54 protein-coding genes, 1 tRNA gene and 6 pseudogenes (1 of these 61 only partly in view) are annotated in these 57,015 nt (G+C 67.7%); 28 read left to right on the plus strand and 33 right to left on the minus strand.

Annotated elements, in window-relative coordinates:
- Positions 1–27 precede the first annotated feature (27 nt).
- The 3 genes from VET27_RS17590 to VET27_RS17600 all read right to left on the minus strand — a co-directional run bounded on the left by VET27_RS17590 (position 28) and on the right by VET27_RS17600 (position 2,368).
- Positions 28–402 carry a hypothetical protein gene (locus VET27_RS17590; RefSeq protein WP_526520398.1) on the minus strand — a complete coding sequence of 125 codons (375 nt, stop codon included), beginning with the start codon at positions 400–402 and terminating at the stop codon, positions 28–30.
- A 174-nt stretch (positions 403–576) separates the two neighbouring features.
- Complete coding sequence (locus VET27_RS17595; protein ID WP_526520400.1) at positions 577–1,410, minus strand: class I SAM-dependent methyltransferase; 834 nt, start codon at positions 1,408–1,410, stop codon at positions 577–579.
- Between the two features lie 82 nt (positions 1,411–1,492).
- Positions 1,493–2,368 (minus strand): alpha/beta fold hydrolase, encoded by an 876-nt coding sequence (locus tag VET27_RS17600; RefSeq protein WP_526520402.1) that lies wholly within the window; start codon positions 2,366–2,368, stop codon positions 1,493–1,495.
- Between the two features lie 42 nt (positions 2,369–2,410).
- On the opposite strand from VET27_RS17600, the pseudogene VET27_RS17605 reads away from it, so the two are divergent.
- Positions 2,411–3,837 (plus strand): annotated as a pseudogene (locus tag VET27_RS17605) (AMP-binding protein).
- Positions 3,838–4,029: 192 nt separating this feature from the next.
- Here the strand turns inward: VET27_RS17605 and VET27_RS17610 are convergent.
- The 6 genes from VET27_RS17610 to VET27_RS17635 all read right to left on the minus strand — a co-directional run bounded on the left by VET27_RS17610 (position 4,030) and on the right by VET27_RS17635 (position 8,725).
- A complete protein-coding gene (locus VET27_RS17610; protein ID WP_526520404.1) occupies positions 4,030–4,323 on the minus strand; it encodes a hypothetical protein in 294 nt (97 codons plus the stop codon).
- Between the two features lie 162 nt (positions 4,324–4,485).
- Positions 4,486–5,427 carry a Ppx/GppA phosphatase family protein gene (locus tag VET27_RS17615; RefSeq protein ID WP_526520406.1) on the minus strand — a complete coding sequence of 314 codons (942 nt, stop codon included), beginning with the start codon at positions 5,425–5,427 and terminating at the stop codon, positions 4,486–4,488.
- Positions 5,424–5,918, minus strand: coding sequence for a DUF501 domain-containing protein (locus VET27_RS17620; RefSeq protein ID WP_526520408.1), 495 nt, complete (start codon positions 5,916–5,918; stop codon positions 5,424–5,426). Before VET27_RS17620 ends, VET27_RS17615 begins: the two co-directional genes overlap by 4 nt.
- A complete protein-coding gene (locus VET27_RS17625; RefSeq protein ID WP_526520410.1) occupies positions 5,911–6,600 on the minus strand; it encodes an FtsB family cell division protein in 690 nt (229 codons plus the stop codon). Before VET27_RS17625 ends, VET27_RS17620 begins: the two co-directional genes overlap by 8 nt.
- Positions 6,601–6,621: 21 nt before the next feature.
- Positions 6,622–7,911: a phosphopyruvate hydratase gene (gene eno, locus VET27_RS17630; RefSeq protein ID WP_526520412.1), complete on the minus strand. Its 1,290-nt coding sequence runs from the start codon at positions 7,909–7,911 to the stop codon at positions 6,622–6,624.
- 82 nt (positions 7,912–7,993) lie between these two features.
- On the minus strand, positions 7,994–8,725 hold the full coding sequence (locus VET27_RS17635; RefSeq protein WP_526520414.1) for a lytic transglycosylase domain-containing protein: 732 nt from the start codon (positions 8,723–8,725) through the stop codon (positions 7,994–7,996).
- 170 nt (positions 8,726–8,895) lie between these two features.
- Between VET27_RS17635 and efeU the strand changes: the two genes are divergently transcribed.
- Genes efeU through efeB form a run of 3 tightly spaced genes read left to right on the plus strand, consistent with a single transcriptional unit; the run spans position 8,896 to position 12,369 of the window.
- Positions 8,896–9,855 carry an iron uptake transporter permease EfeU gene (gene efeU, locus VET27_RS17640; protein ID WP_526520416.1) on the plus strand — a complete coding sequence of 320 codons (960 nt, stop codon included), beginning with the start codon at positions 8,896–8,898 and terminating at the stop codon, positions 9,853–9,855.
- Positions 9,856–9,914: 59 nt separating this feature from the next.
- A complete protein-coding gene (gene efeO, locus VET27_RS17645; protein ID WP_526520579.1) occupies positions 9,915–11,036 on the plus strand; it encodes an iron uptake system protein EfeO in 1,122 nt (373 codons plus the stop codon).
- 25 nt (positions 11,037–11,061) lie between these two features.
- Positions 11,062–12,369: an iron uptake transporter deferrochelatase/peroxidase subunit gene (gene efeB, locus VET27_RS17650; RefSeq protein ID WP_526520418.1), complete on the plus strand. Its 1,308-nt coding sequence runs from the start codon at positions 11,062–11,064 to the stop codon at positions 12,367–12,369.
- Here the strand turns inward: efeB and VET27_RS17655 are convergent.
- From VET27_RS17655 to VET27_RS17665, 3 genes are all read right to left on the minus strand, one after another.
- On the minus strand, positions 12,342–13,349 hold the full coding sequence (locus tag VET27_RS17655; RefSeq protein ID WP_526520581.1) for a nucleoside triphosphate pyrophosphohydrolase: 1,008 nt from the start codon (positions 13,347–13,349) through the stop codon (positions 12,342–12,344). The genes efeB and VET27_RS17655 overlap by 28 nt on opposite strands.
- Before the next feature lie 34 nt (positions 13,350–13,383).
- On the minus strand, positions 13,384–17,019 hold the full coding sequence (mfd, locus tag VET27_RS17660; RefSeq protein WP_526520420.1) for a transcription-repair coupling factor: 3,636 nt from the start codon (positions 17,017–17,019) through the stop codon (positions 13,384–13,386).
- A 117-nt stretch (positions 17,020–17,136) separates the two neighbouring features.
- The gene (locus VET27_RS17665) at positions 17,137–17,733 is read right to left on the minus strand and encodes a TetR/AcrR family transcriptional regulator (protein WP_526520583.1); all 597 of its coding nucleotides are present in this window, start codon (positions 17,731–17,733) and stop codon (positions 17,137–17,139) included.
- An 82-nt stretch (positions 17,734–17,815) separates the two neighbouring features.
- Between VET27_RS17665 and VET27_RS17670 the strand changes: the two genes are divergently transcribed.
- From VET27_RS17670 to pth, 8 genes and pseudogenes are all read left to right on the plus strand, one after another.
- Positions 17,816–17,887, plus strand: a tRNA-Gln gene (locus VET27_RS17670).
- A gap of 88 nt (positions 17,888–17,975) precedes the next feature.
- Positions 17,976–19,436 carry a bifunctional UDP-N-acetylglucosamine diphosphorylase/glucosamine-1-phosphate N-acetyltransferase GlmU gene (glmU, locus tag VET27_RS17675; RefSeq protein WP_526520422.1) on the plus strand — a complete coding sequence of 487 codons (1,461 nt, stop codon included), beginning with the start codon at positions 17,976–17,978 and terminating at the stop codon, positions 19,434–19,436.
- A gap of 90 nt (positions 19,437–19,526) precedes the next feature.
- Complete coding sequence (locus VET27_RS17680; protein ID WP_526520424.1) at positions 19,527–20,507, plus strand: ribose-phosphate diphosphokinase; 981 nt, start codon at positions 19,527–19,529, stop codon at positions 20,505–20,507.
- A 24-nt stretch (positions 20,508–20,531) separates the two neighbouring features.
- On the plus strand, positions 20,532–21,209 hold the full coding sequence (locus tag VET27_RS17685) for an LpqN/LpqT family lipoprotein (protein ID WP_526520426.1): 678 nt from the start codon (positions 20,532–20,534) through the stop codon (positions 21,207–21,209).
- Positions 21,206–21,865, plus strand: coding sequence for an LpqN/LpqT family lipoprotein (locus VET27_RS17690; protein ID WP_526520428.1), 660 nt, complete (start codon positions 21,206–21,208; stop codon positions 21,863–21,865). The genes VET27_RS17685 and VET27_RS17690 overlap by 4 nt, the downstream gene beginning before the upstream one ends.
- 11 nt (positions 21,866–21,876) lie before the next feature.
- Positions 21,877–22,751, plus strand: a pseudogene (locus tag VET27_RS17695) (oxidoreductase).
- A gap of 158 nt (positions 22,752–22,909) precedes the next feature.
- Positions 22,910–23,575 carry a 50S ribosomal protein L25/general stress protein Ctc gene (locus VET27_RS17700; RefSeq protein ID WP_526520430.1) on the plus strand — a complete coding sequence of 222 codons (666 nt, stop codon included), beginning with the start codon at positions 22,910–22,912 and terminating at the stop codon, positions 23,573–23,575.
- A 24-nt stretch (positions 23,576–23,599) separates the two neighbouring features.
- Complete coding sequence (gene pth / locus VET27_RS17705; protein ID WP_526520432.1) at positions 23,600–24,178, plus strand: aminoacyl-tRNA hydrolase; 579 nt, start codon at positions 23,600–23,602, stop codon at positions 24,176–24,178.
- An 84-nt stretch (positions 24,179–24,262) separates the two neighbouring features.
- Here pth and VET27_RS17710 read toward each other — a convergent pair.
- Positions 24,263–25,299 (minus strand): annotated as a pseudogene (locus tag VET27_RS17710) (4Fe-4S binding protein).
- A 108-nt stretch (positions 25,300–25,407) separates the two neighbouring features.
- Between VET27_RS17710 and VET27_RS17715 the strand changes: the two are divergent.
- Positions 25,408–25,932 carry a DUF6611 family protein gene (locus tag VET27_RS17715; RefSeq protein ID WP_526520434.1) on the plus strand — a complete coding sequence of 175 codons (525 nt, stop codon included), beginning with the start codon at positions 25,408–25,410 and terminating at the stop codon, positions 25,930–25,932.
- Here VET27_RS17715 and VET27_RS17720 read toward each other — a convergent pair.
- The 4 genes from VET27_RS17720 to VET27_RS17735 all read right to left on the minus strand — a co-directional run bounded on the left by VET27_RS17720 (position 25,929) and on the right by VET27_RS17735 (position 30,897).
- Positions 25,929–26,777 carry an ABC transporter permease gene (locus tag VET27_RS17720; RefSeq protein WP_526520436.1) on the minus strand — a complete coding sequence of 283 codons (849 nt, stop codon included), beginning with the start codon at positions 26,775–26,777 and terminating at the stop codon, positions 25,929–25,931. The two genes, VET27_RS17715 and VET27_RS17720, sit on opposite strands and share 4 nt — an antisense overlap.
- A complete protein-coding gene (locus tag VET27_RS17725) occupies positions 26,774–27,751 on the minus strand; it encodes an efflux ABC transporter ATPase subunit, DrrA-related (protein WP_526520438.1) in 978 nt (325 codons plus the stop codon). Before VET27_RS17725 ends, VET27_RS17720 begins: the two co-directional genes overlap by 4 nt.
- Positions 27,752–27,938: 187 nt before the next feature.
- Complete coding sequence (locus VET27_RS17730) at positions 27,939–29,573, minus strand: fatty acyl-AMP ligase (protein ID WP_526520440.1); 1,635 nt, start codon at positions 29,571–29,573, stop codon at positions 27,939–27,941.
- 349 nt (positions 29,574–29,922) lie between these two features.
- Entirely contained in the window at positions 29,923–30,897 is a 975-nt protein-coding gene (locus VET27_RS17735) for a 4-(cytidine 5'-diphospho)-2-C-methyl-D-erythritol kinase (RefSeq protein ID WP_526520442.1), read from the minus strand.
- Positions 30,898–31,099: 202 nt separating this feature from the next.
- Here VET27_RS17735 and VET27_RS17740 point away from each other — a divergent pair, with 202 nt between their 5' ends.
- Together VET27_RS17740 and VET27_RS17745 are read left to right on the plus strand one after the other, a co-directional pair.
- Positions 31,100–31,897 (plus strand): serine/threonine-protein kinase, encoded by a 798-nt coding sequence (locus VET27_RS17740; RefSeq protein ID WP_526520444.1) that lies wholly within the window; start codon positions 31,100–31,102, stop codon positions 31,895–31,897.
- A gap of 144 nt (positions 31,898–32,041) precedes the next feature.
- Positions 32,042–32,577: pseudogene (locus VET27_RS17745) on the plus strand (amino acid permease); the annotation flags it as partial.
- A 38-nt stretch (positions 32,578–32,615) separates the two neighbouring features.
- On the opposite strand, the gene rsmA reads toward VET27_RS17745, so the two are convergent.
- The 3 genes from rsmA to VET27_RS17760 form a co-directional block, all read right to left on the minus strand.
- On the minus strand, positions 32,616–33,515 hold the full coding sequence (rsmA, locus tag VET27_RS17750) for a 16S rRNA (adenine(1518)-N(6)/adenine(1519)-N(6))-dimethyltransferase RsmA (protein ID WP_526520585.1): 900 nt from the start codon (positions 33,513–33,515) through the stop codon (positions 32,616–32,618).
- Positions 33,512–34,639 (minus strand): transglycosylase family protein, encoded by a 1,128-nt coding sequence (locus tag VET27_RS17755; protein ID WP_526520446.1) that lies wholly within the window; start codon positions 34,637–34,639, stop codon positions 33,512–33,514. Before VET27_RS17755 ends, rsmA begins: the two co-directional genes overlap by 4 nt.
- Before the next feature lie 102 nt (positions 34,640–34,741).
- A complete protein-coding gene (locus VET27_RS17760) occupies positions 34,742–35,584 on the minus strand; it encodes a TatD family hydrolase (protein WP_526520448.1) in 843 nt (280 codons plus the stop codon).
- A gap of 15 nt (positions 35,585–35,599) precedes the next feature.
- Here VET27_RS17760 and metG point away from each other — a divergent pair, with 15 nt between their 5' ends.
- The 4 genes from metG to VET27_RS17780 all read left to right on the plus strand — a co-directional run bounded on the left by metG (position 35,600) and on the right by VET27_RS17780 (position 40,620).
- A complete protein-coding gene (gene metG, locus VET27_RS17765; RefSeq protein WP_526520450.1) occupies positions 35,600–37,147 on the plus strand; it encodes a methionine--tRNA ligase in 1,548 nt (515 codons plus the stop codon).
- A 100-nt stretch (positions 37,148–37,247) separates the two neighbouring features.
- The gene (locus VET27_RS17770) at positions 37,248–38,432 is read left to right on the plus strand and encodes an NAD(P)/FAD-dependent oxidoreductase (RefSeq protein ID WP_526520587.1); all 1,185 of its coding nucleotides are present in this window, start codon (positions 37,248–37,250) and stop codon (positions 38,430–38,432) included.
- Entirely contained in the window at positions 38,429–39,319 is an 891-nt protein-coding gene (locus tag VET27_RS17775) for an RNA polymerase sigma-70 factor (RefSeq protein ID WP_526520452.1), read from the plus strand. The genes VET27_RS17770 and VET27_RS17775 overlap by 4 nt, the downstream gene beginning before the upstream one ends.
- 50 nt (positions 39,320–39,369) lie before the next feature.
- Complete coding sequence (locus tag VET27_RS17780; protein ID WP_526520454.1) at positions 39,370–40,620, plus strand: aminodeoxychorismate synthase component I; 1,251 nt, start codon at positions 39,370–39,372, stop codon at positions 40,618–40,620.
- Here VET27_RS17780 and rsmI read toward each other — a convergent pair.
- Positions 40,576–41,412, minus strand: coding sequence for a 16S rRNA (cytidine(1402)-2'-O)-methyltransferase (rsmI, locus tag VET27_RS17785; protein ID WP_526520456.1), 837 nt, complete (start codon positions 41,410–41,412; stop codon positions 40,576–40,578). The two genes, VET27_RS17780 and rsmI, sit on opposite strands and share 45 nt — an antisense overlap.
- Positions 41,413–41,550: 138 nt before the next feature.
- Here rsmI and VET27_RS17790 point away from each other — a divergent pair, with 138 nt between their 5' ends.
- Complete coding sequence (locus VET27_RS17790; RefSeq protein ID WP_526520589.1) at positions 41,551–42,993, plus strand: dolichyl-phosphate-mannose--protein mannosyltransferase; 1,443 nt, start codon at positions 41,551–41,553, stop codon at positions 42,991–42,993.
- 129 nt (positions 42,994–43,122) lie between these two features.
- Positions 43,123–43,979, plus strand: a pseudogene (locus VET27_RS17795) (hypothetical protein).
- Positions 43,980–44,027: 48 nt separating this feature from the next.
- Here VET27_RS17795 and arcA read toward each other — a convergent pair.
- Complete coding sequence (gene arcA, locus VET27_RS17800; RefSeq protein WP_526520458.1) at positions 44,028–45,233, minus strand: arginine deiminase; 1,206 nt, start codon at positions 45,231–45,233, stop codon at positions 44,028–44,030.
- A 46-nt stretch (positions 45,234–45,279) separates the two neighbouring features.
- On the opposite strand from arcA, the gene soxR reads away from it, so the two are divergent.
- Positions 45,280–45,711 carry a redox-sensitive transcriptional activator SoxR gene (gene soxR / locus VET27_RS17805; protein WP_526520460.1) on the plus strand — a complete coding sequence of 144 codons (432 nt, stop codon included), beginning with the start codon at positions 45,280–45,282 and terminating at the stop codon, positions 45,709–45,711.
- 40 nt (positions 45,712–45,751) lie between these two features.
- On the plus strand, positions 45,752–46,348 hold the full coding sequence (locus tag VET27_RS17810; protein ID WP_526520591.1) for an alpha-ketoglutarate-dependent dioxygenase AlkB: 597 nt from the start codon (positions 45,752–45,754) through the stop codon (positions 46,346–46,348).
- Here VET27_RS17810 and VET27_RS17815 read toward each other — a convergent pair.
- Together VET27_RS17815 and VET27_RS17820 are read right to left on the minus strand one after the other, a co-directional pair.
- Entirely contained in the window at positions 46,345–47,004 is a 660-nt protein-coding gene (locus VET27_RS17815) for a DUF5642 family protein (protein WP_526520462.1), read from the minus strand. The two genes, VET27_RS17810 and VET27_RS17815, sit on opposite strands and share 4 nt — an antisense overlap.
- A gap of 28 nt (positions 47,005–47,032) precedes the next feature.
- Positions 47,033–47,689, minus strand: coding sequence for a DUF5642 family protein (locus VET27_RS17820; protein WP_526520464.1), 657 nt, complete (start codon positions 47,687–47,689; stop codon positions 47,033–47,035).
- A 69-nt stretch (positions 47,690–47,758) separates the two neighbouring features.
- On the opposite strand from VET27_RS17820, the gene bsh reads away from it, so the two are divergent.
- The 4 genes from bsh to VET27_RS17840 all read left to right on the plus strand — a co-directional run bounded on the left by bsh (position 47,759) and on the right by VET27_RS17840 (position 50,890).
- Entirely contained in the window at positions 47,759–48,736 is a 978-nt protein-coding gene (bsh, locus tag VET27_RS17825; protein ID WP_526520466.1) for a bile salt hydrolase, read from the plus strand.
- 74 nt (positions 48,737–48,810) lie between these two features.
- Positions 48,811–49,521 (plus strand): envelope biogenesis lipoprotein LpqN, encoded by a 711-nt coding sequence (gene lpqN, locus VET27_RS17830; protein ID WP_526520468.1) that lies wholly within the window; start codon positions 48,811–48,813, stop codon positions 49,519–49,521.
- Between the two features lie 65 nt (positions 49,522–49,586).
- Positions 49,587–49,973, plus strand: coding sequence for a hypothetical protein (locus VET27_RS17835; protein WP_526520470.1), 387 nt, complete (start codon positions 49,587–49,589; stop codon positions 49,971–49,973).
- 44 nt (positions 49,974–50,017) lie between these two features.
- Entirely contained in the window at positions 50,018–50,890 is an 873-nt protein-coding gene (locus VET27_RS17840; protein WP_526520472.1) for a hypothetical protein, read from the plus strand.
- 3 nt (positions 50,891–50,893) lie between these two features.
- On the opposite strand, the gene VET27_RS17845 is transcribed toward VET27_RS17840, so the two are convergent.
- The 5 genes and pseudogenes from VET27_RS17845 to VET27_RS17865 all read right to left on the minus strand — a co-directional run bounded on the left by VET27_RS17845 (position 50,894) and on the right by VET27_RS17865 (position 53,937).
- On the minus strand, positions 50,894–51,715 hold the full coding sequence (locus VET27_RS17845; RefSeq protein WP_526520474.1) for a shikimate 5-dehydrogenase: 822 nt from the start codon (positions 51,713–51,715) through the stop codon (positions 50,894–50,896).
- Positions 51,715–52,716 (minus strand): acetyltransferase Pat, encoded by a 1,002-nt coding sequence (gene pat, locus VET27_RS17850; RefSeq protein ID WP_526520476.1) that lies wholly within the window; start codon positions 52,714–52,716, stop codon positions 51,715–51,717. Before pat ends, VET27_RS17845 begins: the two co-directional genes overlap by 1 nt.
- 32 nt (positions 52,717–52,748) lie before the next feature.
- Entirely contained in the window at positions 52,749–53,204 is a 456-nt protein-coding gene (locus VET27_RS17855; RefSeq protein ID WP_526520601.1) for a hypothetical protein, read from the minus strand.
- Positions 53,205–53,213: 9 nt separating this feature from the next.
- Positions 53,214–53,644, minus strand: a pseudogene (locus VET27_RS17860) (DUF6328 family protein); the annotation flags it as partial.
- A gap of 23 nt (positions 53,645–53,667) precedes the next feature.
- Positions 53,668–53,937, minus strand: coding sequence for a Rho termination factor N-terminal domain-containing protein (locus VET27_RS17865; RefSeq protein ID WP_526520478.1), 270 nt, complete (start codon positions 53,935–53,937; stop codon positions 53,668–53,670).
- Positions 53,938–54,103: 166 nt separating this feature from the next.
- On the opposite strand from VET27_RS17865, the gene VET27_RS17870 reads away from it, so the two are divergent.
- Positions 54,104–54,529 (plus strand): STAS domain-containing protein, encoded by a 426-nt coding sequence (locus VET27_RS17870; RefSeq protein ID WP_526520480.1) that lies wholly within the window; start codon positions 54,104–54,106, stop codon positions 54,527–54,529.
- Here the strand turns inward: VET27_RS17870 and VET27_RS17875 are convergent.
- The 4 genes in view from VET27_RS17875 to VET27_RS17890 are tightly spaced (each overlapping or abutting the next) and all read right to left on the minus strand, a layout consistent with a single transcriptional unit that may run on beyond the window.
- Positions 54,526–55,149, minus strand: a complete 624-nt coding sequence (locus tag VET27_RS17875; RefSeq protein WP_526520482.1) for an SAM-dependent methyltransferase — start codon at positions 55,147–55,149, stop codon at positions 54,526–54,528. The genes VET27_RS17870 and VET27_RS17875 overlap by 4 nt on opposite strands.
- A complete protein-coding gene (locus VET27_RS17880; protein WP_526520484.1) occupies positions 55,149–55,916 on the minus strand; it encodes a PIG-L deacetylase family protein in 768 nt (255 codons plus the stop codon). Before VET27_RS17880 ends, VET27_RS17875 begins: the two co-directional genes overlap by 1 nt.
- Positions 55,913–56,857: an acyl-CoA dehydrogenase gene (locus tag VET27_RS17885; RefSeq protein WP_526520486.1), complete on the minus strand. Its 945-nt coding sequence runs from the start codon at positions 56,855–56,857 to the stop codon at positions 55,913–55,915. The genes VET27_RS17880 and VET27_RS17885 overlap by 4 nt, the downstream gene beginning before the upstream one ends.
- Positions 56,854–57,015: the final stretch of a glycosyltransferase family 2 protein gene (locus VET27_RS17890; protein ID WP_526520488.1), read on the minus strand. The gene runs 567 nt beyond the window's last position; only the last 162 of its 729 coding nucleotides appear in the window; its start codon lies off the right edge, out of view; its stop codon occupies positions 56,854–56,856. Before VET27_RS17890 ends, VET27_RS17885 begins: the two co-directional genes overlap by 4 nt.

The following is a 57,015-nucleotide window of genomic DNA, read 5'->3' on the forward strand; positions in this document are numbered from 1 at the left end:
ATGGGCTACCGCTTTCAGGAGTAGCGCCTACTCCCCCGCCATCAATTGCCGTGCCACCCGGTTGAGCGGTTCGTACAGATCGAGCACCGCGCGGGGGTCCTCCTCGAGCGCATTCGTCACGAGTGTCGAGATCGCCGCGACAAGAACCTGACAGCCGAAGCGTTCCTGTTCCGACTGGGCGTCGAACACCGCGGCGACCCCGTCGACGAACTGTTGCTGCAGCGCGAGTCGCGCAGCGATCGCCCCCGCGCTCTTGATGACGTCGGCCACGCTAGTGTCGGCATAGCCCTTTGCTGACATCTCGGTCTCGAGCGCGAGGAAGATGCGCTCACGCTGATGGGTCTGGACCTCGTCACGGCTTAGCTGGTGTCGTCCAGGTCTGAGTCGCTTGCTGACGTTCATTTCTCGGCCTCGGATGGACGCTAATGCTTCCAAGATCAATTCAGTGTAGGCGCGGCAACGGCTCGCTAACGATTGCGATCGATGAACATAATTGTCTATATTTGCTAAGCCCGGGCGGATCCAGAAGAGGGGACTGGGTCCGCCCGAACAATCGCATTGGTCCTGACCCCTTAACTACGGCGACGTCTTCGCCGCCTGCAACGTGTAGGTCATCGGCATCCTGTCAGTCCCCTCGTCCAGGACGAACTCGCCCTCGAAGTCGGGGCTTGCCGACATCGCCTCTCCGAAGAAGTTCCACGACAGCTCCCGATGCTCCTCGAACCCGGTGATCACCAGCCCGGCGTCGAGCAGCGCAGAGAAGATCTCGCCGAGGCCGTGGTTGAACACGATCGACTCCGGGGACGCGACCGTGCCCGATCCTGCGTAGCTGTCGTGCTCGACGAAAATCGTTCCGGCCGTTTCGAAGTAGGGGTATTCGATGACCAACAGGCCGTCGGGGCGGGGATCGCTCATCGCCCACAGAACCGGGTGGCCCTCTCTGATGAACAAGCGACCGCCCGGCCTCAGCAGCGCGGCGACGATGCCCGCCCATCGGCGGACGTCGGGTAACCAGCACAGCGCACCGATGCCCGTATAGACGACGTCGGCGCAGCCGACCCCGAGCGCATCGACGGCGTCGTGCACGTCCGCCTCGACGAATGTGACGTCGGCGCCGGCGCGAACCGCCAGCGCACGTCCCGCCTCGACCGCAGCGGGCGAGAAGTCCAGACCCCTAACGGACTTCGCGCCCAACCGGTCGAGCGACACGGTGTCGGTGCCGATGTGGCACTGAAGGTGCACGACGTCGAGCCCGTCGAGCCGCCCGAGCCGGGGCAGGTCGTAGCGCACCACCGGTGACAGGTACGTCGGGTCGTCGAAACTCGCGAGGTCGTAGCCATCGGGACCGGTGTGCATCGGCACCCGCGACTCCCAGTTCGCCAGGTTGATGTTGCGCCAGTCTTCGGTCATCGCGTGATTCTCGCAGACCGGCCCAAGAGCGATTTCGGCGCGCAAACCGTCGCCACGCGAACGTTTACGCGCCGAAATCGCGTTAGGGGGCGGCCTGCTCCGCGAGCGCGATCAGCTTCGCCCGGACCAGATCCGGACGCTCGTCGATGACGAAGTGCCCGGCGTCGACCGGCTCGAACGTGTACTCGTCGGCGTTGGCGGTCTCGGGGTCGGCGAGTGACGGATGCACCGCGAAGTCCCCCATGCCGAAGAGCACGCGAATGGGGACCGTCGCGCGCCGGGTCTCGGGATGCCTTGCGCTGGACGGCATCTCACGCACCAGGAACGTCCGGTACGTATCCCTTGCGGTACGCGCGACGACCGGGTCACGGAAGCGCTCGGTGTAGACGCCTACGATCGCGGGATCCAGCTGATGACTCGCGGCACCGCTACCGAAGACGAGTCGCTCGATGATCCGGGTGCGCTGGTGCACCCACACGCCCACCGTGGCCATCATGGGCTGATACGTCAGCAACCGCCAGAAATGCGGCGCCAGCGTGCGCGCGGTCACCCAGGGGTGCGCCATGTTCATCACCAGACAGCCGTCGAACCGCTCCGGCGCGGCGAGAACCATCCGGTAGCCCACGAAGCCACCCCAGTCGTGGCCGACGAGCAGCACGCGGTCCAGACCCATCGCGTCCATCAACGCGAGGACGTCGGCGGCCACGTCGTCCTTGGCCCAGCGGTGCGGTGCAGGCCCGGACCAACCGTAGCCGGGTAGGTCGGGGGCGATGATGCGCAGACCGGGCGGCGGGTCGGCGAGCAGATCCCGGTACACCCAATGGTGCTGCGGCCACCCTTGCAGCGCCAGCACCGGCCTGCCGTCCTCCCGGCCCGACTCGGTGACGTGGAAGCGCACACCGCGGGCCTCGACGAAGGACCTGCGCACACCCTCGATCGGCGGCACCAGACTAGTCATGAGTCCAGGCTATGGGACCCCCTAAGCCAGTACCCTCCCGTTATGGCCGGGTATCGCGAGTTGTTCGACGCCAGTATCGAAGACGCACGCGCGTTCTGGGGCGAGGCAGCCCGGGCCGTGACGTGGACCCGTGCCCCGCAACGCATCCTCGACGACGCCAATCCCCCGTTCTACCGGTGGTTCCCGGACGGGGAGCTGAACACGTGCGCGAACGCGCTCGATCGTCACCTCGAGCAGGGCCGCGGCGAGCAGGCCGCGCTGATCTACGACTCACCGCTGGCCGGCACCACGCGCACCTACACCTACCGCGAGCTTCTCGACGAGACCTCTCGCTTCGCGGGGGTGCTGCGCGGGCTCGGCGTCCGGAGGGGCGACCGCGTCGTCATCTACATGCCGATGGTTCCCGAGGCCGTCATCGCGATGCTGGCGGCGCCGCGAGTTCGTGCCCCGCGAATCCGCCGAACACCACCGAGTGCACGGCCCGCTGCTGCTCGGCGCGACCATGGTGCTCTACGAAGGAAAGCCGGTGGGCACCACCGACGCGGGCGCGTTCTGGAGGGTGGTCGCCGAACACGGTGTGAAGGCGCTGTTCTCGGCGCCGACGGCCATGCGCGCCATCAAGAAGGAGGATCCGGACGCCACCCACCTGAACCGCTACGACCTGTCCGCGCTGCAGTACCTCTTCCAAGCGGGCGAACGGCTGGACCCCGCCACCTACCACTGGGCGTCGGAGAAGCTGGGCATCCCCGTCGTCGACCGCTGGTGGAAGACCGAGACCGGATGGTCGATCGCAGCCGCGCCGATGGGCATCGAGGCGATGACGATCAAACCCGGCTCGGCGACCGTGCCGATGCCCGGTTACGACGTGCACGTCCTTCGACCCGACGGGACGGAGTGCGAGGCAGGCGAAGAGGGGTCGATCTGCGTCAAACTCCCGCTGCCTCCGGGCACCCTGCCGACCCTGTGGGGCGACGACGATCGCTACGTCGCGTCGAATCTGTCGGCGTTCCCCGGCTACTACCTGTCCGGTGACGGCGGCTACCTCGGCGAGGACGGCTACCTGTTCGTCATGGGCCGCACCGACGACACCATCAACGTAGCCGGACATCGGCTGTCGACGGGCGCCATCGAGGCGGTCCTTGCGACCCATCCCGCCGTCGCCGAATGCGCGGTGATTCGGTGTCGCCGACCCCATCAAGGGGCAGGCGCCGCGGGGGGTCGTCGTCCTCAAGTCAGGCGCGTCGGCCGACGGTTTGGTCGGCGAGCTGATCGCCGCGGTTCGGGAGAACATCGGCGCGGTCGCGAGTCTCAAGCGCGTCGACGTCGTCTCCGCACTGCCGAAGACCCGGTCGGGCAAGATCCTGCGCAAGACCATGCGCGGCATCGCCGACGGTCGCGACGAGCCCGTGCCGTCGACCATCGAGGACGTCGGCGTCCTCGACGCGCTGACACCGATCCTCAAGTCCTGACCCACGACCGAGCAATCCGACATATTGTCGAATGGTCATATGTGGATATTCGACCGAATCAACAGAGGTGGATTGCCATGCGAGTTCCAGACCAGAAGGCCGGCGGGTGCACCTGCCATTGCAACGCGTGCGATGGCGGCCATCACTGCGGAAACCCGCCAAACTGCAACGTGCGGCGCTGAAGCGGACCGACTACTGCAGCGCTGACAACTCTGCTGCCGTCTCGGGTTCGGTCCTCAACCAACTCGGGAACGGCAGCGGCGTGTCGTCAGTGCGATTGCTCTCCACGGCGAAGCACGCCAGGCTCGCCGCGAAGCTGATCAACGCGACCGCGCCGATGATTGCGGCCATCGCCGGGTTGCCGTCACCGAGGGACACCAGTGCGATCACCGCCGCCACGACGGCCCCCAGCAGAGTGATCAATCCCCCTGTCGCCAAGATCTCGGCAGCCGGGTCGTCGACACTTCGAGTGTTCTGATCGGCCACGGCGTTCTCCCCATCAACCCTGTCCGCTCGGGCAGACGGTTCTTACGCCTGGGTCTGCGCGGTTGAAACCTGCGCGGTGCGCTCGAGGCGTTCGCGAGATCGACGCGACTGCGAGAAAGTGCGAGTAGGGGTCGCGGTAGCGTCGATCTCGCGGTTGCCGCCTCAGGCGATCGACAGCGCGATGCCGTCGAGGATGTCGCGCTCGCTGACCACCAGCTCGTTGATTCCGGCGCGCTCGCCGAGGGCACGCGCCAGCTCCTCGACCACGATGGCGCCGCCACCGATCACGTCCACCCGGCCCTCGTGCATGGGTCCGAGCGCGGCGCGTTGACGGCGCGTCATCGCGATCAGACCGCCGCAGACCTTCAGCAGATCGTCGAACCCGACCCGCGACAGATGAATCGCATCCGAGTCGTAGGTGGCCAAGTTCAGCGCCAGCGCCGACAACGTGGTCATGGTGCCCGCCACGCCGACCCACGTCTGCGCCCGCTCGACGGGCACGGCGGCGAAGGCTGCGGCGAGACCGTCACGGACGACCGCACGCGCATCGGCGATCTCGGCTGCGGTGGGTGGATCGGACTTCAGGCACCGCTCGGTGAGCCGCACGCAGCCGATGTTCGCTGAGTAACTCGCATCGACGTCAGCCGAGCTGCCCAAGACCACCTCCGTCGATCCGCCACCGAGATCGACGACGACGAATGGCGCTGCAGCGGAATCGAGTTCACCGACGGCGCCGCGGAACGACAGCTCGGCCTCCTCGGTGCCGGTGATGACCTCCGCGACGGCACCCGGGACGGCGGCACCCAGCACGTCGGCCGTCATCGCGAAGAACTCGTCACGGTTGGCCGCGTCGCGGGTCGCCGACGTCGCGACCATCCGAACCGTCGGCACCGAATGGGTCTGCAACAGCGCGGCGTAGTCGGCGAGGGCCGCCCGCGTGCGCGCCAGGGCGGCCTCGGCGAAACTCCCCGTCGCATCCACGCCCTCGCCGAGTCGCACGATGCGCATCTCGCGATGCACGTCGGTCAGCCGGCCGTCCGTCACGTCGGCGATCAACAGCCGAATTGAATTGGTACCGCAGTCGATTGCAGCGACCCTCGTCACGGCGTCCACACCTCTCGATCCAGGATTCCGGCCATCGCCGGCTCGGCGGCCAGCACGGCCAGCGCTTCGTCACCGAAGGGATTTACGCCGGGGCCCTTGGCCAGCGAGTGCGCGATGACGACGTGCAGGCACTTGACGCGGTCGGGCATGCCACCACCGGAGAACGTCGTGCCGAGCGACTCGACGGCGTCGCGTTCGGCCAGATACGACTCGTGTGCGCGGCGATAGGCGTCGGCCAGGTCCTGGTCGTAGGCCAGTCGCTCGGTCATCTCGCGCATCAGCCCCGACGACTCCAGTCTGCTTGCCGCGGCGGTCAGCGCGGGATGCGTCAGGTAGTACAGCGTCGGAAAGGGCGTTCCGTCGGGCAGTTTGGGCGCGGTCTTCACGACGCCCGGTTGACCGTTGGGGCAGCGGTAGGCGATCTCCAGGACACCGCGCGGTTCGCGGCCCAGTTGGCGCGCGACGGTGTCGAGATCGGCGAGGTCAACCACCGGGAGGCGGCGGGACGGGCAGAGGTGGCGGCGGCAGCTCCGGCGGCGGCGGAATCAGCGAAACCCCATGCGGCGCATCGGCAATCGTGTGCCACAGCGAGGTGTACCACGGCTGGCCGCTCGGCGGCGTCGCGAGATCCACACCGGGAGTCGCCGCCTGCGGAACGTCACCAGGCGGCAGTTGCACCTGATACGGAATGTCGCCGGGCATGACGAAGCCGAGCCGCTCGCGGGCCTGCGCCGCGATGTACACGGGATCGCCGAGCTTGATCTTCTGCTGCTCCAGATCGGCGATCTGCGAACGCAATTGGGCCTGCGCGTCGGCGAGCTGCTTCATCTCGGTCCGCTGAGCGAAGTACGTCCGCACCGGGCCGGCGATGGTCAGCGTCAGCACGCACACCACGGCCGCCAGGATCGCGGCGCGCCTGGCCGCCGAACCCAGCCGTTGCTCGGACTGCTGTTCGGCCGCATCGGCGATCGCCTTCCTGATCGGTTCGATGACACCGGCGGATTCGCCGTCATCGTCGTCCTCGACCTCGGCCACGGCCTCCGGTGCGGGTCGCGGCTCGATCGCGCGCGGTTCTCGTCGAATCGGGGATGCCCCGCGCGGCCGACCGCCGCCCTTACCCGGCCGCGACGCAGGAGTGCGCCGCTTGGGGTCGGGCCGCTTGGCGTCGGGCATGACCTGAAACCTCCGCCCCGACTATCTGGTCTCGACGGCGAAACGCGGGAACGCAAGGTCACCGGCATAGCGCGCGGCGTCGCCCAGCTCCTCCTCGATGCGCAACAGCTGGTTGTACTTGGCGACGCGCTCGCTGCGGGCGGGGGCGCCGGTCTTGATCTGCCCGCTGCCCACGGCGACGGCCAGATCGGCGATGGTGGTGTCCTCCGTCTCGCCTGAGCGGTGGCTCATCATCGTGCGGTAACCACTGTTGTGGGCGAGCGACACGGCGTCCAACGTCTCGGTGAGCGTGCCGATCTGGTTCACCTTGACCAGCAGCGCGTTGGCCGCGCCCTTCTCGATGCCCTCTTCGAGGCGCTCGGGATTGGTGACGAAGAGGTCGTCGCCGACGATTTGGACGCGGTCACCGATCGCGGTGGTCAGCGACACCCAGCCGTCCCAGTCGTCCTCGGACAGCGGATCCTCGATCGACACCAGCGGGTAGGCGTCGAGCAGTCCGGCGTAGAACTCGGTCATCTGCGCGGCCGTGCGGGTTTCCTTCTCGAAGGCGTATCCCGTGCCCTCGGTGTGGAACTCGGTCGCGGCGACGTCGAGGGCCAGCGCCACGTCGGCGCCCAACTTCAGGCCGGTCGCCTCGATGGCGGAGCTGATCAGGTCGAGCGCCGCCCTGGTGCCTGCGATGTCCGGCGCGAAACCACCCTCGTCACCGAGGCCGGTCGCCAGACCCTGCTTCTTGAGGACCGACTTCAGCGAGTGGTACACCTCGGCACCCCAGCGAAGCGCCTCCTTGAACGACGGTGCACCGATGGGGGCGACCATGAACTCCTGGACGTCGACGCCGGTGTCCGCATGGGCGCCGCCGTTGACGATGTTCATCATCGGGACCGGCAGGATGTGGGCGTTGGGCCCGCCGAGGTAGCGGAACAACGGGAGCCCGGCAGCGTCGGCGGCCGCCTTCGAGACGGCCAGCGACACCCCGAGGATCGCGTTGGCGCCGAGGCGGGACTTGTCGGGCGTCCCGTCGCAGTCGAGCAGCGCCTGGTCGACGAGCCGCTGGTCATCGGCGTTCAGGTGGATCACGGCGGGAGCGAGCTCACTCAACACGGCGTCGACGGCCTTCGCGACGCCCTTGCCGCCGTAGCGGTCACCGCCGTCGCGAAGTTCGACGGCCTCGTGCTCGCCGGTCGAGGCGCCCGAAGGCACCGCGGCGCGGGCGAAGGTGCCGTCGTCGAGCACCACCTCCACCTCCACGGTCGGGTTGCCCCGGGAGTCGAGAATCTCTCGTGCTGCGATCTGCTCGATGACGGGCACTGACGTCTCCTCGCGTGGTGCTGATGCGGACGCTGACAGCCTAGAGCGTATGGCTTGCCCCCGCCGAGAGAGCCGCCGCGGGTTACAGGGAGTGACCCTCGGCGTAGGCGGTCGCCCAGTCGCGGACCGTCCTGGCGTACTGGTCGGACATGTTGTAGGCCCGCAGCGCGTCCATCCAACCCCGCGGCTTGGCGAGGTCCTTTCCGCGCCAGCAGAGGTATCCCGCCGCCGACAGCGCCGCGTCGTCGATGTTGTCGGGGCTGACGACGCCGTCGTTGTTGGCGTCGACGCCGTAGAGCTTCCAGGTCGCGGGGATGAACTGCATGGGGCCCATCGCCCGGTCCATCAGACGATCGCCGTCCAGCTTGCCGCCGTCGGTGTCCTGGATCGCCATGTTGCCCATCGAACCGTCGAGCCGGACCCCGCGGATGGGCGGCGTCACGTCACCGTTCGGGGCGATGGTGGCACCGCGGTAGGTGCCGTGATGGCTCTCGACCATGCCGATCCCCGCCAGCGTGGTCCACGCCAGGTGACACTTCGGGTTCTCCACCTCGGCGACCCGCGCCGCATACGCGTACGCCTCCAGCGCCGTCGCCGGAATGCCCAGGGCGGGCGCTCGTTCGGCCGCCCACTGGCGCAATTGGTCGGCGGGCCGACCCTTGGCGTGCGTGTCGACCTGCGGAACGGGGTCACCCGGCGGTGGTGGCACGCCCTCGGGTATCGGGATGCCCGTCTGCCAGGAGCAGGACGATGCCAGGAGCAGAGCCGTAGCGACGACAACCGCGACGGCCCGCAGCCAACGCACTGGTGACACCGGACTCCCTCGACACACTCAGATCCCTGCCATCGTCCCATGCGTCTCGACGGTCCCTCCGCCCCCGTTTGACGAGGCGTACCGTTCCCCGACTCACCTTGCTAAGGTGAGCCACACCTAGTATTGGTTAGCCAAAGCTGAGTAAGCCCCTTCGTAGCAAGGACGAATGCATGACCGCGGTCGGCCAACTATCGACGTCACTTCTGGCTGCCGGTCCCAGCATTTCCTCGCAGCTCTTCGGCAGCGCGCTCATCGGTGTGCGTGAGGGCCTCGAAGCCGCCATCGTCGTCACCATCCTGGTGGCGTTCCTCGTCAAGTCCGACGGCCGCGACGCCCTCAAGTGGGTCTGGCTCGGCGTGGGCGCCGCGATCGTCATGACGGTCGCCGTGTTCCTGGTGATCCAGTTCGGCGAGAACACCATCTCGGGCCTGGGCGCCGAGGCCATCGCGGGCGTCGCGTCGGTCATCGCCGTTGCGATCGTCACGACGATGGTGATCTGGATGAAGAAGGCGTCGGCGAGCATGTCGGGCCAACTCCGCGGCGACATGGCGCGCGCCCTGGAAACGGGTGCGCTGGCGGTGCTCTCGCTGTCCTTCCTCGCCGTCGGGCGCGAGGGCGTCGAAACCGCGCTGTTCATGGTGGGCTTCGCCGACGCCAAGACGCTCTGGCCGCTGACGGGCCTGGTCGTCGGCGTGCTCATCGCCGTGGCGATCGCATTCGGCATGTACAAGGGCGCCCTGCGCATCAACCTGGCGAAGTTCTTCAGATACACCGGGGCGTTCCTGGTCGTCGTCGCCGCAGGCATCCTGTCCTACGGCATCGGCGCCCTGCAGACCGTCGGCTGGCTTCCCGGCCTGTCTAATCGGGCCTTCGACATCAGCTCAGGAATTGACTGGTCGTCCTGGTACGGCCAGGTCATCCAGGGCGTCTTCAACGTCACACCGACGCCGACCTGGCTGCAGTTCATCGCATGGGCGCTCTACCTCGTCATCGTCCTCATCGTCTTCCTGCGCCCCTCGAAGGCGCTCGCGAAGCCGGCGGATACCCCACCGCCGGGCACACCCCCCGTCAGCTCCGACCGCACTCCAGAGCCGCAGTCGAACGCCACACCCGAAAGGTCGACCAGGTGAATCCGTCCCTCCACGTCTCCCCTCTCACTGCGAGGGCCGGTGTCGCTGCGGTGGCCGCCATGCTGACGGGCATCTCCCTCGTCGGCTGCCAGGCCAAGGAAGCCCAGACCCCCGCCAGCGGCGGCGAGAACTCCCCCGCCCAGATCACGGTCGACGCGTCCGACACGACGTGCGAGTTGTCGGGCACCGAGAGCGTGACCGGTCCGAGCACCTTCGTGATCACCAACAACGGCACCAAGGTCACCGAGTTCTACGTCTACGGCGAGGGCGACCGCGTGATGGGCGAGGTCGAGAACATCTCCCCCGGGCTCGAGCGCAAACTCATCGTCCAGCTGACGGAGCCGGGCACGTACCAGACCGCCTGCAAGCCAGGCATGATCGGTGACGGCCTCCGCCGTGACTTCACCGTCACCGGTGACGCCGTACAGGTCGACACCGAGGGCCAGTTCAAGGAAGCCGCGGACAACTACAAGCGGTACGTGAACAGCCAGACCGAGGCGCTGATCCCGGCAGTCGACGCGTTCGTCGCCGCGATCAAGGCAAAGGACGTCGCGGGCGCCAAGCGGCAGTTCCCGATCGCCCGCACCTACTACGAGCGCATCGAGCCGGTCGCCGAGTCGTTCCCCGATGACCTCGATCCGCGCATCGACCTCCGCGAGGCCGACCTCGAGCCCGGCCAGAAGTGGACGGGCTTCCACCGGCTGGAGAAGGACCTGTGGGTGACCGGCCTGCAGCCCGACACCGACGCGATCGCCGACCAGCTGGTCGCCCACGTCAAGGAGCTCAACTTTCGCGTGAAGGCCCCCGACTTCGCGATCGACTCCACTCAGATCGCCGGTGGCGCCCAAGGTCTGCTCGACGAGATCGCGTCGAGCAAGATGAGCGGTGAAGAGGACATCTTCAGCCACACCGACCTCTGGGACTTCAACGCCAACCTCCAGGGTTCGCAGACCGCGGTCGCCTCGGTGCGACTGATCCTCGACGAGCGCAACGCCGAGCTGGGCAAGAAGGTCGACCAGCGCTTCGGTGAATCCGAGGCCCTGTTGCAGAAGTACCGCCAGGGTGACGGGTTCGTCTCGTACGACACCGTGACCGAGCCGCAGCGCCAAGAGCTTTCGCGCTCGATCGACGCGCTGTCCAAGGAGGTCAGCCAGGTGCAGGGTGTCATCGCCGGACAGTAGGGGTTCCGGCGCTCAGCAGAATGCCGTGACGCCGGACGTGACTTCCGCCGATCCGGACGTGGCGCGCGGAGGGCTGTCGCGCCGCAAGCTGTTCGGTGCGGCGGGAGTGACGGCGGCCGTGGTCGGCGCGGCCAGCTCGGGTGCGCTGGCCGGCCGGGCGTCGGCCTCCAGTTCCACGTCCAGCGAACTGCAGAGTTCGGTGCCCTTTCGTGGTGAACGCCAGGCGGGGATCGTCACCGCGGCGCAGGACCGCATGCACTTCTGCTCCTTCGACGTCACCACCGACGACCGTGAGGACGTCGTGGCGATGCTCAAGGAGTGGACGGCCATGGCCGAGCGGCTGACGCTCGCCGAAGAAGCCGTCGACAACGGCGCCGTCGGCCTGAACCCGTTCGCGCCGCCTGCGGATACCGGTGAGGCCCTTGGCCTTCCGGCATCACAGTTGACTCTCACCGTCGGCTTCGGCCCGTCGTTCTTCGTCAAGGACGGCAAGGACCGGTTCGGCATCGCCGACAAGCGTCCGGAGGCGTTGATCGATCTGCCCAAGTTCCCCAACGAGACGATGGACCCCGGCAAGAGCCACGGTGACATCTGCGTCCAGGCCTGCGCCAACGATCCGCAGGTCGCCGTGCACGCCATTCGGAACCTCGCCCGCGTCGCGTTCGGTACGGCCGCGGTGCGCTATTCCCAGCTCGGCTTCGGTCGTACGTCGTCGACCACGCGCGACCAGGCGACGCCTCGAAACCTGTTCGGGTTCAAGGACGGAACGTCCAACCTCAAGGCCGAGGACACCGGCGCACTGGACCAGCACGTCTGGGTGGCCGACGGTGACGGCCCGGCGTGGATGACGGGTGGTACCTACCTGGTGACCCGACGCATCCGGATGCGCATCGAGAACTGGGACCGCACCACGCTCCTCGAGCAGGAGCGAGTCATCGGGCGACTGAAGGGCACCGGCGCCCCGATCGGGTACGCCGACGAGTTCGATGCGCTGGACTTCACCACCAAGAGCTCGAAGGGCACCCCGCTCATCGACATGGACGCCCACGTCCGGCTCGCGTCGTCGGACAATCTCGGCGGGATCCAAATCCTTCGTCGCGGTTACAACTTCACCGACGGCACGGACGGTTTCGGCCATCTGGACGCCGGTCTGTTCTTCATCGCGTTCGTGCGCAATCCGGCGACGTCGTTCGTCCCCATGCAGATGGAACTGTCGCGGCGCGATGCGCTCAACGAGTACATCACCCACACCGGCACCGCACTATTCGCATGCCCGCCGGGACTCCGAGAGGGTGACGCGTCGGCCTACTGGGGCTCGAGGCTGCTGTCCTGATCCACGGGCTCGGGCTCGTCGGTCACGTCGTCCTCGTCGACCAACTGCTCGTCGGTCGGCCAGTGGGCACGCCATTCTTCTTCGGTGACCACACCGAGCCCAGCGGCGTCGAGCTCCTCGGGAACCTCAGGGCTGCGCCGACTGGCGAGGACGTTCTGCTCGACCTTGCGGACGGTTTCCATGAACTCCAATGTCCTTGCGCGCAAAACATTCTCGGGGTCGCTGCCCAATGCCAGCCCGATCGACACCAGCCCCTCGGGCAGGAGGTCGTTCGGCAGGCCAGCCGCAGTGACCCGCTCGACGACCTTCTGCGTCAGCGCCAAGGCAGGCTGAGCGGTGGGCACGTCATCCATGGACGAGCCGCGTGACTTCTCCTGAGCCTTGCGTTCTTCCCACTGGGCCAACTGGTCGTCGAGCGAAACCGCTTCGCCGGCAAGCACTGCCGGAACCCGGTTGCCGAGTTTGCGTACCAGCGCGTCGGCCACGTCGTCGATGCTGAACGGCAACTTCAGGGCATCCTCGGCGATCCGCGCATGGAAGAGCACCTGGAGCAACACGTCGCCGAGTTCCTCGCGCAGTTCGTCGGCATTGCCGCTGCGGACCGCGTCGAACAGTTCGTAGGTCTCCTCGAGCAGATACCTCCGGAGTGTTTCGTGAGTCTGCTCGCCCTCCCACGGCCCGGAGGTGCGCAGCGTGTCCATGATCGCGACCGCGTCGAGAAGCCGTTCGCCGGGTTGCGGGGCAGGCGCGGAGATAAGCCTCGCGCCTGCGGCGAGGCGCGCCTTGACCATGGGGTGATTGGGGTCCGAGGACAGCAGCACCGGAGCGTCCTCACCGGTGTAGGCGGGCCGCGACGCGGGCAGCGACCACGGCACCTTGACGGGCATCTCCTCGGTGTACTGCACGTCACCGGCGAGCAGCGTGATGGCCTCCACGGGCACCAACGACGGGCGGCGCGGATCCACCAGGACGACGGTCACCTCGACCGTCGCCGCTCTAGCGCTGGCCACTTGCTCATGGGGCAATACCTCCGAGGTTGGTTATATCAACATCCGCTTGAGGTTTTCCATCCAGCGCCAACAGCAAACCAGCCACCACGCGCAGCAATTCGGCGTCACGGACCCGCGGCGCGGCGACACCGCTGCCGGCGCGGGGGATCGGAATCGTGATCGTCGACGTCGTCGCACGGTACGTCGCCGAGGGATACACCCGCTTGAGCCGCAGTTGCTGAGAGTCCGGCAGCGTCAGCGGGGTGACCTTGATCGACGACGCCGACGGAGCGCTCACCTCGGTGACCCCGTACTGACGGCACAGCAGGCGCAACCGGGCCACCGCGACCAGTCGCTCGGCGGGCTCCGGCAGCGGACCGTACCGGTCGACGAGTTCCTCGACGACACCCCCGATGGCCGCGTCGTCGGAGGCGGCCGCCAATCGGCGGTAGCCCTCCAGCCGCAGTCGGTCGCTGCCGATGTACTCCGGCGGCAGGTGCGCGTCGACGGGCAGGTCGATGCGCACGTCCTTGGGTTCCTCGACGGCCGCAACGGTATTGCCGTCGACCACCGCCCGGTAAGCCTCAACCGCCTCACCCACCAGGCGTATGTAGAGATCGAAGCCGACGCCTGCGACGTGACCGGACTGTTCCGCGCCCAGAACGTTTCCGGCACCGCGGATCTCCAGGTCCTTCATCGCTACCGCCATGCCAGCGCCGAGCTCGTTGTTCTGCGCGATCGTGGCGAGCCGGTCGTACGCCGTCTCCGTCAGCGGCACCTCGGGCGGGTAGAGGAAGTAGGCGTAACCCCGCTCGCGGCTACGGCCGACGCGACCACGCAACTGATGTAGCTGAGAGAGACCGAACGTATCCGAACGCTCGACGATGAGCGTGTTCGCGTTCGAGATGTCCAGACCGGTCTCGACGATCGTGGTGCACACCAGGATGTCGAACTCACGGTTCCAGAACCCCTCGACCGTGCGTTCCAGCGCTTCCTCGGGCATCTGACCGTGAGCCACCACGACCCTGGCCTCCGGCACCAAAGCCCTGACCTTGGCCGCCGCCGAGTCGATGGTCCGGACCCGGTTGTGGATGTAGAACGCCTGGCCGTCGCGGAGCAGCTCGCGCCGCAGCGCCGCGGCGACCTGCTTGTCGTCATGGGGGCCGACGTAGGTGAGGACGGGGAACCGCTCCTCGGGGGGGGTGAGGATCGTCGACATCTCGCGGATGCCGGCCAGGCTCATCTCCAGCGTCCGTGGGATCGGCGTCGCACTCATCGTCAGTACGTCGACGTGGATGCGCATCGACTTGATGTGTTCCTTGTGCTCAACGCCGAAGCGCTGCTCCTCGTCGACCACGACCAGGCCGAGGTCCTTCCACGTCACACCGGTCTGCAGCAGCCGGTGGGTGCCGATCACGATGTCGACCGAGCCGTCCTTCATACCCTCGAGCACCTTGCGCGACTCGGCGTTGTCGGTGAAGCGGGACAGACCCTTGACGGTGACCGGGAAGCCCGACATGCGCTGGGTGAAGGTCTGCAGGTGCTGGTCGGCCAGCAGCGTGGTGGGCACCAGCACCGCGACCTGCTTGCCTGCCTGCACCGCCTTGAAGGCAGCCCGCACCGCGATCTCGGTCTTGCCGTAGCCGACGTCACCGCAGATCACGCGGTCCATCGGCACCGGCTTCTCCATGTCGGACTTGACCTCGGTGATCGCGGTCAGCTGGTCGACGGTCTCGGTGAACCCGAACGCGTCCTCCATCTCCGCCTGCCACGGGGTGTCCGGGCCGAACGCGAAACCGGGCGCGGCCTGACGCTTGGCATACAACGCCACCAGCTCACCCGCGATCTCGCGAACGGCCTTGCGCGCCTTCGTCTTCGTGTTGGTCCAGTCGCTGCCGCCGAGCCTGCTGAGGTTCGGCTCCTGCCCCCCGACGTAGCGGGACAGCTGATCCAGCGAATCCATCGGCACGAACAGCTTGTCCGACCCGCCGCCCCGCTTGGCCGACGCGTACTCCAGCACCAGGTACTCGCGCCGCGCGCCGCCGATGGTGCGCTCCACCATCTCGACGAACCGGCCGATGCCGTGCTGGTCGTGCACGACGAGGTCTCCGGCCGTCAGCGCCAGGGGGTCGACGACGTTGCGGCGCTTGGCGGCCAGCCGCTTGCCCTCGGTGGCAGTGGCCCGGTTGCCGGTCAGGTCGGTCTCGGTGATCACGACGAGGTTCGCGCCCGGCAGCACCGCACCGTCGCGGAGCGGCCCCCTGAGCACGCCGACCACGCCGGGCTTCGGCACGTCGCCGGGGGCCAAGATCGAAGCGGCCGTATCGGATTCACCCAACTGCTCGACGATGCGGTGGGCGGTGCCCGTGCCGGGGGTCACGATGGCGGCGAGCCCGCCCGTCGTGACGTGCGCGCGCAGCATCGCGAACATCTCGTCGAGGTTGTTCTGCTGCCCCCTCGCCGACGGCGCCGCACGGATGTCGAGTTCGGCAGCGGAACCATCGGCCAACTGACTGAGCGTCCACCACGGATGCCCGCCGACCGCGGCGCCGGCTCGGACGTCGGCGAGCTCGCGGAATCCGGACCCGCCGAGTTGCTCGACGTCGATCGGCGCCTCGGCTCCCATCGCCGCGACCGACCACGACGCCTCGAGGAACTCCTGTCCCGTCTTGATCAGGTCCGCCGCGCGCGTCCGGACCTTCTCCGGGTCGCAGACCAGCACCGGCGCGCCCGCGGGCAGATGGTCGGACAGCAGCGACAGCTCGGTCGGCCGGAGGACGGGGAGCAGCGCCTCCATGCCGTCGACGGGGATGCCCTCGCCCAGCTTGGCCAACATGTCGCTGACCGTGCCGGTGACCCGGTTGTCGTCGTGGGGCTGGTGGGCGGACAGCGCGGCGGCCCGCTGACGCACGTCGTCGGTCAGCATCAGCTCGCGGCACGGGACGGCGATCAGGGTGTCGATGACGATGTCGGGCAGCGATCGCTGGTCGGCGACCGAGAACATCCGCATCTCCGAGACCTCGTCACCCCAGAACTCGACGCGGACGGGATGCTCCGCCGTCGGGGCGAAGACGTCGAGGATGCCGCCGCGAACCGCGAACTCGCCGCGCTTCCCGACCATGTCCACCCGGGTGTAGGCGAGTTCGACCAGCCGCTCCAGCACCCCGTCGAACTCGGCCTCCTTGCCGACGGTCAGGGTGACCGGCTCGACGTCCGCCAGATCCGGCGCCATCGGCTGCAGCAGTGAGCGTGCGGTGGTGACCACGACCCGCAGTGGCGCGCCCAACCGCCGGTCGTCGGGTTTGGCCAGTCGGCGCAGCACCATCATCCTGGCGCCGACCGTTTCGACGCCCGGCGAGAGTCGCTCGTGCGGCAACGTCTCCCAGGACGGGAACATCGCGACGGCGTCGCCCAGCACGGCGCGCAGTTCCGCGGTCAGGTCGTCGGCCTCCCGGCCGGTGGCGGTGACGACGAGCAGCGGGCCCGCCTCGGCCAATGCTGCGGCGACGAAGAGCCGGGCGCTGGCGGGGCCGACGAGGGCCATTTCGGCGACGGCGTCGGCGGCGCGGCGCGTCAGGTCTGCCAGACCGGGATCGGACAGCGCGAGACGGACCAGGCCCGCCATCGGAGTCTGGACATGGGGGTGCCCCGATGTGGTCATTGTGGACTCATCTTAGTCGCCACTCACGTTGTTCCGTCGAGTGGCCACTTGTGCCACGCGATCGTCCAAAAAGCGTGTGGTAACTGGCCATTCGGCTTCCCGCGCGCGTGGAGGTGGCTACTGCTGGTCGTGCAGCTCCGGATCGGCTTCGAGGTGCGTCAACCCGTTCCACATCAGATTGACCAGGTGCGCGGCCACGACTTCCTTCTTCGGCTCCCTGGTGTCCAGCCACCACTGCGCGGTCATCGACACTGAGCCGACGAGCGCCTGGGCGTAGAGCGGTGCGAGCTCGGGGTCCAGGCCGCGGCGGGAGAAGTCGCCGGCCAGGATCGACGCCACCTGGCTGACGGCGTCGTTGAGCAGGCTCGAGTACGTGCCGGAGGCGATGCTGGCCGGGGAGTCGCGGATGAGGATGCGGAAGCCGTCGGTGCGCTCCTCGACATAGGTGAGCAGGGCGAGTGCCACCCGCTCGACCCGTACCCGGGAACGGTTGTTGGTCAGCGACGAGGTGATGCCGTCCAGCAGTGCCGACATCTCGCGGTCGACCACCACGGCGTACAGGCCCTCCTTGCCGCCGAAGTGCTCGTACACGACGGGCTTGGACACGTTGGCCCGCTGGGCGATCTCCTCGACGGACGTGGCGTCGTATCCACGCTCGGCGAACAGCGACTTGGCGATCTCGACGAGCTGCTGGCGACGTTCGGTGCCCGTCATGCGCGCGCGGGGTGCACGCACTTCCTTCTCCGGCGCTGCCACGGCTGCCAGAGTAGGGCTTCGACTAAAGTCACACCCGCAGTCCGTCGTGGTGTAATCGGCAGCACCTCTGATTTTGGTTCAGATAGTTCAGGTTCGAGTCCTGGCGACGGAGCAACATCTACCGCGAGCATGCGTGTCTGCTCCGCGACACGCCGCTTGGACCGGCACGACGCGCACGCTCGCCCGGGAGTGAGGGATCCATGACGACACGAGGCGAAACCGCGGTCATCGTCCTGGCGGCAGGGGCAGGCACCCGGATGCAGTCCGACGTGCCCAAGGTCCTGCACACGCTGGCGGGCCGCAGCGTGATCGCGCACGCCCTCCACGCCATCGCGAAGGTCTCCCCGCGGCACCTGGTGGTCGTGGTCGGCAAGGACCGCGACCGCGTCATCCCAGCCGTCGCCAGCCTGGCCGAAGAACTCGACCGCCCGATCGACGTCGCCATCCAGGAGGAACAGCTGGGCACCGGACACGCCGTCACCTGCGGACTGGCCGCACTACCCGACGACTTCGAGGGCACCGTGGTGGTCACCGCGGGCGACGTTCCCCTGCTGGACGCCGACACCCTGGCCGGGCTCATCGACGCCCACGGCAGTGAGGCCGTCGCGGCGACACTGCTGACCACGACGCTTCCCGACCCCACGGGATACGGCCGGATCCTGCGCACGCAGGACGGCGAGGTGATGAGCATCGTCGAGCAGGCCGACGCCACGGCCTCGCAGCGGGCGATCCGCGAGGTCAACGCCGCCGTGTACGCGTTCGACGCCGCGACGCTGCGCTCCGCACTGACCAAACTGCGCTCCGACAACGCGCAGCGCGAGCTCTACCTCACCGACGCCATCGAGATCATCCGTCGCGGCCAACAGCGGGTACGGGCCCGACACGTGGACGACAGTGCGCTGGTGGCGGGCATCAACGACCGTGTCCAACTGGCCGATCTGCACCGCGAGCTCAACCGGCGCATCGTCGCCAACCTGCAGCGCAGCGGGGTGACCGTCGTCGACCCGGCCACGACGTGGATCGACGTCGACGTGACCGTCGGTCGCGACACCGTCGTCGCCCCGGGCACTCAACTGCTCGGCACCACCCGCATCGGCGCGCGCTGCCAGATCGGGCCCGACACCACCCTGACCGGCGTGACCGTCGGCGACGGCGCCACCGTGATCCGCACCCAGGGCTCGTCCTCGGTGATCGGCGACGCGGCCGTCGTCGGCCCGTTCGCGTACTTGCGGCCGGGCACTGAACTCGGGACGGAAGGCAAGATCGGCACGTTCGTCGAGACCAAGAACGCGACCATCGGAGCCGGGACCAAGGTGCCACACCTGACCTACGTCGGCGACGCCGACATCGGCGAGAACAGCAACATCGGCGCCTCCAGCGTGTTCGTCAACTACGATGGAGAAACCAAGCGGCGCACCACGATTGGCTCCCACGTGCGCACCGGATCAGACACCATGTTCGTGGCGCCCGTCGTCGTCGGCGATGGCGCCTACACGGGGGCCGGCACGGTCGTGCGGGAGGACGTGCCGCCCGGCGCGCTGGCCGTCTCGGCGGGGCCGCAGCGCAACATCGAGGGCTGGGTAGCGCGCAAACGACCCAACAGTGCCGCGGCGCAGGCAGCCCGAAACGCGACCGACGACGGCGACCAATCGGACACCTGACGTTGGCATTCTGGCAACCCGGCCACGCGGCCCCAGAATCGCTACGTACGATTGCCCCGTATCGATCCCCGACGGCAAAGGCAGCTCTCAGTGGCCACGGACTGGACCGACAATCGCAAGAACCTGATGCTGTTCTCGGGTCGCGCGCATCCCGAGCTAGCCGAGCAGGTCGCGAAGGAACTGGACGTCAGCGTCACCGCGCAGACTGCCCGTGACTTCGCGAACGGTGAGATCTTCGTGCGCTTCGACGAGTCGGTGCGCGGCTGCGATGCCTTCGTACTGCAATCCCATCCCGCGCCGCTGAACAAGTGGCTGATGGAACAGCTGCTCATGATCGACGCACTCAAGCGGGGTAGCGCCAAGCGCATCACGGCGATCCTGCCCTTCTATCCCTACGCCCGCCAGGACAAGAAGCACCGCGGGCGTGAACCGATCTCGGCACGCCTGGTCGCCGACCTGCTCAAGACCGCTGGCGCCGACCGCATCGTCTCCGTCGATCTGCACACCGATCAGATCCAGGGTTTCTTCGACGGGCCCGTCGACCACATGCGCGGCCAGGCACTGCTGTGCGGGTACATCGCCGAGAACTACGCCAGTCACGACATGGTCGTCGTCTCCCCCGACTCCGGGCGCGTGCGCGTCGCCGAGAAGTGGGCCGATTCGCTCGGCGGCGTACCGCTGGCGTTCATTCACAAGACCCGCGATCCGATGGTGCCGAACCAGGTCAAGTCCAACCGCGTGGTGGGCGACGTCAGAGGCAGGACTTGCATCCTCACTGACGACATGATCGACACCGGTGGCACCATCGCCGGCGCGGTCAAGCTGCTCAAGGAGGACGGCGCGGCCGACGTCATCATCGCCGCCACCCACGGTGTGCTGTCCGACCCGGCCCGCGACCGACTGGCCGAGAGCGGCGCCCGCGAAGTGGTGGTCACCAACACGTTGCCGATCGGCGAGGACAAGATGTTCCCCCAGCTGACCGTGCTGTCGATTGCGCCGCTGCTGGCCAGCACCATCCGCGCGGTGTTCGAAAACGGCTCGGTGACGGGACTGTTCGACGGGGATGCCTGAGATGTCCGACGGCCGTGAGATTTCGTGACGTTGGTCCACTCCATCGGTGTGCTGGCGACGGCGCTGGTGCTCGCCGGCTGTGGCTTCGGAGGCGGCGACGCCGCGGCGCCGTCGTCGTCGGCCCAGGCGACGTCGTCGACGAGCGTGATCCCCTCGATGACCCCGGCGCCCCCGCGCACCACGCCGGCCACGGGAAAGCCGTTGGCGTTCAAGGACTACTTGGCCTCGATCAACGTCACGGGAGAGCCCGTCCACCTCGACAAGGCCCCCGGGCTCGCGGTCACGGTGCCCGTCCCCGATGGTTGGGCGCAGACCAGTGATCCGCTGTTCTCGACCGGCGTCGAATTCGTTCAGCCCGTCGGGGCCGCCGGTTCGTTTCCGTCGGCGACCCTGATGGCCATCCGCCTCGTCGGCGACTTCGACCCCAAGGACGCGATCCGCCACGCCAACTCCGATGCGCTGGCGCCGACCGCCACGAACGTCTCCGAGTCCTTCGACGACTACGACGGCTTCCCGTCTGCCGCGACCCAGGGCATCTCGGGCGGCGACGAGCACTTCAGCCGGATCGTCCTGGCCGACGTACCGTCGACCAGTGAGCGCTACCTGGTTCAGCTCACCGCGACGACGCCCGCCGATCAGCCGATCGCGCAGTCGTCCCCGGTGAAGGACGTCGTCTCCGGCTTCAAGGTGGCGGTCTCGTGAGGGTCGCGGGAATCGCGGGAGCCGTCTTCGTGGTCGCCCTCGCCGTGGCCGGGTGTAGCCCGTCGGCGCCGGACTACAAGTCCATCTGGACCACGACGACCACGACCACCACCGCTCCGAGCACCGACAAGCCGATCTCCATCTCGACGTACTTCGAGAACAGCGGCATCACAGGAGCACCCGTCGCACCCGACAAATTGACCGACCTGACGGTGTCCGTACCCGAGCCGCCGGGCTGGAAGCCCTACTTCAACGTGAACCTCTCGCCAGGCACGCGAACCATTGCCAAGGGCGACACGTACCCGACGGCGATGCTCCTCGTCTTCCAGTTGGACGGGAACTTCGACGTCGCCGAGGCGTTGAAGCACGCCAACGGCGACGCCGAGTTGTCGGAGAACTTCAAGCAACTCAATGCCTCCAACGACAACTTCCGCGGATTCCCCTCGGCGATGATCGAGGGCAGCTACGACCTCAACGGGCAGCGGATGCAAAGCTACAACCGGATCGTGATCGCCGAAGGCACTCCGGCACGGGCCAATCTGCCCGGACAGAAGTATCTGATCCAGCTCACCGTGACCGCGTTCGCCGACCAGGCCCAAGCCGACGGGCCGGACATCCAAGCGATCATCAAGGGCTTCACCGTCGCCAAGAAATAGGACTCTCTATTCTGGGCGGCACGAGTGACTGGACGTCGAAGGATCTGCCCCGATTTGCCGGGCGGACCGTCATCGTCACGGGAGCCAACAGCGGGCTCGGTGAGGTCACCGCGCGGGAACTGGCCCGCGTCGGCGCCAAGGTCGTCGTGGCCGTGCGCAACCTCAAAAGGGCAACGCCGCAGCGGCGGGCATGACCGGCGAGGTGGAGGTCCGCAAGCTCGATCTGCAGGACCTGTCCTCGGTGCGGGCATTCGCCGACTCGATCGACGCGATCGACGTGTTGGTCAACAACGCCGGAATCATGGCGGTGCCGTACGCCCAGACCGTCGACGGCTTCGATAGCCAGATCGGTACCAACCACCTCGGGCACTTCGCGCTGACGAACCTGCTGATGCCCAAGATCTCCGAGCGGGTGGTGACGGTGTCGTCGATGATGCACCTGATCGGCAAGATCAGCCTCAAGGACCTGAACTGGAAGTCGCGGCCCTACTCCGCGTGGCTGGCCTACGGCCAGTCCAAGCTGGCGAATCTGCTGTTCACCAGGGAGCTGCAGCACCGGCTCGACGCCGCGGGCTCGACGGTGCTGGCGGTCGCCGCCCACCCGGGTTACTCGGCCCCCAACCTGCAGGGCCACGCCACGGGCAAGATCAGCAGCACGCTCATGTCGCTGGGCAACAAGCTGGCCACCGGCGCCGACTTCGGGGCCCGTCAGACCCTCTTCGCCGTGTCGCAGCCGCTGCCCGGCGACAGCTTCATCGGTCCGAAATTCGGCATGGCGGGGCCCACCGGCCTGTCGGCGCGCAGTCCGCTGGCCAGCAACACCAAGACCGCGACGGCGCTCTGGGACCTGTCCGAGCAGCTCGTGCAGACCAAATTCGCAGTCTGATTTCGTAGTCGCACCCGGCTTGCGCTAGCCTTGCGGACGATCACGGCGAGGGTGGACTCATCAGGCCACCGTTATCGACGGGAACTGATTCGCAGCACAGCTGCTTCTAGTCGCCCTCACCGTGCCACCGAGACCAAACGGCACAGGAGCGACATCACATGGCCAAGACTGCGGCCCACGCATCGAACAATCTGACCGCTGAGGTCCGAACCAAGACCGGCAAGGGCGCGTCGCGTCAGGCCCGTCGCGACGGCAAGGTGCCCGCCGTCCTCTACGGCCACGGCGCCGATCCCCAGCACCTGACGCTGCCCGCCCGCGAGTTCGCCGCCGTGCTTCGTAACTTCGGCACCAACGCGGTCCTCACCCTCGACATCGACGGCAAGGAAGCCCTGGCGCTGCCGAAGGCGATCGAGATCCACCCGATCCGGCGCAACATCCAGCACGTCGACCTCATCATCGTCCGTCGCGGCGAGAGAGTCACCGTCGAGATCAACGTCGTCGTCGAGGGCGACGCCGGCCCGGACACCCTGGTCAACCAGGAGTCCAACACCATCGAGATCGAGTCCGACGCGATGTCCATCCCCGAGAGCCTGACGCTGTCGGTCGAGGGCATCCCGGCGGGCACGCAGTTCCTCGCCTCGCAGGTGCCGCTGCCCGACGGCGTCACGCTGATCTCCGATCCCGAGCTGCTGGTCGTCAACGTCATCCAGGCACCGACCGCTGCGGACCTCGAGGCCGAAGGCGCCGGCGAGAGCGCCGACGCACTGGTTGCCGAGGAGTCCGACGAGGCCGAGGGCGACGCCGCCGAGACCGAGTCCGAGTAATCCGGGTAGGGGCGGGTCCCTGACGTGGCCGAACCGCTCTTGGTGGTCGGCCTGGGCAATCCCGGACCGCGGTACGCGACGACGCGGCACAATCTGGGCTTCCTCGTCGCCGACATCCTCGCCGATCGCCTCGGCTCGGGTTTCAAGGTGCACAAGAAGTCCGGCGCCGAGGTGACGACGGGTCGCCTCGGCGGGCGGTCGGTGGTGCTGGCCAAGCCGCGCGTCTACATGAACGAGTCCGGACGCCAGGTCGGCCCGTTGGCCAACTTCTACTCGGTGCCTCCGGCCGACGTCATCGCCATCCATGACGAGCTGGACATCGACTTCGGTCGGATCCGGCTCAAGCTGGGGGGCGGCGAAGGTGGCCACAACGGCCTGCGCTCCGTCGCTTCGGCGTTGGGCACCAAGGACTTTCAGCGCGTGCGTGTCGGGATCGGACGGCCGCCCGGCCGCAAGGACCCCGCGACCTACGTGCTGGAGAACTTCAACGCCGCCGAACGCCCGGAGGTCGGCACGATCTGCGAGCAGGCCGCCGACGCCACCGAACTGTTGATTCAGTTGGGCCTCGAGGCCGCGCAGAGCACCGTCCACGCCTGGGGCTGACCACTCCTTGCGCGAGCGTGCGTGTCTGCGGCCAACACGCCGAGGCGATTTCGCACTTTGCGCACGCTCGCGGCCGCCTCGGCTCTAGCTCAAGCCGTGAATCCCGCTGTCGACCACCTTCACCGGCTTGTGCGGGTACCGCTTCTCGGCGTGCGCCTTCGCGGCCGAGTTCGGCAGCACGTAGAGCGTCTCCCGTTTGGCCCGAAGCGGTTTCAACACCAGGTCCATGAAGCCCTTTCGGTCATCGAGGAACGGTTCGATGACGTCCTCGCCCGCCGGGCAACCGCCAGGCAGTACGCGGCCTCGTAGTTCGCCTTGAAGGACAGGCTCTGCCACATCGACGCATTCTCCGAATCGGGGACGCGAGAACGGAAGTCCGCTGCGTCGGAACTGTCGGCGATGGTCGACAGTTAGTCGGTGAAGCCGCCCATGAACTCGCGGTAGTTGTGCACCGAGCACGCGACGAAGTCGAACTCGCCGTCCTTGCCGATGGCCCCCACGGGGCACGCCGCGACACACAGCTTGCACTCCAGACACGGTGAATAGTCAAGCGGTTCAACGTAACTGGACACCGGCGCGTCGACCAGGAAGGTGGCGAGCAGGATGAAGTTGTCGAACTCGGGGTGGATCACGTTGCGGTGGATGCCCATCACGCCAAGACCGGATGCCACCGCGACCGGCTTGTGCGCGACGACCCAGATCCGGCCAGGAAACTCGTCCATCTCCATCGGAAACGTTGCCGACGGGTTCAGCGCACGGTGTCCGGCGTCCTGCAGTGCGCGGGTGACCCGGTGCGTGGCCTCGTTGATGATCTCGCCGGTGCGGTGGAACTCCTGGTTGGCGACGCTGCGCGCAACCGATCGGACGTTGTCGCGGTTCATGCGCACGACCAGCGAGATGTAACTCCTGGTGCCGGGCAGCGCGGATTCGACGTGCTCGCGTTCGGAGGCCAGGTCTGGATTGTCGACGCTGGCGAAGGCGACGTCGTCGGCACCCGCGGCCAGACAGGTCTGGCGTGGCCATTCGGCGTCGATCACGGCGGGTGGCGGTTCGGTCTTGCGGGCGAGCACCTTTCGCACGGTGGGGTGGTTGGCGATTCGTCCGGAGACGCGATCCGTCATTCTAGGTATAGTAGACAATACTCAGTGTGCGTAAAGATCTACCAAGAGCCCCTAAGAATTGCGTACGGATCGTCGCCCTCGCGCGCGGCACGGCGTAGACCTGAAGACATGAACGATTCGACCCACGAGCCCCGCTGGCGGCAATTGCTCGACGGCGGGCACACCTGGGGTTCACTGGCCGTCTCGCCGAGGCGTTACGGCGTCACCCGCTACCGACTCGTGGTCTTTCCGCCCGGCATCTCGGCCGAGGATCGGATGCTGCTGCGCGCATGGCGCGCATGGCCGGTCTGGGGAATCACGTTATTCCTGGCCTTGGAGATCCTCCTGGTTCCCGCCATCGGTTCGGGCGCAGCACTCGGAATCTCCACTGTCGCCTTCCTCGGCACGGGAGCGGCGGTCATGGCGATGGCCGGCGCCACTCGCGGCGGCGTTCGGACACTGGCGGCGGTCCGCATGGCGGGTGCCGACGACACTCTCATCGCCGAGAGGTTCGCCGAGTTGTGCTCGCTGGCGGACGACCTGGCACGTGCCGACCGCGCACTCGCCGACGGCGAGATCGGCGCCGTCGAGCACGAGTTGCTGATTTGGCGCGTCTACGACCGGATGCCCGCCGGCGCCCGCACGCCCGCCTAGTCCGACGTGCGGCGCGTGTAGGCGCGCAGCGCAAACGGTGCGATCACCGCGGTCATGACCAGCGACCACAGGATGGTGGCCAGCACCGGATGGTGCAGCGGCAACTGCGCTTCGGGCGGGGCCGCAGGGCCGTTACCCCACAGTTCGCGCATGGCCTGCGCCAGCGACGAGACGGGGTTCCACTCGGCGATCACCCGGAGCCACTTGGGCATCGGCTCGGTGGGCGCGAACGTATTGGCCAGGAAGGTGATCGGGAACAGCACGGTGAACATCACGCCGTTGACCGCCTCCACCGACCGCATCAGCGATCCTACGAGGATGCCGAACCAGATCATCCCGAAGCCGAATACCAGGATCAACGCGAACGCGAGCACGGCCTCCGCGACGCCTCCCCTGATGCGCCAACCGATGCACAGTCCGGTGATCGCCATGACCACGATGCCGATCGACGAATGGATCAGGCTCGCGACACTGCGGCCGATGAGCACCGACGACCGCCGGATGGGCAACGACCGGAACCTGTCGATGATGCCCTTCTCGACGTCGGCGGTGATGCCGGAGGCGACGACGAATGCGGTGAACACGATGGTCTGCGCCTGAATGCCGGGCAGGAGGAATTCACGGTAGGACGACCCGCCGGTGTTGGCGATCGAGGCGCCGAAGACGAACGCAAAGAGCAGAACGAACATGATCGGCTGTACCGTGACGTCGCTCAGCATCTCCGGCATGCGCCTGGTGTGGATCATGTTGCGCTTGACCATGATCCAGGACTGTTGGAACACGGTGGTTTGACGCGTCTCCGGCCGCGACGCATCGACGGCGGATCTCGGCGCAACGGTCGTCATACTCGGCTCTCCTCGGTTTCGTCGTCCTCGGCACGGTGGCCGGTGAGGGACAGGAAGACGTCATCGAGGCTCGGTCTGGACAGTCCGATGTCGTCGACCTCGATCCGGCGCTCCTGCAGCCAGCCGGCCACCCGCGTCATGTCGGCTATCCCCTCCGCCGCCGCGGTGAGCTGGCGCGCTCCCGCGTCGACGTGCACCTCGATGCCCGCCTTGGTCATCAACTCGCGGGCCGTCTGCAGGTCGGCGGCGTGGGACACCGTCACCACCAGGCTCGCGTTGCCCGCCTGCTGCTTGAGCTGCAGCGGCGTGCCCTTGGCGATGACGCGACCCCGGTCCATGACGACGATGTCGTCGGCGAGTTGGTCGGCCTCTTCGAGGTACTGGGTCGTCAGCAACAGTGTGGTACCGCGAGAAACCAAGTCGCGGAGCACATCCCACAGATCGATGCGGCTGCGCGGATCCAGCCCGGTAGTCGGCTCGTCGAGGAAGAGCACCGGCGGCGACGCGATCAGGCTGACCGCCAGATCGATGCGCCTGCGCATGCCACCGGAGTAGGACTTGACCGGCCGATCGGCCGCCTCGGCGATCGAAAAACGCTCCAGCAATTGGTCTCCGAGCCGGGCGACGTCGCGCCGACCGATGCCGTACAAGGCGCCGATCATGCGGATGTTCTCGCGGCCGGTGAGAAGTTCGTCGACCGTCGCCGCCTGCCCGGTGAGACCCATGTTGCTGCGCACCATCGCGGGCTCGGTCCGGACGTCGTAGCCGGCCACCCGCGCGGTGCCACTCGTCGGCTCCGTGAGCGTCGTCATCATCCGGACGGTGGTGGTCTTGCCCGCGCCGTTGGGGCCGAGGAGTCCCATCACCGTCCCCTGCGGCACGGTGAAGCTCACGCCGTCGACGGCCGGCCTGTCGTCGGCGTCGCCCCCGAACCTCTTGACCAGATCGACGGCCTCGATGGCTGGGGCGTTCATCGGTCAACCGTAGCGAGACACCCCGACGAACGGCCATTCATTTTCAATCGCATGGAGTTTCAGACCGGCCGCGAGGGCCGGACTCATCGCACCGGCATCCCCGGGCTTCGACGAGCGTGCGCAAAGTGTCATCGCGAGCGGCCTGTCGCGGAGCAGACACGCACGCTCGCGCAAGGAGAGGGGGGAGTTACGTGACGAGCGACACCGAGTTCGCGCGACGCAACTTGCCCGACGGCGTCTTCGGAATCGTGCCCGGGCCGAGGACCACGACGTTGCGGGGCCGCACGTCGACCTCCGTCACCACCTCGTGAGCGACCTGGTGCTCGATGCGACGCAACTCGATCGGGTCCTCCCAGGCATTGGACTCCACTGCGACGGCGAACGTCTCGCGGGAGTGGCCCGCGTCGAGCCGGACGGCGACTGCGCAGCCGGGCCGAACGCCCTTGACGCGGCCCGCGGCCCGTTCGATGTCGGTCGGGTAGATGTTGCGGCCGGCCATGATGATGACGTCCTTGACGCGGCCGCAGACCACGACGTGGCCGTTCTCCATCTGGTAGCCGAGGTCACCGGTGTCGTACCAGCCGTGCTGGTCCTGGGCGGGCAGGAAACCGCCCATCGTGATGTAACCGGGCGTCAGTGACTCGCCGCGGAGCTCGATGACGCCGACGCCGCGCGCGGGCATCACCTCGCCGTGCTCGTCGACGACGCGGGCCTCGAGGTCACGCAGCAGCGGGCCGAGGGAGGCCAAACGTCGGGTGTTCCCCTTGGTGGACGGCACGGCGCGCCGCAGTGCGGCCAGCAGATCGGCATCGACTTCGTCGACCACCAGGCCGGCGCCGCACTCCGAGAACGACACGGCGAGCGTCGTCTCGGCCATGCCGTAGGCGGGCAGGATGGCCTCTGGCCGCAGCCCGAAGGGCTTTCCGGCGTCGAGCAGGTCCTCCACGTCGGCGGGCTCCACCGGCTCGGCGCCCGACAGGGCGAAGCGCAGGGTCGACAGGTCGAACTGTCCCGGCTCGGCCTGGTTGCGCAGGCGCTTGGCGAACAGCGCGTAGGCAAAGTTGGGCGCCGCGGTCATGGTGCCCTTGTACTTGTCGATCAGCTTGGCCCACAGCAGCGTGTCGCGCAGAAAGTCCATCGGCGTGACCTTGACCAACTCGGCACCGAAGTACATCGGGATGGTCAGGAAGCCGACCATGCCCATGTCGTGGAAGCAGGGCAGCCAGCTGACCATGACGTCCTTGGTGACGTCGTACTGGGCGCCGATGAACATGGCCTCTGCGTTGGAGTAGACGTTGCGGTGCGTGATCTGGACCGCCTTGGGCGACCCGGTCGAGCCGCTCGTCAACTGCATGAGGGCGAGGTCGTCCTCGTCGGTCTCGACGGGGTCGATGGGCTCGGCCGCGAGGAGGTCGGAGATCTTGAGGACCTTGATGCCCTTCTCCTCCAGCACCGGGATCGCGACGAGGAAAGGCTCGGAGACGATGACGGCCGTGGCCTCGATCATCCCGATGACGTTCATCGTGTCCTCGGCCCACACGACCAGGTCGGTACGCGGGGTGGGCTGGTGCAGCATCGTAAGGCTGGCGCCGCGCATCCAGAGCGCCTGCGCGGTCGGAGCGATCTCCACGGGGAAGCCGGCCAGCACGCCCACGGCGTCGCCAGGTTCGACACCGGCCGCGGCCAGCCCGCCCGCGATGCACCGTGCGCGCTCGTGAACCTCACCCCAGGTGTGACGCACCGGCTCGTGCGGCTCACCGGTGACCATGCCGGTGGTGACCGTCCGAGCGTTGCGGTACATCTTCTCGGTAAACCTGCTCACGACAACCTCCTGGGTATGAGGAGCCCTGCGTCGGCCTCACTGCCGACGCGCGCTTTTCCATGTTCCACCTGTTCGCGCGTGCGTACCCCAAGGAACGCGCACACGATTGGGGTGCGTTTTAGTCTCGAAACGGGTGTTGCAGAGCTGACGCTGGAGGCGATGCCTCGACACACGGCTGGGTTTGCCCAGTCGAGTTGGGCGCGATCGGTGCCACCGCTGCCTGCTCGCCCACCGGAGGCCCCGGCGGGGGAAGTCGTCGTGCCGTCGTCGAAACCGCTAGTCGTCACCGTCGATCATCTTAAGAGACCCTTAAGTAACCGCCAAACTTCTGCGCCGATTGAGGTGTGGGTCACACCGTCCTCGAAGGTGCGGGGACGACGCGGGCACCGTGCACCGGACCGCTGGCCGCACGCACGGTCCGGCATACTCCGGCGCCGGCCAGCTGCGCCCCCACGTCGATCGCGGCGGCGGCCGACGGGCAAAGAAACGCGCACGTCGGCCCCGAACCGGAGACGATGCCCGCCAACGCCCCGGCGTCGACACCCGCGCGCAGCGTCCGGCGCAACCCGGTGTGGAGGCTCACGGCGGCCGGCTGGAGGTCGTTGCCGAGCAGCGGCGCGAGCTCGTGCGGGTCGCCCGACGCCAGCGCGGCTAGCAGGGGCTCGGGATCCACCAGTCTCGACGGCTGCTGCCTGGTGGTGTCTGCCCGCAGCCTGTCGATCTCGCCGAACACCCTCGGCGTCGAGAGTCCGCTGTTCGCGAACGCCAGCACCCAGTGAAAGGTGTTGCGCGCCAACACCGTTGCCAGCTGTTCACCACGCCCGGTACCTAGGGCGGTCCCACCATGCAGCGCGAACGGCACGTCGCTGCCGAGCTGTGCTCCCAAGGCGTGCAGATCTCGACGGGGAACCCCGAGCTCCCACAGCGCGTTCATGGCCACCAGGACGGCTGCGGCGTCTGCGCTGCCGCCCGCCATGCCACCTGCCACGGGGATGGACTTCTCCAGGGAGATGGCTACGTCCGGGGCGCGCCCGACGTGGTCGGCCATCAGCTCCGCAGCGCGCCAGGCCAGGTTGCGATGATCCAGGGGTAACGACGCCCCGTCCTCGCTGAAGCCCTCCCCCGACGACTCCAACGACAGCACGTCGGCGTTGCGCACCGTGATCTCGTCGAACAGCGATACGGCGTGGAACACCGTGGTGAGCTCGTGGTAGCCGTCCTCGCGTACATCACCCACGGCGAGGTACAGATTGACCTTGCCGGGCACGCGAACGGTGACGGACCCAGTCGATACCCACTCGGCGGCAGTGTCGGACTGAGGCACTTAACGACACTAACGTCGCACCGCTGCAACGGGTACGGAAGTGGTGAGATACCCCTCGTTGATCCCGCCGCTCGGCATCCGACCCGCGGATACCGTAGCGGCCTCACGCTAGTGTTTGCTCGAAACTCGAAAGGTGTGTCAAGGATCACCGGGGCGCCGTTCCGGTCCGGTGCCGGACGCTGCCGGACCCTAGCCTGTGAGGATGCTGGCACCGATGGATACGTTCGAGGACTACGTGGTCGACGGTATCCTCGGCCGCGGTGGTTCCGCAACGGTCTATCGGGCGCACCCTGCCGCGGCACCGGACGATCCGGTGGCACTCAAAGTGCTCGACGAGCGCCATCACGACCCGGCCAAAATGACCCGGCTGCTCCGTGAGTTCGAGTTTGCCAGGCGGGTCGCGCACCCGCACGTGGTGACCGTATACGAGTGCGGTCCAGGCTGGCTGGCCATGCAACTGGTCGGGGGTGGCACGGTGCTGAGGCTGGCCGCCAGGGAGGACCGGCTCACCGCCCTCGCCCAGATCGCCGACGCACTGGACCATGCGCACACGCTGGGCATCGTGCACTGCGACGTCAAACCGGCAAACATCCTTGTCTTCGAGCCATTTTCGGACGGCGGCGCGATGCTCACCGATTTCGGCATCGCGCGGGCGGTCACCGACGGCACAGCTCGCCGACCGACTCACGTCGACGCGTCGCTGCCGTACGTGGCGCCGGAGGTGCTTCACGGGCGCGCCCCCTCGGCGGCCTCCGACGAGTATGCGCTGGCATGCACGACGGTCGAACTCCTCACCGGTTCAACGCCGTTCACGGCGCTCACGTCGATGGCATTGGTCGACGCCCACGTGAACAGCCCGGTGCCGAAGTACTCCCGACGGTTCGATTGGATGCCGCGCGCCTTCGACTCGATTCTGGCGAAGGCGATGGCGAAGACGCCCGAACTCCGGTATCGGTCATGCTCGGAGTTCGTCTCGCTGGTCACGCGCGCCATCGGGTGAGCAGGCGATAACACCAGCAACACGTTTCCTTGACTCAACTCCTACCGCCCACGGGGTCACCCCGGGTCGTTGGCGGTTGATTTCCACGAATGACGACGGAATCTCCGATCGCATAAGACAATTCAGCGCTCGCGGACGAAGAAGAAGGCTACGACAAGGGCCTCAAACCCCGCCATCTTCCGGATCGCGGTGTTCTACGTCGGCTCTCTCATCCTGTTGGCGCTGCTGCTGCCGTACACGGCGTACAAGCAGGGCACCAGCCCGTTCGTCAAGTTCTTCTCTAGCATCGGGGTCGAGGGAGCGGGCAGCATCATGAATTTCGTGGTGCTGACGGCCGCCCTGTCGAGTCTGAATGCGGGCTGTACTCCACCGGTCGCATCCTGCGCTCGATGTCGATGAACGGCAGCGCGCCGAAGTTCACCTCGAAGATGTCCAAGAGGGGTGTCCCGTGGGGCCGGCATCGCCCTGACGGCCTGCTGATCGCGCTCCTGGTGATCGTGCCTGCGCTCGTCGGCGGCTGGTACGCCGTCCGCGGACGCGTGCTCGAAGTGGCGCAGGAACGGGTGGGAATCACGGGCAACTACCCCGTCTACGCAGAGACGCCGCTCATGGACGAACTGCGGAACAAGGACGCACGACAAGCCGCCAAGCAAGCCAAGAAGACCGACGGAGAAAGCTAGAGCGACGCGGACGTCCGCGCGTGCTGAGTGCTAGCCGCTCAGTACACGCGGACGTTCGGCTGTGGCGGCGCTGCTTCGACCTGCCCCGACCGCTGCAGCAGCCTGACGAAGTCGGCGATGCCGAGCGTCTCACCGCGCCGAGCCGGGTCGATGCTGGCCGACAGCAGTCGCTCCGCAGATTCGTTGCCCGAACCCGCCCACTCCGCGAACGCGTTGCGCGACGTCTTGCGACGCTGCGCGAAGGCGATGTCGATGAGTCCGAACACCTTCTTGCGGAAGTCGTCGTCGGTGGGCCATGGGGATGTTTCGTAGCGGTCGATGCGAACCAGACCCGAGTAGACCCGCGGAATCGGCCAGAAGACCGTCGGCGAGACCATTCCGTGTCGGCGCACATTGCCGTAGAAGCGCACCTTCGCACTGGGCACGCCGTATTCCTTGCCACCGGGCTCGGCGGCGAGCCGCTCGGCGACCTCGGCCTGAACCATGACCATGACGTTCCGGATCGTCGGGAACTGGGCGAGGAGGTGCAGCAGCGCCGGCACCGCGACGTTGTACGGCAGGTTCGCGACGAGCGCGGTGGGCTGCTCGTCCAGATCGGACGGCATGAGGTCGAGGACGTCGCTGTTGAGCACCACGAGCCTGTTGATCTCACTATGGGAGTGCTCGGCGATCGTCTTGGGGAGCTGACGTGCCAACACCGGATCGATCTCGACCGCGGTGACCTTGGCGCCACGGTCGAGCAGCGCCAGAGTCAGCGACCCAAGACCCGGGCCCACCTCGAGCACCACGTCGTTGCGATTGACCCCGGACGCCGACACGATCCGACGCACCGTGTTGGCGTCGTGGACGAAGTTCTGTCCAAACGCCTTGCGCGGCCGGAACTCGAGTTCCTTAGCCAGATGTCGTATCTCGGTCCGCCCGAGAAGCCGAATCGTCAGCGCACACCCACCCTTCCACTACACACTGGCCAAGCCCCCCAGCCTTGACGCGTCCGTGTGACCTCAGCAATCGCAATCTGCTCTTCTCTGCTGGCAAGATCAGCCCGCTGAGCATAGCGCAGTCCACCGTTGCGCTCCCATGTGTTTTGATCAAATTGGACTCCACCGTAAAATCCATTGCCGGTGTTTATAGCCCAGTTACCTCCGGCTTCACACCTGGACAAGGCGTCCCAGGTGTCTCCCTGACTCACCGCAGGCACTTCGGTCCCAGGCTTTGCGCCGACCCGAGTCACGCCGTCGGTAGCCGGAACGATGACGACATTGGCTACTGGCAGCCTCCCCGTCTCCACTCCGTTGACCGTCGCCACCGTGTACGTCACGTCCTGGATGCCCGGCGTTCCGGGGTCGTCGACGACCCGACGGCTCATGTTCAGCGTGACGTCGGGGATCTCTTTGTCGTCGGGCTCCAACGGCACTCTCTGGGTCAACCTCGCGACGCGAACGCGGGTGACCTGGATCTGCATCCCGTCGATCACCGGCGAGCCGGCGGCTGGGACGACGGTGTCGCTCTGCTGCAGCGGCACGCCCGCGGTCTCCAGGAAACCGGCGACGTTGGCCGCTGCGAGCCGGACCGTCCGAATGACCCCGGCGTCGTTGATCTGGACGGTTCGCGCGCCCACCACCGGCAATGACATGCCCTCTAGCGGTACGCGGCTACCTCGCGACGCCGCGGCGGGAGCGGTATCGGTCATCGACAGCTGTGCGAGCGCCTCCTGCACGGTCGACGCCGTCGTCCACACCTCTCGGCTGTTCTGACCGTCGAGCGAGATCTGCAGGGGACGGCTGCGCCGCAACACGATCGTCTCCGACTGCTCGACGGGGTCGTTTGCCGCGGGGTAGAGATCGTCGCGTTCGCCGACGTCGAAACCGTTCTCCCGGACGACGTCGATCACTTGCGACTTCATGGTCGAAACCGTCACCGACGCCCCGTCGACGTTCAGCGTCACCGTCTTGCGGGTGGAAACCGCGTAGCCGCCGGCAAACGTCAGCGCGAGGAGCAGAGTCGCGACCAGCAGCCGCAGGTGAGGCGAGCGCGCTTCCTGGAGCTTGTGCAAATAGTTCACAGAGACTTTCCCGACTATCGGGTCGGCGACGAACGAGCGCCAGGGGCCGACCACTTCTATTACAGGACGGTAACGAAATCCACTGGTGGCGGCAACTTGTCCTCAGCTGCGGAATCCGTAGGTCCTGAGCGCGTTCTCCGTGGTCTCGCGAGCCACGTCGGCAGCCGACCTACCCACGACCTCGGCCAATGCCCGCACGGTGTACGGCAGGCAGTACGACTCATTCGGTGCGCCGCGGAACGGATGCGGCGTCAAGAACGGCGCGTCGGTCTCGACCAGGAGCTGCTCCGGCGGGATCAACGTAGCGGCCTCGCGGAGTTCTCGGGCATTGCGGAAACTCACGGTGCCCGACAGGCTCAGCAGCCACCCCGCGTCGACGCAGGTACGCGCCATGTCGGGTCCGGACGAGAAGCAGTGGAAGATCACCGTGTCCGGAGCACCCTCCACGGCTAACACGTCGAGGACGGCGGCGTCGGCGTCGCGGTTGTGGATCATCAGCGGCTTGCCGGTGCGCTTGGCGAGGTCGATGTGCCAGGCGAACGCCTCGCGCTGCCGTGCGGGCTCCGCGCACCCCTCGAGCTTGCCCGGCCAGTAGAGATCCATGCCGGTCTCCCCGATCGCGACCACGCGCGGATGGGCGGCGAGACGTTCGATCTCCGCCCGGGCGGCGTCGGTCAGCGCGTCGGCGCGCGTCGGGTGCAGGGCCACCGCGGCGTAGACCCGGGGATCCCAGTCCGCCGCGCGGGTGACCCAGCGGGCCGACTCGAGATCGTCGGCGATCGTGACGACGGCCGTGACGCCCACCGCCTCGGCCCGATCGAGGATCGCGTGCACGCCGTCGGCGTCGGACGCCCCGCACGCGTCGAGGTGCGTATGGGCATCGACGAGGGGACCTACCGGCTCGGGGGCCGGCGGCGGCTCGCGTCCAGAACTCACACCACACAATAAGGTGAAGGCCTCATGAGAGAGCCGTACTACATCACCACCGCCATCGCGTATCCGAATGGCGCGCCGCACATCGGGCACGCCTACGAATACGTCTCGACCGATGCCATCGCGCGCTTCAAGCGGCTCGACGGGTTCGACGTCAGGTTTCTCACCGGCACCGACGAACACGGTCTCAAGGTGGCGCAGACGGCCGCTGCCGAGGGCATCCCCACCGCCGAACTGGCGCGGCGCAACTCGGATGCCTTCGAGGCGATGCAGGAGAAGCTCGGGATCTCCTTCGACCGGTTCATCCGCACCACGGACGCCGATCACACGGAGGCGTCGATCGCGATCTGGAACGCGATGAACGCCTCGGGTGACATCTATCTGGACTCGTACTCCGGCTGGTACTCGGTGCGCGACGAACGCTTCTTCACCGAGGACGAGCTGGAAGTGCTCGCCGACGGGTCGAGGATCGCCACGGAGACGGGCACTCCCGTGACGTGGACCGAGGAGCAGACGTACTTCTTCCGGCTGGCGGCCTACGCCGACAGGCTGCTGGCGCACTACGAGGCGCACCCCGAGTTCATCGGGCCGGACGTCAGGCGCAACGAGGTCGTCAGCTTCGTGTCCGGCGGGCTGCGCGACCTGTCCATCTCCCGCACGACGTTCGACTGGGGCGTTCCCGTCCCCGACCATCCCGAGCACGTCATGTACGTGTGGGTGGACGCGTTGACCAACTATCTGACCGGAGCGGGTTACCCCGACACCGAGTCGGAGGCGTTCGGGCGCTACTGGCCCGCCGACCTGCACATGATCGGCAAGGACATCATCCGGTTCCACACGGTCTACTGGCCCGCATTCCTGATGTCGGCCGGAATCGAGCTGCCCAGAAGGGTCTTCGCACACGGCTTCCTCTTCAACCGCGGCGAGAAGATGAGCAAGTCGGTTGGCAACGTCGTCGACCCGCTCGCGCTCGTCGACGCTTTCGGGCTGGACCAGGTGCGCTTCTTCCTGCTGCGGGAGGTGCCCTTCGGTCAGGACGGCAGCTACAGCGAGGACGGCATCATCAGCCGGATCAACACCGATCTGGCCAACGAACTGGGGAACCTCGCCCAGCGGTCGCTGTCGATGGTCAACAAGAACCTCGACGGAATCGTCCCGACGCCGGGTGCCTTCACCGACGACGACGCCGCACTGTTGGCCCACGCCGACGGTCTGCTGGAGAAGGTCCGCGCTCAGTTCGAGGTGCCCGCCATGCACCTCGCCCTCGAGGCGATCTGGCTGATGCTCGGCGCGGCCAACCGTTACTTCTCCGGGCAGGAGCCGTGGGTGCTCCGCAAGTCCGACGCCGCGGCCGATCAGGAGCGGTTCGGCACCGTGCTGTACACGACGCTCGAGGTGGTGCGCATCGCCTCGCTGCTCATCCAGCCGGTGATGCCGGAGTCGGCGGCCAGGCTGCTCGATCTGCTCGGCCAGCCGTTCGACCAGCGGGAGTTCTGGGTGATCGGCACGCGCATCGCCGTCGGCACGCCGCTGCCCAAGCCGGAAGGCGTCTTCCCCCGCCATCAAGTCGAGTGACCTGCGCCACAATCGCGGCCCACGTGTCACACTTCGGCGATCGTCGGTGTCTTGAGGTCAGAGCGGCTCATCACCAGAGCCGCAACGTCTCAAAGGAGTGATCGTGACCAAGCAGATCAACGTCGTCGTCATCGGTGGCGGATACGCGGGCGTGCTAGCCGCCAACCACTTGCGGCTGAACGCCGACGTCTCCATCACGCTGGTCAACCCGAGGCCCGAGTTCGTCGAGCGGATCCGGCTGCACCAGTTCATCACCGGGTCCGATGACGCCGTCGTGGACTACGCGGACGTGCTTGCCGACGACGTGCGCCTGCTGGTCGACACCGCGGAGCTCATCGACGCGGCTTCGCGCACGGTGACGCTCGGCTCGGGTGACATCGTCGGATACGACTACCTCGTGTACGCCGTCGGGAGCACGGGCGCCGCACTGACCGTTCCCGGCGCCGCCGAAGTCGCTTATCCCCTTTCGGAGTTGGAGCATGCCGAGCCGTTGCGTGCGGCGATGGCCAAGGTGCATCCCAGCGCGCCGGTGGTGGTCGTGGGTGCGGGCCCGACGGGTATCGAGGTCGCCGCCGAACTCGCCGAGAAGTGTCAGTCGGTGACATTGGTGTGCGGCGACGTCCTCGGCCCGTACTTCAGCGCGTCCGCCCGCCGGTCGGTGGCCAAGCGGATGCGCAAGCTCGGTGTGACGGTCGTGGACGGGCCGGGAGCCAAAGTCGTCCAGGTGCAGAAGGATTCGGTGCGACTGGCCGACGGCCGCGAGCTGCCCGGCATCGTGACCATCTGGACGGCAGGCTTCGGTGTGCCCGACCTCGCGGCACGGAGCGGCCTGACCACCGACCGGATCGGGCGACTGCTCACCGACGAGACGTTGACGAGCGTCGATGACCCGTTCGTCGTGGCCGCCGGTGATGCGTCCGCGCCGTCGGACCTGCCCCTGCGGATGAGTTGCCAGGCGGCGATCCCGCTCGGCGCGCAGGCCGCCAACACCGTGCTCAGTCGGATCGCGGGCACCGAACCCGCGACGGTGAACCAGGCGTTCACCGGACAGTGCGTCAGCCTCGGCCGCAAGGCGGGCGTCATTCAGCTGGCGCACCTCGACGATCGGGTGACGCGTGTCCACATCGGCGGACGCCCCGCGGCGTCGATCAAGGAAGCGGTGTGCAAGGGCACGATTTCGTTCCTGGCCAAGGAGGCGCGCAAGCCGGGTTCGTACTTCTGGCTCAAGGGTGGCAAGCGGGCCGAGCACCTGGCGGTGGCCGAGCAGGCGGCATCCGTAGGATGAACGCCGGCGAGCACGCCGTGCGGTTCACCAGCCTTCGGCCGCTGCTGTTCACCATCGCCTACGAGATCCTCGGCACGGCAACGGAATCCGATGACGTACTGCAGGAGAGCTATCTGCGGTGGGCGGAGGTGGACCTGGACACCGTCCAGGACACCAAGGCCTACCTCGCCCAGCTCGTCACCCGACAGGCGCTCAATGCCCTACGGGCCCAGTCACGCAGGCGCGAGGAATACGTCGGGCCGTGGCTGCCCGAGCCGCTGCTGCTCGACACGGCCGATGCGTCGTCCGACGTCGTGCTCGCCGAATCGGTGTCGATGGCGATGATGGTTGTGCTGGAGACGCTCAGCCCCGACGAGCGTGCGGTGTTCGTGCTTCGCGAGGTGTTCGGCTTCAGCCACGACGAAATCGCCTCGACGATGGGCAGGTCCACCGCGGCGGTGCGTCAGATGGCGCACCGTGCCCGCAAACACGTCCAGTCGCGGCGCAAGCGCTTCGAGCCCGTCGACCCCCAGCAGTCGCTCGAGATCACCGCGCAGTTCTTCGCGACCGCGTCGACGGGTGACATCGACTCGCTCCTCGCGATGCTGGCGCCCGACGTGGTGTGGACCGCCGACAGTGATGGCAAGGTCAGCGCTGCCCGCAGGCCGGTCGTCGGAGCGCACAAGGTCGCAAGGCTCATCCTCGGCCTGCTCCGCTTCACCGACGACGGAGGCCGCGTCGAGCCGGCGTTCTACAACGGCGCGCCTGCGCTCGTGCTCTACCTCGGCGAGAACCTGGAAGGCGTCATCTCGGTCGAGATCACCGACGGCTTGATCACGCACTTCTACGCGATGCGCAATCCCGAGAAGCTCGGCGGGGTCAAGGTCACTAGGGAGATCGCCCGCTGAGCGACGCTTGCGGAGCGACAATCGGCCTGCGCGCGTGACAAGCTAAGGCGGTGCGGGTCGAGCGGATCGCCTTGTCGCGCAGCGCCCCGGAGGTGCTGCGGTCCGTGGCCGCCGCGACGACTCGGCTGGGTCTGCCGCCGCCCGCCGCGCTGACCGGCAAGTGGTTCGGCTCCCGTGCGGTCATTGCGCCGAGCGTCGCCATCGAACCCGTAGACGTCGCGGGCGTTTTCGGCGTCGACCCAGGATCTCGAAGTGCCGCGATCGGGGGCGGCTGGATCGGCTACCTGTCCTATCCCGACGCCGGTCGCGACGGCGCAGGCCCAAGGATCCCCGAGGCGGCGGGCGGCTGGACCGACCATGTCCTGCGCCAGGACGCCCGCGGAACCTGGTGGTACGAAAGCCTTTCCGGCGCATCAGCCCCGACGTGGCTGGCCGGCGCACTGGCTGCCGAGGTACCCGCATCGGCATGCCGCGTCGACTGGGGTGACGCCGGCCGCGACGCGCACCGCGAAGGCGTGCTGGCATGCCTCGACGCCATCGGTGCGGGCGAGGTGTACCAGGCGTGCGTGTGCACGCAGATCGTCGGGACGGTCACGGGCTCACCCGTCGACTTCTTCGCTGACGCCGTCGCGCGCACCGCCCCTGCGCGAGCGGCGTTCGTCACGGGAGACTGGGGTACGGTGGCGTCGCTGTCCCCGGAACTGTTCCTCAGCCGCGTCGGCGACACCCTCGTGTCGAGCCCCATCAAGGGCACGCTGCCGCTCGACGAATCGCCGTCGGCGTTGCGCGAGTCGGTGAAGGACGTCGCCGAGAACGTCATGATCGTCGACCTCGTCCGCAACGACCTCGGTCGCGTCGCGGTCACCGGTTCCGTCACCGTGCCCGAGCTGCTGGTGGTCAGGCGGGCGCCCGGCGTGTGGCATCTGGTGTCGACGGTCGCGGCGCGCGTCGACCTCGACATGCCGATGTCCACGATCCTGGACGCGACGTTCCCTCCGGCGTCGGTCACGGGCACACCGAAGGGTCGCGCCCGCCGACTGCTGACGACGTGGGAGCCCTTCCGTCGGGGAATCTACTGCGGGACGGTCGGTTTGGCGTCACCCATCGCGGGCGCCGAGCTCAACGTCGCCATCCGTACCGTCGAGTTCGATGACGCTGGTCACGCGGTACTCGGCGTCGGCGGAGGCATTACGGCCGACTCGGATCCCGACGCGGAGTGGCGTGAGTGCCTGCACAAGGCGGCGCCGATCGTCGGGTCACTGCCGAGCGCGCAGGACCGCGTCGTAGAGCTCACGCCGTGACGGCGCCCCAGGGTTCTCGGCGATCACCTCGGCGCATGCGTCCTTGACCCTGGCGCCGGCCTCCACCAGCTCGTTGACCTCCGCCACCAGCGTCTCCAGATCGACGCGGGGTTGGGCCCCCGCCACGACGACGGTGATCTCGCCGAGCACGCCGTCGGCGGCCCACGAAGCAAGCTCCGCGAGGGTGCCGCGCTTGACCTCCTCGTGGGTCTTGGTCAGCTCGCGGCAGACCACCGCCAGCCGTTCCGCGCCCAGCCGGTCCACCGCGTCGTCCAGGCATTCGGCCAGCCGCCGCGGAGACTCGAAGAACACGCACGTGCGGCGCTCGGCGGCCAGCGTGGCCAGCCACGTCAGCCGTGCGGCGTGCTTGCGGGGCGCGAAGCCCTCGAAGCAGAACCGGTCCGACGGCAGGCCGGACACTGCCAGCGCCGTCGTCACGGCCGACGGACCCGGCAGACAGCTGACCGTCAACCCCGCCGCCGCGCACGCCGCGACCAGTCGGTAGCCCGGATCGCTGATCAGCGGCATGCCCGCGTCGCTCACGACGAGCACCGTCGCACCGCCCGCGATCTCCTCGACGAGCCACGGCACCCGCGCCGCTTCGTTCTGGTCGAAGAAGCTGACCACCTTGCCCGACGGTGTGACGTCGAGTGCCTGCGCCAGGGTGCGGATGCGTCGGGTGTCCTCGGCGGCGACGACGTCAGCGCTGCCCAGCGCCTCGACGAGTCGCGCGGAGGCGTCGCCTGCCTGGCCCAACGGCGTCGCGGCCAGTAGCAGTCGACCTGATGTCACACCGAACAGAATACGATCGCTCGTGTGACCGCCCCGCCCATCGAGCCCGACGTGGCCGCCGTCGAGAGCAGCCGCTCGGTCCCGGTCATCAGCCCGGGCCCGCTCGCGCCGATCGGCGACTTCGGGCCGTTGGACCGGATGCAGGGCTGGGCAATGACGTCCGTGATCATGGCGCTGGCTGCCCTGACGCGGTTCCTCAACCTCGGTTCGCCCACCGACGGCGGCACCCCGATCTTCGACGAGAAGCACTACGCGCCGCAGGCCTGGCAGATGCTGGGCAACCACGGCGTCGAGGACAACCCCGGATACGGCCTGGTGGTGCACCCTCCCGTCGGCAAGCAGCTGCTGGCGCTCGGTGAGGCCCTGTTCGGTTACGACGGGCTGGGCTGGCGATTCGCCGGCGCGGTCTGCGGCGTCGTCGTGGTGGTGCTGGTGGCGCGGATCGTCCGCCGGATCACCCGGTCGACGCTGATCGGGGGCATCGCGGGCTTGCTGATCATCGCCGACGGCGTCAGCTTCGTCTCGGCGCGTACGGCGTTACTGGACGTCTTCCTCGTGGTGTTCGTGGTGGCGGCGTTCGGCGCGCTGATCGTCGACCGCGACCAGATGCGCGAGCGGATGCACGACGCCCTGTTCGAGGGCCGCATCGCCGAGACACCGTGGGGACCCCGTCTAGGGGTCCGTTGGTGGCGGTTCGGCGCCGGCGTGCTGCTCGGTCTGGCCGTCGCGACCAAGTGGTCCGGCCTGTACTTCATCCTCTTCTTCGGGCTGATGACGTTGGCGTTCGACGTGGCCGCACGGCGTCAGTACCGCGTCCCGCGGCCGTGGCTGGGCACGCTTCGGCGTGACTTCGCACCGGCTGTCTACGTCTTCGGCCTCGTCCCGCTCGGCGTCTACCTCGCGTCGTACGCGCCGTGGTTCGCCTCCGAGACGGCGGTCGATCGGCATCAGGAGGGCCAAGCGTTCGCCGAGGGCGGCCTGATGCCCGATGCCTTCCGGTCGCTGTGGCACTTCACCTACGGCGCCTTCAAGTTCCACTCCGGGTTGACCAATGCGGCGGGCAATCACCACCCGTGGGAGTCGAAGCCGTGGACGTGGCCGATGTCGTTGCGGCCCGTGCTGTATGCGATCGACCAGGACAACGTGGCGGGTTGTGGCACCCAGTCCTGTGTCAAGGCCGTGATGCTCGTCGGGACGCCGGCCATGTGGTTCATCGCGGTGCCCGTCCTCGCGTGGGCGGTGTGGCGGTCGTTCGTCAAGCGCGACTGGCGGTATGCCGTGGCGCTGACCGGGTACAGCGCGGGCTTCCTGCCGTGGTTCGCCGACATCGATCGCCAGATGTACTTCTTCTACGCCGCGCCGATGGCTCCATTCCTGGTGATGATGATCGCGCTGATCCTCGGCGACGTGCTGTACGCGCCGAGGCAGAACGCCGAACGCCGAACTCTGGGCTTGCTCGTCGTCTGCATCTACGTCGCGGTCGTGATCACAAACTTCGCGTGGATGTATCCGATTCTGACGGGTCTGCCGATCTCGCAGTCGACGTGGCACATGCAGATCTGGCTGCCCAGCTGGCGTTAGCGCGACCCGTTTCGCCTCGCCCACGTTGATCTTGCGTGTACGGTCGCGATTCGATGTTATCCACAGCCGTGGAGGCAATTTCAACGCAGGGTTGCGAATTTTGTCGCTCCGAATGGCGACGATCACGGCATGCAGGACGTCTTCATCGGCAGCGAACGGCTGGCACTGGGTGCGCTCACACGCGGGCAGCTGCGGTGGAACTACGAGTCGATCTTTCCGGGCGTCTATGCCCCAACGGCAACGATCACCACGCTGCAGACCCGCACCGTCGGCGCGTGGCTGTGGTCGGGCCGGCACGGCGTCATAGCCGGGGGGCGGCGGCCGCACTGCACGGCGCTGCGTGGGTCGACGCCGAGACGCCGATAGAGCTGGTTGGTAGCTGCTGCCGTTACCCAGAGGGCCTGGTCGTGCGCAACGAGCGGATGCTCGACGACGAAATCGTCGAGATCGCCGGGCTACCCGTTACCAGTTTGGCCCGCAACGCCTTTGATCTGGGCCGCCACTTGCCTCGCGATCACGCCGTCAGGCATGTGGACGCTCTGGCCCACGCGACGGGCGTGCTGTCAGCAGACGCGCTGGCGTTGACGGGGCGGTATCCCCGAGCGCGCGGACTTCGCCGGGCGGAGGTCGCACTCGACCTCATGGACGCTGGCGGCCAGTCGCCGAAGGAGACGTGGCTACGACTGCTGATCGACGCCGGATTTCCCCGCCCGAGAACGCAGATTTGCGTGAGCGACCGTGTAAACGATGCCCTCCTCGACATGGGTTGGGACCAACCGATGATTGGCGTCGACTACGACGGAGACCAACACCGCACCGACAGGAAGCGGTATGTCCACGACATCGGTCGAAATGAGCTCGTCCGGCGCCGAGGTTGGCTGGACCTACACGTCGTTGCCGAACATTCGCGGACGTTCATCATCCACCGAGCCGCCGATGCCTTCACCCGTCGGGGCCACCCGTTGACATTGCGCTCAAGGTCGTGATTCGTCGGGGATCGCGACCGTGAGCGCAATGTCAACGCGTGACGGGAACTACAGCGGGTCGCGGGCGACCGGGCACGACATGCACCGCGGACCGCCGCGGCCGGTACCGAGTTCCGACGCCGAGATCGGCAGCACCTCGATGCCCGAATCTACCAGGCGCGCATTGGTTTCCGTATTGCGTTCGTAGGCCACGACCACACCCGGCGCCAGCGCCAGCGTGTTGTTCCCGTCGTCCCACTGCTCGCGCTCGGCGGTGATGGGATCCAGGCCCGTGTCGATCACACGCAGCTTGTCGATGCCCATCGCATCCGCCGCGGCATCCACGAACGGCGCCGCACTCGCGATCGTCACGCCTTCCGACTTCTGCCGGATCGTGAACGCCGACAGGGAATCGACGATGTTCGGGTACATCACGACCGCATCCACGTCGACCATCGTGCAGACCGTGTCGAGGTGCATCTGCGCGCGCTCCTGCGCTATCGGCACGGCCAGCACGGTGTGGGCGAGCCCATCGTCGAACAGGCTGCGCGCCAACGCTTCCGCACCAGCAGGCGTCGTCCGCTCACCCACGCCGACGGCGACCACGCCCGGTGCCAGCAGCAGTACGTCGCCACCCTCGACGGGGGCCGATCGCGACTCGTAGGCCCGCCGCACCCCGAGGAACCGCGGATGGTGCGCGTAGATCAGGTCGGTCAGCGACGTCTCCCGAATGCGCGCAGGCAGGGCCAGTGACGTGATCGCCACCCGCGGCCCGATCCAGAATGACGAGTCGCGCGTGAACAGCAGGTTCGGCAGCGGGCTGATGACGAAGTCGGCGTCGTGATGCATGCGCTGCACCAGCGACAGTTCACCGCCGAGGAACGGCAACTCGCTGAACGTCATGCCCGCCATCAGGATGCGAGCCAGCGACTCGACGTCGAGCGTCCGCAGGTACGCCGAGAGTTCTTGCGCCAGAGGCAGTCCCAGTCGGCGGCTGTCGACAGCTGCCGAGATGCCCTGCATGCGTGCCGCGCCGCTGGCGAGGGCTTCGGTCAGGAGGTCGGCCATCAACAGCACCTCGACACCGCGCGAGCGCAAAAGCGACGCGAACGCGTCGTGCTCCTCCTGCGCGCGCGCCACCCACGGCATCCCGTCGAACAGCAACCGGTCGTTGTTGCGCGGGGTGAGGCGCTGTAGCTCGGGCCCCGGCCGGTGCAGGATGACGACCCGCAGCGGCCCTACCTCCGAGTTGGCGCCCAGCGTCGTGCCTGTCATGTCTAGAACCGTAACGTGAACCGCCACCTCAACTACGGTTGAGGTCATGGACGTGCTCGAGCTGACTCCCGGCCAGATGAGCCTTCGCAGCGGCGTGGCGGTGTCGGCACTGCACTTCTACGAGCGCGAGGGCTTGATCGTCAGCAGACGCACCTCGGGCAATCAACGCCGGTACGCCCGCGAGACGCTGCGCCGAGTCGCATTCATCCGCATGTCGCAACGCCTCGGCATTCCGCTGGTGCGCATTCGCGAGGCGCTCGCGACGTTGCCCACCGATCGGGTTCCCACCAGCAAGGACTGGGCGCGTCTCTCCGCGGGCTGGCGCGCGGATCTCGACGAGCGGATCATGCATCTGCAGCGCCTGCGCGACAATCTCGCCGGCTGCATCGGCTGCGGCTGCCTGAGCCTCAAGACCTGCGTCCTGACCAATCCCGACGACGTGCTCGCGCAGCGCGGACCCGGCGCGGCCAAACTGTAGCTTCGAACGTCTGTGCGATAAACTCGCGCACGTGACTGGGATCGATCTCGCGATTCAGGAAGCACTGTTCGACCACGACGAGCGGCGCGACCTGGGTGACGGCGCGTGGATCGACATTCGGGCGGGATGGCTCACCGGTGCCGAAGATCTGTTCGAAGCGCTGATGGCCGAGATCCCTTGGCGTGCCGAGCGGCGTCAGATGTACGACCGGGTGCTCGACGTGCCGCGGCTGGTCAGCTTCCACGATCTGGTGTCCGAACCCGCGCCGCACCCGGCGGTCGCACGGCTGCGCGTCCGACTCAACGACATCTACGCCCGCGAGTTGGGTGAGCCGTTCACCTCCGCCGGGTTGTGCCTGTACCGCGACGGCAGCGACAGCGTCGCCTGGCACGGCGACACCGTCGGCCGCAGCCGGACCGAGGACACGATGGTCGCCATCCTCAGCCTCGGCGCGACACGGGTGTTCGCGTTGCGTCCCCGCTCCGGCGGCCGGTCCCTGCGCCTGCCGCAGAGCCACGGCGATCTGCTGGTGATGGGCGGTTCGTGTCAACGCACGTGGGAGCACACCGTGCACAAGACCGCCAAGCCGACGGGTCCACGGATCAGCATCCAGTTCCGCCCGCGCGACGTGCGCTAGCTCCCGCGCACCGCCGCCACTGCTGCGGACAGCAGGTCGCGCGCCCGCTGCGTGTCGACCGGAACGACGGGCTCGTTGGGCACCACCAACGGGTTCGCCGTGACGATCACCATGAACGTCGAGAAGCTGGCGACGTAGTTGTAGAGCTCGCCGGTGGCGGGCTTGTCGGCGACCACCGTCTGCACCACGCGATGGGTGCCCAGGGTGCGGACGCCGTCGATCGTCGGAGACTTCACGACCTCGACGAGACCTCGGACTCCACCGCCGGCGAACGCGACCTTCTTGCACCTGTCACCCCGGTCCGGGAACTGCAGCGCCTCCGAGGTCTCGACGGCGATCGCGATGAACCGGTTGCCGTCGCCCTCGGCCGTCGTCGCGGCCATGTTGCCCTTGACTCCCGGCGGCACCACCAGACCCGTCGCCACCTTCGCGCAATCCGGCGGATCGAACACCGCGCCCTGCGGAATGGCTTGCGGCGCAAGCAGACGCGGGTCGATCCCGGTCGGCGCGACGGTGCTGACCTTGAACTCGGGTCCAAAGCCCGACTTCACGTCGAGCACCTTGGCGATGTCGCCCTTGGCGTCATCCGCGGGCGGATCACCCGAGCACGCGGCCAACGCGATCGCGGCGGCGAGGGCGAGCAGCGTCCTGAGCATCGCCGCCAATCTACCCGCCCGCGGGCCGTCACCCGCGGATCGCCGCCACCGTTTCGACGAGGAGCTCCGACGCCACGGCAGGACCGAGCGATGGGGCCGACGAACCGGGGTCGGTCACCACCGTCACGTAGGCGGCGTGGTCGCCCAGGTACGCGATGAACGTCTCAGCGTGCGAATGGGTTTCGATGCCACCCTCCACGGTGGTGGTGGCGTCGGTGATCATGCCCAGTGTCGCCGCCCCGTCGATCGCGGGCGGGTCGACGAGGTTGACCACACCGCTGGTGTGCCCGGCCGACAGGGTCCACGTACCGCACGCATCCACCTGCGCCTGGTCCACGCCGACGGTCGCGTCGGCCACGACGGCGTAGACGATGCCGCCTGGGCCGGAGGCTGACCAGCCGTGAACGACGCCGTCACCGACCGGATCGGCGAGCCCTCCGCACGGCGACGGGTCAGCCGTCCACGCCTGGCCGAAGCCCCAAAGGGCCACTGGCGCAGTCCGACTCGGCAGGATCGCGAACTCGTAATCCGTTGGCAGATGAACGCGGACGCGCTCCACCCTCGCGGGGCTCACCCCCGCAGGCGCCGCCGACGACGAGTTCGCCACCCCGGGCGGCACGGGCGCGACGGATTGCCCGCATGCCGCGCACAGCGCAATCACCACGCAGTACGCGAACACCCGCATGAAGCCTTGGTACCACGGCTACGCTGACGGGCGCCGACATCGTGGTCGGACGCGCCGAGAGGACATCAGATGTGCACCCGAGTCTTGTGGAATACCAATGACATCGCCGTCCTGACCGGCCGGAGCATGGATTGGCCGGAGTCGACGGAACCGCTCATCGTCGCCCTCCCCCGGGGTCAGCAGCGCGACGGCGGAGTGATGCAAGGCGAGGTGGTGGTCCCCGAGAACCCACTGCGTTGGACCAGCACCTACGCCAGCCTCGCGACCACCGTCTACGGCACCGGCATCGGAACCGTCGACGGCCTCAACGAACGCGGGCTGGCCGTCCACGGGCTCTACCTCTCGTCGACCGAGGTCGGCCCGCGCAGGCCCGAACTCCCCGGGCTGCACACCGGACTGTGGGCGCAGTATCTCCTCGACCAGGCCGCCACCGTCTCCGAGGCACTGGCGTTGATGGACGGGGTCCAGTTGGCGATGGTGAGCGCACACGGGTTCGATGCGACGCTGCACCTCGCGATCGAGGACGCCGACGGCGACTCGGCGATCATGGAGTTCGCCCACGGCGAGCTCGTCATTCACCACGGCCGCGAGTTCACCATCATGACCAACGATCCGAGCTATGACGAGCAACTGAAGCTGCTTTCGACACGCGACTTCTCCCATCCCAGCCGAGAGATGCCCCTCCCGGGGAACGTCAACGCCGTCGACCGGTTCCAGCGAGCCGTTTACTACTCGGCTCTGTTGCCCAAGCCCGTGAGCGAGCGCCAGGCGGTGGCCAGCGTCATGGCGATCATGCGCAACGCGTCGGTTCCCTTCGGCGCGCCCTATGCGGAATTCGGCGTGTACAACACCGAGTACCGGTCGGTCTGCGACCTGACCCACCTCACCTACTTCTTCGAGCTGACCACCAGCCCGAGCACCATCTGGATCCGACTGGACGGCCTCGACCTCGACGAAGGGGCCCAAACGACGGCGATCGATCCGTACGACGAGTCGCTGACGGGCGACGTGACGGACCGTTTCACGCCATGGGAGATCGGTTTCTGACGGTACCGGCCATTCGACGTGTACCTTCATTTTGCCGACCGCTGACTCGGCGCGCTTCCCCGACAGGAGACCTCATGAGAACGCACACCAACGCGGGTGGCGCCGCCGTCGCCCTCCTCGCTCTGGGACTGGCCCTCGCGGGTTGCGGGTCGGACTCGAAGACCGAGGCGTCCTCGTCCTCGTCGTCGTCGACGTCGAGCTCGTCGGAGAGCAAGAGCGCATCCACCAGCAGCGCCGCGCCGACGGAGGCCGCGGGCGCCAATCCGACCATCGCGGACTACATCAAGGAGAACGGCATCACCGAAACCCCGGTCAAACGCGGGGATCCCGGTGCGCCGACGGTCGACCTGCCGACGCCCGAGGGCTGGGAGGATGCGGGCCCCAAGACTCCGGAGGGCGCCTACGGTGCGATCGTCTTCGCCGATCCGTCGATGGCAGCCGATCCACCGTCGATCGTCGCGATCATGTCCAAGCTGACGGGCAACGTCGATCCAGCCATGATCTTCAAGTACGCACCCGGCGAACTGAAGAACCTGCCCGGTTACGAGAGTGCAGGTGACGGCGGCGATGCCAAGCTCGGCGGCTTCGACGCCTACCAGATCGGCGCGACCTACGTGAAGGACGGCGCCAAGCGACTCGTCGCGCAGAAGACCGTCGTCATTCCGGCCGCGGACGGCAACGGGGTCTTCGTCCTGCAGCTCAACGCAAGCGGCACCGAAGACCAGATCGGGCCGCTGATGGACGCCACCTCGATCATCGACGAACAGACCACCATCACGCCCTGATCGGAGCGTCCGCAGCTAAGATTTCGCTCCAAGCTCTCAGCCACGCGAATCCGAGGAGAGGTGCCATGACCTCCGCTCAGCAACCCGTTCCCAGCGAACCACCTCCTCCGCAGCGCGGGCTGAGCCGTGAAGAACGCGGCCGTGACGTCAGCGAGGCACGGGCGGCCGCCGAGGCCGAGACGTCGAAGTTCAAGCGGTTCCTGCACGCGATGAGCCCGCGATTCGTGTGGTCGATGGCCGAGGGCTATCCGGTGGTGCTCAAGCAGTTCATCCAGTTCTGCCTGATCATCATCTATCCGGCGTGGGTGTTCGCCGTGCTGTGCGGCGGCCTCGCGACCCTTCTCTTCTACGTCACGGTCTACCCCGTTCTGTGGGTGCTCTTCTGGCCGATGCGCCAATCTCAGGAGAAGAACCACCCCGAGGAGTACGCCGCCAGCCAGCAGAAGAAGTAGCGCGGCGCCTCGTGGGTCTCTTCGGCCGCTCAGGCGGAGTACGGGTGACGGTGACGCCCGAGGTCGTGCGGCCGCGGCAGACGGTCACGGCCACCATCACGACCGACAAGCCCGTTGAAAAGGTCGCGACGGCGACGCTGGAGTGGGGCTACGACAACTTCTACCGGTACCACTGGGCAGGGTGGGCCGACTCGGCGGCCGCGGCGGGCAACGATTCGATCCTGACCGCGGGCCAGGTGGGCACCAACTACGGCGGCGAGCGCGACACCGACGACTGGGTCTGCGTCACCCGGGTAGACCTGCCGGTGGCGGCCAGCGAGTTCACCGCTGCCTCGGCGACGTTCAAGGTGCCGTCGTGGGCGCCGGGTTCGTCGCCGCAGATCGCACGGTGGTCGGCTCGGCTCAGAATCGAACGCGGCGGCCGCGACGTCGACGACCGCGGTGACTTCACCGTCGTCATCGGCGCCGCCGACGTGGAGGCCGAAGAGGAGCCGATGGAGCGCATCTGGGGTTCCGGTGACACCGAGATCGACATCGTGCTCGGCTCGCCGGTGTACCGGGCCGGCGAGACGATCAGCGGCCAGATCGTCCTGCGCCCGAAGATCGACCTGCCCAACGGCGACGTCGCGGTGTACTGGCAGCGCCAGCGCGAGTCCCATCCGCTGGTGCGCCATCCCGCTGAGGGTGGCGCCCTCGATGGCCGAATAATGCAGTTGGACAAGAAGGTTCCGCTGACGGCGGGCACTCAGCTGACCCTGCCCTTCGCACTGCCGATACCCGAGGACGCGGCACCGACGGCGTCGGCGGTGCACTCGTCGCTGTCGTGGTTCGTCGCGGCCCGGATGTTCTACGCTGGCTTCACCGGGCATCAGATCGAGCGGGTCCGCCGACCGATCACCGTGGTCAACGCGCCCTGACTCTCAGGCCCTCGAGATCGCCGACGCCTCGGCCACCTGCTCGGCCGTCGGGCGTACCCCCGTGTAGCGCTCGAACTGCTCCGCTGCCTGCAACGCGATGACCTCGGCGCCCGTCACGACGTGGACGCCCGCGGCACGGGCCGCCTGGATCAGCGGCGTCTCCGACGGCAGCGCCACCACGTCGAACACCGTGTCCGCTCGGGCGATGGTCGCCTCGTCGAAGGCCCGCTCGGACGCCTCCGACCCACCGGCCATGCCGATCGGGGTGACGTTGACGATCACGGACGCGGCGTGGGAGCCGACGTCGGTGTCGTAGTCGTAGCCGAGCCGGTCGGCCAGAGCGCCTCCGCTCTCCTGGTTGCGTGCGATCACGATGCCGGACGTGAAGCCGTGGTCGCGGAACGCCGCGCCGACCGCGCTGGCCATCCCACCGCTGCCGCGGATCAGCACCCTGCCGCTTGCGTCCAGACCGTGGTCGTCGATGAGTCGCTGCACGGCCAGGTAGTCGGTGTTGGATGCGCTCAGGTGCCCGTCGTCGTTGACGATCGTATTCACGGAGTGGATGGCACGGGCCGACGCCTCGACCTCGTCGACGAGTGCGATGACGTCCTCCTTGAACGGCATCGAGACCGAACAGCCACGGATGCCCAAGGCCCGCACGCCGCCGATCGCGGCGGTGATGTCGGTGGTCGTGAACGCCTTGTAGATGAAGTCGAGGCCGAGCACGTCGTACAGGTGGTTGTGGAACCGCGTACCGATGTTGCTGGGCCGCGCGGCCAGCGAAATGCACAAACGAGTGTCCTTGGAGAGAGGCGGCCGTCCCATCAGCCGACCGCGCGGATCACTTGACGTGCGGCGGCACGGATGTCCCGGTACAGCTCGGCAGAGAGCGTCAGGTCGCGCATCAGGGGTACGTCGAAGGCGGTCGTGACCACGCCCAAGTCGTCGCGGTGCCATTGCGCACCGTAGCGGTCGAGGATGGCTCGCATCGGAACATTGTCCGCCAGCACCCTGGCGGTGAATCGCCGAATGCCCTCGCTTCGCGCGGTGACCGCGAGCGCTTCCATCAGAAAGCTGCCGATCCCCCGACCCTGATAGTCGTCACCGACGATGAACGCGACTTCCGCGACGGTCGGTGTCGCCTCGCGGACGTACCTGGCGTCGGCCACGACCGGCGCATCGATGGACGTTCCTTCGGTCAGCACCCAGACGAAGTGATCGACGTAGTCAACTTCGAACAGGTAGGCCCTCAGCGCCGCGGTCGGTGAGCGCGTCGACTGAAAACGTCGGTAGAGCGTCTCGCTGGAGAACTGCACGGGTCCGTGGACGTTGCGCTCGTTGTCCCCGGGAAGCACGGGCCGTAGGTGCAGGTGGGTCCCGTCCCGCAAGGTCACCGGGATGGGCGTCACGAAGGTGGCCAAGCGCTGCCGTGCCGTGCGTACCAGCCTGTCCGTCATCGCGGGCACGTCGAGCATGGCCGCAATGGCTTCCCTGCCGCCCACCCAGCCGCTGAGTTGCTCGGTCACCGTGACGGTCGCCGTCCGCGGGGCGTCGCGCAGGAGGGCGATCTCGCCGACGATGAGTCCCGGCGTCACCTCGACCTCGATGGCATCGCCGTCGGCGCCGACGTGCACGATCCGGGCCCGCCCCGAGCCGATCAGCAGGAAGATGTCGGCTTGCTCGCCTTGACGCATGAGCACCTGGCCGGAGGGTGCTGTGAGCGGTCGCAGAAGCCCCGCCAGCGGAACCAGGTCTGCGGCTGGGCAGCCCGAGAAGAACTCCAGGGCAGCCAGTTCGTCGGCGCTGACGGTGATGGAGTCCGCCACGTGGACGAGGTTACGTCATGGCTCGCCGGGGGTCACTCGAAAGCGGTGGCGTCCATGGGCGGACCGTTGAGGTCGCTGACCTGTTTGTCCGCGACGGCCGTCGCGACCGCCACGCCATCACGCACCATTCCGACGATCGAGACCTCGTCGTTCACCGCGAAAGACGTTCCCGCGCCACCGATCAGACTGCCGCGCTCGGTGATCGCATTCGTCTCGGAGTTGACGACGTACGTTCGCGCGTAGCCGTCGACACTCTGTGCCGTCACCGACGTCGGTGACACCGCGACGAGCTTGCCCTGCTGGCTGACCGGCTGCTGAACGGCAGGAGCCGACGGCGTGACCTCGCGAGCGACGGTCGCGCGGCTGCCGACGGCGTGCACCGCAAGGACCGCAACGATTGCCGCGAAGGCGACGGCGAAGGCCGCAACGGTGATGACGTAAATGGCCGACGACCGGCGCTGGCTGTGCCGCAGATGCTTGGAGGCCATGCCCGACTCTAACTTTCCTGGCTCGACTGGCGACGGCATACCCGCGACCGAGCGGCGAGAAACCCCCATCCACAGCGGAATGACCACCCAGAACGCCGTGAATGCGGCCAACGCGACGGCGCCGGCGACCACTTCCGCCGGGTGCCCGGCAACGGCGTCGAATGCGGTAAATGTCCACCGGGGCGATCAGCAACACCGACGCCGCCATCGCGCAGGAAATGGAGGCCAGGAACACCCCTTCGCATGGCACCGTCGAGAACGTCGAAGCGCTACTGGGAGGGCAGCGTGAGGAGAGAACCCGTCAGCAGTTGGATGCCGGTTTGCACCACGCGCAGTTCCTGGAGCAGGCTCGACCAGTTGCGGTCCAGGCGCTCGGTCGCGGTCTCCGACCGCCCATCCCGGTTCTAGCTCTGGTCATCCTCGGGATGTTCGACGTCCACGTCACACGCCTCGTGCAGCAGGTTCAGTGGTTGCGCAGTTCTTCGACCAACTCGCCCTTGGTCAGCGACGAGTAGCCGGAAATCCCGAGTTCCTTCGCGCGCTTCTTCAGTTCCGGCACCGTCCAATCGTCGTAGGAGCCGGCCTTGCCGCCCTTCTTCCCCACCGCCGACGCGCCGCGCGCGGCAGCGGCGTTCGAGATGCGTTCGGCATCGTCACCGCCTCCAAAGGTCGATACCGACGGATTGCCCCCTGGTCCGAACGACAAACACAGCAACGACGAGGGAAACACCATTGTTCGACTGGCGAATTCGTACTAGGCTCGGGTACCGGTGGAGCTGCCAGCCATCCGATGACGTCATCGACGCCCGGCAGGCATTGCGAGCGGCGGCTTTAGGCAACAGGGCCCGTTCTCTTGACGTAAGTCTCATATTCGAGCACTTTGCCCAACGGAGATCACCGTGCCCCTAGCCCCCGGCACACAATCCGGTAGACCGCCGCAACCACGCGAACGCGTCCAGATCGCGACGTCGCTCATTCGCTCCTCGATCGTGCTCGTCACCGCGGAAGGCGAGATCGACGCGGCCAATGCACTCGCGCTCAGCAAGTACGTCGAGGCCGAACTGGACACCGTCAGCCGTCTGATCGTCGACCTACGAGCGCTTGAATTCTTTGGCACGCAAGGGTTTTCGATCCTGCACCGAATCAACGTCATGTGTTCGCGGCACGCCGTGAACTGGGTGGTGTTGGCGGGTAGCGAGGTCGACCGGGTGCTCCACATCTGCGATCCCGACGGAGGGCTCCCGGTCGCCGACACCGTGGAGGGGGCCGTCACCGCCGTCGTCCGTCCGCCGCGCAGCCATCTCCGGCTGGTGTCGGACCGCTAGCGCTGGGCGCGCGCGCCCGGAACGCCGGTGCGCACGGCGACCGACTTCGCCTGCCCCTTCTGCAGCACGTCGATGACCACGTCGTCGTCGCGGTACCGGGCCACGCCGTTCAAGTCGGCCGTGGCGCCGATCAACTCGTGCACCTCGTCCCCCGAGAGCGGGTAGTCGCTTACCGGATGTCGCCAGTGTGCGGCGACGATGGTTGCGCCTGCGGTGAGGCGCGCGCACTCGCGGTCCAGCACTCTTCGCAATGTGTCCCCGGCGAGGTAGTACGCCACTTCGGACAGCACCACCAGATCGAAGTCGGTCCTCGGCCAGTCGGCATCGAGCGACGCCCGGTCCAGCGTGAGGTTCGGCCGCTCTCCGACGCGATCGCGTGTGGTGTCGAGTGCCGCTCGTGCCACGTCGCAGGCGGTGACGTGGTCACACCGATCGACCAACCGTTCGGTCAGCGTGCCGATGGAGCAGCCCGGTTCGAACGCGTGGCGGTACCGCGGGTGCGGCAGCATCGCCATGGTGATCGCATACTTGCGCTCCTCGTACCAGCGGTCTGCGAGTCGCCACGGGTCACGCGCGGCGGCGTAGACGTCGTCGAAGTAGCTGTCGGGCAACCGCTGCATCAGCGAATCACCGCCTCTCCGACCGCGAACAGTCGTTGCAGGACGAACGGCGGCAACACCACGTCCATGTCGGCTTCGTAGGGCGTGAACTGCGACTGGAACGCCGCGACCGCCTGCAGCTTGCGGGCTACCGCCCCGCGGTCGTGCGGCATCATCGACATCCGGTGCCAGGGCACTGCTGGATCGTTCGGCCGCGCCCAGTGCCACATCCACACCGGGTACTCCAGGAGCACCGCGTCGGTGCCCGCGACCGCCTTGGCAGCGCTGCGACCGACGGCCTCGTGGTCGGGGTGGCCGTCACCGCGCCACGTGGCGGCGCACCACAGCCCCGACGGACCCGCGGTGACCATGTCGGCCAGCAACGCGGTCAACTCAGGCTCCTCGTCGCTCAGCTCACCGTCGGGCAGTCCGAGGCAGACCGGCTCGCCGAGGCCGAGGACCTTGGTGGCATTGCGCAACTCCGCGCGACGGTCGCGCTCCAGCCATCGTCGTTCCAGGGGTGACAGCCCTGGGACGGAACCACCTCCGTCGCTGACGGACACGACGGTGACCTCGACCCCGCGCGAGCGCAGCAATGATGCGGTGGCACCGAAGCCCAGCGTCTCGTCGTCGGGGTGAGGTGCCACGACGAGCAGGGCCGGACAATTGGTGAGATCGAGGGCCGGAATCCCGTCGACCCATGCGCGCCACTCGGCCGTCGGGGTGCCGCCACCCGAGATCGGTTGCGCGGCGAACCTGGCGCCGTTGCCCGAGGTCGTCGTGCTCACCTGGCCGCCACCTTGCCGAGTGCGGCCAGATCGCGCTCGGCGTGACTCTGCCGCACATAGATCGTCAGGTCGGCGACCCGCTGGGCATGCCGGCCGTCCAGCACCAGCGGAGCCGGCCCGAGTGCCCGGCCCGTGCGCACGATGGCTTCGTCGACCGCACGTTCCACGACGGCCCGGACCCGACGCGCGATGAGCTCGGCGCGACCATCGTGCGGTTCCGCATCGACGAAGCACGCCGCCGACACCAGCATCGCCTCCGCCGCGGCGAGCGCCGCGTCGACCGCGCCGAGGTGGGCGTGTGCGTGCACGTCGGCCGTCGCGCCTTCATGTTCGTCCGCGACGGCGCGGTAGAGCGGTGCGGCGACGCCACGGGCACCGCCCAGCCAGCATGCCGCCACCCCCATGGCCCCGTGCCAGAAGCCCGGCCTGGCGAAGTATTCACCGGGTAGTCCGACGGGCACGCCGATCGCACCGCTGAGCTGGACCGAACGGGTGTCGCTTTCGCGCATGCCGACATTGCGCCAGTTTTGCGGCAAGGGCGCCACCCCGTCCTGACCGAGTTCGACGGCGTAGAGCCCGCGCAGTTTGTCGTCGCGTCGCGCGGTGATCAGGGCATTCGTACAGATTCCCGCGCCCGAGCACCACGCCTTGGTCCCGTCGAGTACGGCCCGACCGTCGTCGTCCTCGCGGACGGTGATGATGGACTGCGGGGCCTCGGCCGCCCACACGCCCCACAGTTGTCCCGCAGCGGGAGCCGGGCCGCCGAGTTCGGACAGGATTGCCAGCGCGTCGGTGTGCGCCTCGGCCAACCGCCCCGCCACGACGTCGTTCTCCGCCATCGCGGCCAGCTTCCACCACCGCGAGCCCGTCCGGCCGGAACCCGGTGCCGGAAGCTGGAGTTCGCCCGCCTCGAGCCAGCGCCGAACCAGCGCGGCGGTCATGCCGCGCCTCCGCGCCGCGACACCGATCTGAGGTACGCCGCGAATCCCCTCGGGGCCCGTCCCTCGCTTCTGGCGGAGGTCTCCACGGACAGGCCGGCATCCCGGTGAATTCGACGGCCAGCCTTCTCGAAGCGCCGCACCAGGTCGACGTCCTCCCG

The organism is Mycobacterium sp. (assembly GCF_035633495.1).
Lineage (GTDB): Bacteria > Actinomycetota > Actinomycetes > Mycobacteriales > Mycobacteriaceae > Mycobacterium.

Bases quoted from the DNA above. Each gene is read 5' to 3' on its own strand.
- VET27_RS17590 (WP_526520398.1), bottom strand. From the start codon at position 402: ATGAACGTCAGCAAGCGACTCAGACCTGGACGACACCAGCTAAGCCGT.
- VET27_RS17595 (WP_526520400.1), bottom strand. From the start codon at position 1,410: ATGACCGAAGACTGGCGCAACATCAACCTGGCGAACTGGGAGTCGCGG.
- VET27_RS17600 (WP_526520402.1), bottom strand. From the start codon at position 2,368: ATGACTAGTCTGGTGCCGCCGATCGAGGGTGTGCGCAGGTCCTTCGTC.
- VET27_RS17625 (WP_526520410.1), bottom strand. From the start codon at position 6,600: ATGCCCGACGCCAAGCGGCCCGACCCCAAGCGGCGCACTCCTGCGTCG.
- efeU (WP_526520416.1), top strand. From the start codon at position 8,896: ATGACCGCGGTCGGCCAACTATCGACGTCACTTCTGGCTGCCGGTCCC.
- efeO (WP_526520579.1), top strand. From the start codon at position 9,915: ATGCTGACGGGCATCTCCCTCGTCGGCTGCCAGGCCAAGGAAGCCCAG.
- mfd (WP_526520420.1), bottom strand. From the start codon at position 17,019: ATGACCACATCGGGGCACCCCCATGTCCAGACTCCGATGGCGGGCCTG.
- VET27_RS17665 (WP_526520583.1), bottom strand. From the start codon at position 17,733: ATGACGGGCACCGAACGTCGCCAGCAGCTCGTCGAGATCGCCAAGTCG.
- glmU (WP_526520422.1), top strand. From the start codon at position 17,976: ATGACGACACGAGGCGAAACCGCGGTCATCGTCCTGGCGGCAGGGGCA.
- VET27_RS17700 (WP_526520430.1), top strand. From the start codon at position 22,910: ATGGCCAAGACTGCGGCCCACGCATCGAACAATCTGACCGCTGAGGTC.
- VET27_RS17715 (WP_526520434.1), top strand. From the start codon at position 25,408: ATGAACGATTCGACCCACGAGCCCCGCTGGCGGCAATTGCTCGACGGC.
- VET27_RS17720 (WP_526520436.1), bottom strand. From the start codon at position 26,777: ATGACGACCGTTGCGCCGAGATCCGCCGTCGATGCGTCGCGGCCGGAG.
- VET27_RS17725 (WP_526520438.1), bottom strand. From the start codon at position 27,751: ATGAACGCCCCAGCCATCGAGGCCGTCGATCTGGTCAAGAGGTTCGGG.
- VET27_RS17740 (WP_526520444.1), top strand. From the start codon at position 31,100: ATGCTGGCACCGATGGATACGTTCGAGGACTACGTGGTCGACGGTATC.
- metG (WP_526520450.1), top strand. From the start codon at position 35,600: ATGAGAGAGCCGTACTACATCACCACCGCCATCGCGTATCCGAATGGC.
- VET27_RS17775 (WP_526520452.1), top strand. From the start codon at position 38,429: ATGAACGCCGGCGAGCACGCCGTGCGGTTCACCAGCCTTCGGCCGCTG.
- VET27_RS17790 (WP_526520589.1), top strand. From the start codon at position 41,551: ATGCAGGGCTGGGCAATGACGTCCGTGATCATGGCGCTGGCTGCCCTG.
- arcA (WP_526520458.1), bottom strand. From the start codon at position 45,233: ATGACAGGCACGACGCTGGGCGCCAACTCGGAGGTAGGGCCGCTGCGG.
- soxR (WP_526520460.1), top strand. From the start codon at position 45,280: ATGGACGTGCTCGAGCTGACTCCCGGCCAGATGAGCCTTCGCAGCGGC.
- VET27_RS17815 (WP_526520462.1), bottom strand. From the start codon at position 47,004: ATGCTCAGGACGCTGCTCGCCCTCGCCGCCGCGATCGCGTTGGCCGCG.
- VET27_RS17820 (WP_526520464.1), bottom strand. From the start codon at position 47,689: ATGCGGGTGTTCGCGTACTGCGTGGTGATTGCGCTGTGCGCGGCATGC.
- bsh (WP_526520466.1), top strand. From the start codon at position 47,759: ATGTGCACCCGAGTCTTGTGGAATACCAATGACATCGCCGTCCTGACC.
- lpqN (WP_526520468.1), top strand. From the start codon at position 48,811: ATGAGAACGCACACCAACGCGGGTGGCGCCGCCGTCGCCCTCCTCGCT.
- VET27_RS17835 (WP_526520470.1), top strand. From the start codon at position 49,587: ATGACCTCCGCTCAGCAACCCGTTCCCAGCGAACCACCTCCTCCGCAG.
- VET27_RS17845 (WP_526520474.1), bottom strand. From the start codon at position 51,715: ATGGGACGGCCGCCTCTCTCCAAGGACACTCGTTTGTGCATTTCGCTG.
- VET27_RS17855 (WP_526520601.1), bottom strand. From the start codon at position 53,204: ATGGCCTCCAAGCATCTGCGGCACAGCCAGCGCCGGTCGTCGGCCATT.
- VET27_RS17865 (WP_526520478.1), bottom strand. From the start codon at position 53,937: ATGGTGTTTCCCTCGTCGTTGCTGTGTTTGTCGTTCGGACCAGGGGGC.
- VET27_RS17875 (WP_526520482.1), bottom strand. From the start codon at position 55,149: ATGCAGCGGTTGCCCGACAGCTACTTCGACGACGTCTACGCCGCCGCG.
- VET27_RS17885 (WP_526520486.1), bottom strand. From the start codon at position 56,857: ATGACCGCCGCGCTGGTTCGGCGCTGGCTCGAGGCGGGCGAACTCCAG.